The following is a 57,671-nucleotide window of genomic DNA, read 5'->3' as shown; positions in this document are numbered from 1 at the left end:
TGGAGAGAAGCAGCGTATTGCGTTTGCGAGAATGTTCTTTTCTACTGCAGAGATAATAGTGATAGATGAGGCCACTTCGGCATTGGATGAATCAACCGAAGAAAAGTTGCTCAAAGAAGTAATGAAAATATTTAAGAATAGGATCGTCCTTATGATTACCCATCGTCCGAAAAACCTTGAAATTGTTGATGAAGTAATCGTACTTAGTAATGGTTATAAAATCAGATAAGTGATTTCACCGTATACGGAGTAAATAGACTAACTACGACTAACTGGAGAGCAGCAAGGTCTGAATACGAAATAAGCTGGGAATGTTTATGCTAGTTTATTTTTTCTGCAATAACTCTCCATTTTCCTGTTTTCCGTAACTATTTAATTTCCCACTTCCAACTAATTTCCCACACGTACTATTTAAATAGTTTGTAGTTGCTTTATTCAAGGCAGGTGTTCGTATATTTTCTAATTGAAGTGTCGTTTTGTTTTTTCGTATTTTTTCCTAATTTAAGGGAAATAATTGACTTTTATAAATGATAAAGAGTACAATTATGAAAAATAAAACGAAAAAGAGGAAAAAATATGAAAAATGTTCTAAAAGAAAATAAGCAATTTGTATTAATAACCAGTCTATTAGTTGTTATTGGCTCTTTAACATCAATGATTACTCCTCTATTCATACAATATTTTAATGAAAATAAGATCAAACTAACCTATGAGATAATGCTCTTTATAGTTATAGTTATGTTGTTTTCTTTCTTATTGCAGACTTTCATGCTCGTGTATAGAGAAAATTTTGCAGCAAAGTTTAATTCGAATTATTTGTTCAAACTGATAAGTAAGCTGACTAAAATTTCTTATGATGGTTTTATTGAAAAAGAACCCACGTATTTAATTAATCGTATATTTACTTCAGTGGATTCTTTATATTTATTTTTGATTAATAGTGTATCGACTATAGTAAAGTCATGTTTTGTAATTTTGTTATCTCTAGGAATTGTTGGATTTATATCATGGAAAATTTTTTTGCTCTTATTGATATTACTTCCTTTAAATTTAGTTGGCTTTAAGCATATTAACAAGCAATTATCTATTAGAATGGAAAAAATGCAAAAAGATGCTGCAAGTGCAAATAAAGATTTAATTGTGACATTATCAAATGTGGATAATATAAAATCCCAAGCTAATGTATCTGCATTAGAACATCTGCTTAAACCAAAGTTGATTGCAATGTATGATTCATTAGCAAATAATAATAAATATGCACAAGTTACTAGTAATGCTATTGTCTTTATTAATCAATTGGTTCAAAATATGACTTATATTTGGGCGAGTATATTAATTGTTCAAAATGAATTTCCTGTGGGAAATTTAATTATTCTAAGTATTGTTATTCCAATGTATTATTCCGCTTTAAGTGATTTATCTAAGGCAAATGTAGATTATAAATCTTTAACTATTTCTAATGAGTTCATTAAGAATAATCTTGACTTATTACGTGAAGAAAATGGGGAAATAAAAATACAAAATATAAACAATATTGAGTTTAATTTCCCATCATTTTTAATAAATAAACAAATTTTTAATTATAATTTAAAAGAAGTAGTGAATAAAGGGGATATAGTTTATATAGAAGGAGATTCTGGTAGTGGAAAAACTTCTCTATTGAGACTGATGTTGAAATTTAGAAAATCTAAAGGAATAAAGATCAATGGATTAGAAATTAACAGCTTGGAAAATTCAAGTTTAAGGAATAAAATTGCTTATATTTCACAAGATCCAACGATTTTGTCTACGTCATTAGAAAACAATATAGGAATGGGAAGAAAACTAACCAGAGATGAAAAATATTTGATTGAAACATCTGGTATTTTAAGTCCGATATTTAAAGAAAAGCATTGGGATAGTGTATTATTAGAAAATGGTGCGAATTTATCTGGAGGAGAAAAACAAAGAATTGCAGTATGTAGATTAATTATATCTGATGCAGAATTATATATTTTAGATGAAAGCATTAGTAATATAGATAAAGAATCTGCAAATGCAATATTGAATTTCATTACAATCAAATCACAAGAGAAAATTATTTTATATACAACCCATGATAAATCATTCAAGAAATACGCGAACAAAATTATTAATGTAAGGAGATAAACTATGAATCACGATTTGCTAAGTGTATCTGAAGTTGCGGATGCATTGGGAGTAACTACAAGAACTATTAGAAACTACTTGTCTGATGGTAAATTAAAAGGGCAAAAGATTGGTGGACAATGGAAATTTTTGAAATCCGAAGTGTATCGTTTTATAGGTCAGTCAGTTGAGAACCCTGTTACTAACTTTTTTGAAAACGAGAATCATTTTAAAACGGGTTCAATACTCGTCATTAATATTCCAATCTCTAGTATGAGGTTAGTTGAAAATTTAAAAAATGATTTGTTGAATCAATATAACAATGTATACGATGGAGAAAACCGACAGTTCTTTTATCAGGCAATTTCTAAAGAACAAGCCAGAGTAATAATACAAGGCCCTATAGAATACGTAGCTAGTTTTGGTGACTGGATAAATAATAGGCTAAGAAGTTATTCTTGAGAATCATTGATATTTATGATTGTTCAAATGAACATAATGAACAGTGTGAAATAGTGATGCAATGCATGGACCGTTTATCATTTTCGTTGTTGAAATAAGGAGCAACTGAAAATCATCGGTGCTAACTGCAAACAAAAAAACAACGTCCCAAGAACGTTGTTTTGAGAAAGCCACTTGACGGGCTTGAACCGTCGACCTCATCCTTACCATGGATGCGCTCTACCAACTGAGCTAAAGCGGCTTGTTATTTAACACAAGATATAGAATACCTGAAAGCCTGCTGTTTGTCAATTCCATTTTTTCAAGAGTACTGGGATTTTTTGTCAAAAAAGGTGAACAACAAGACAAAGAAGCAAAAATTTCTTTTTTCACTTGCCAACTTATCTGAATATTTGCTATATTACAGGTAGATTCTTCCGGCATAGCTCAGTTGGTAGTAGCGCATGACTGTTAATCATGATGTCGTAGGTTCGAGTCCTACTGCCGGAGTCATAAATAAAACGTCCCCATTGATGAAAAGATGATGGATGGGTAAAGCAAACCCCCCTGAAATTCAGGGGGGTTGCTTTATAGATAGATTCAACAGTTTATCTCCTTGCGGCTACTTGTTTTTTGGATAAGCAAAGCAGTCGACATAGGGAAGTCACTTTATTTCAGAGACTCGATAGTTGTCTGCTGCTTTACGATGCTTATATGTTGACCTACCCCACAGTGATTTATTGGAAAATGACTCATTCGACTATTGCGCAAGTCAAGACCCAGTTTCCTTAAAAAGGTGTCCAAAGTGGATAAAGAAGATGAGAGGGATTCTATGGACAACAGCATTACATTTACAAATAGAAATGAATTTCGTGACTGGCTTCAAGAGTATGGTGTATCAAGTGAAGGGGTTTGGCTTTTGATCGGAAAAGCTGGCGGTCCTAAGACGATAAAGGCTCACGAGGCACTTGAAGAAGCGCTTTGTTTTGGCTGGATCGATGGCGTCATGCAAAAGATTGATGATAAAACATACAAGAAATACTTTGCGAGGCGCAGAAAGAACAGCAAGTGGTCAGAAAAAAACAAAGCACTAGCTGAAACATTGGAAAGCCAAGGACTAATGACTGATTATGGTCGAAGAAAAATAGAAGAGGCCAAGAAAAACGGTCAATGGGATGCGGTTCAGTCTCCAAAGATTTCGGAGGAACAAATCTATACCGTAGCAAGCTTATTAAAGAAACATGAGGCAGCTTATACAAATTTCCAAGCAATGTCTCTCTCTGTCAAAAAGACCTACACGCGGGCATACTATGATGCAAAAACCGACACTGGACGCGAAAAGCGTTTGTCTTGGATGATTGAACGGCTAGCGAAGAATCTGAAACCAATGTAGCGATTTTTGGGACTGTGCCATAAGTCTCCTACAAGTAACACTATCCGAACATTAATGATTATTGCTCCTGCGGTGCAGGGACTCCTCGTCGCAAAAGTCAGAGGAATCTATCCTAGCAACAGACTATTATTCGGTTTAACTTGTTGGATGATGACATATGGCACAGTCCTGATAGCTAAGAAGCATGAAAAATCAAGCGAAGCGACTCGGGCAATTTTTACTAATTGCAGGTGTCGCTTCGCTTGTTTGTCTTGCTTGCTAAATATCTTCTTATTGCCTACTGAAGCTTTTGCTCCAGAGTCTCATACAGTTTGACGGTCTCAGAGGCGTCTTTGTTCGTATAGTAGATCGTGATATCGGCTGTCGAGAGCCGAAGAATGGGTTGCGATCGTTTGTCCATGAATAGTTTCGCAGATTGACCAGCAACGTTAAAGTTGCCTGTCAGGTAATGATCTGTCGCCATCCCCATTGTGCGAACCGTTGGCTCTGGAAGTGTATCAACAAGCGTGACTGTTCTGATTTCATCCAACGGAATCGTTTGTCGGCTAGCTAATGGGGCATCAAACTGTACGGATTGATCTGTCATCTCTCCACTTATTGCATCAGGATTAAAATCTAATTGATACAAAGGAACGATAGTGACAACCATGATCGCGATCATCAGAATGCCGGTGCCGATTGCTAAACCTTTTCCGGTCTTTTTGCCTAAATTGATACCGATATTCAACCCCACGCGGTCAGGGACAAATAATCGAGGATCTGTTGGATTAATGTACACGCCATAACGCCAATAACGGTCTTCATCATAATACCGTTGTTCCGTAGAAGCCAACAATTGATCTTGTTTTTTTCGTAATCGCAGCAATAGCCCAAAAGGAACGACCATCAAGAAGACCAGTAACAAGACGAAAAGAACAGCGGATAACTCTCCAACTACCCCCGTCAACTGGGTCGAGAGCAGTGGAACAAAAAACAATAGCAGTGTGCCCGTGCTCATTAAGACGACCAGAAGGGACCAATAGAATTTCGTTAAATCATTGAACTGTTGATTGATTTGAAAATCCTTCGTCAATGGACGTACTGGTAAGCGGCGAATCACTTGCCATAAATAGAGGAAAAGCAAAAAGATCAAGCAGTTGATGAGGCTGAATAGCCAACCGGGTCCGTTCTCCGCGGTAGGGAAATAAATTACACCAGCAATGACTAATAACAATGATGGAAGAAAACTGACTAATGGCAACAGTTTTCTATTTTTTTGCTGGATCAATTTGGTGTCTACTAAAACAGGATCGATAGGGAGTCCCCAGTTCTTATGCTCAATTAGTTCGTGCATTTTTCCAATATAATGAATTTGTAAGACGTAGCTTGCCCCCAGAAGCAAAAACAAGAGCAGCCAGAAAAAGGTCATGAGGATAGAGCCATATAAATTGAACAAAAAAATCAGACTTGCTACACTTAAGATACCGACAAACTGCATAATACGGCGGCGGTATTCAGCAACTAACGCCAAAACGTCCGGATGCTGCAAGTGATCAGGAGATAATGTATTTTCCAATAATATGTTTTTGTGGGGCTTACTGAGCAGATTCATTGTAAAAGCGATAGAAAAAATGACGATCAGATTTATGCCAAAGAAAATGTAATTCATTTCAATTCGGTCCTTTCAGAAAACTGTTCTAAACATTGCTGAATATCGGCAATGATCGCTGCTTCGCTTTTTCCGTGAATCAATGCAGAGGCTACTTGCAGCTGCAGCTGTTGTTGATAATATTCTTCTTCGGAGAAGGTAAAGCTGCGAGGCGCTGCGACAGCAGTTCCTTTGCGCCGATCGGTAATCAGCAGCCCGTCTTCTTTCAGTGAATTATAGGCTTTAGAAATAGTCATCGTGTTGATGCCAATCTCTTCTGCAAGTTGACGGACAGAGGGAAGTAGTTCGCCGACAGCTAATTCGCCTGTTGCGATCCCAAGAATGATTTGATCGCGTAATTGTTGATAGATGGGTGTATTGCTTTGAGGTTTGATTTCGAATTGCACTGGCGCTCTCTCCTTTGTATTATCTATATTAATACAAATAGATGGAACATGCAATCAATAATCATCCTCTCTATAAGGAACTCACTTCGCAGCATTAGGAGTAATAAACTGAAATTTTTCGTTGCTGTTTTGCAATCACTTTGTTATCGCAGTGACTGAATATTACGGTATGCTTTTAGTTAGAAAAAATAAAGGAGGAGACATTATGAGCCACTCCCCGAGGACGGCTTACTTCGATAATGCAAAATTTTTATTAATGATTTTAGTGGTTTTCAGCCACTTATTGCAACCATTCATTGGTGATCACAAGTTTTATCATGATCTGTACTATTTTATTTTTACCTTTCATATGCCAGCCTTTGTTTTTTTAGCAGGTTATTTTGCCAAACCGCTCACAAAAGGTTCAAAAGTTCGAGATCTGGTCAAAAAGTTTCTACTTCCTTATGTGTTTTTTCAACTTTTTTATACAGTTTATTACTGGGTGATTGGACTTGACGCGTCGTTGAATATTCAGCTGCTCAACCCTCAATGGGCATTGTGGTTCTTACTCAGCATGTTCTTTTGGCAGCTTTCTCTCGTCTTTTTTCAGAAAATGACTGCCAGAAAAGCCATCTTGCTTAGTGTGCTGCTGAGCATTTTTGCTGGTTACCTCCCTTTTATTAATCAAGTTCTGACACTGCAGCGGACATTTGTCTTTCTACCATTTTTTATCATCGGTTTTTATTTTCCTAAAAATGAGATGCAGTTTTTACAAGGAACACGAATAAAAAAAATCAGTCTGGTTTTCTTGCCGATTATCTACTTGTTTATTGCGCTTTTCCATGGGATGAATAAGTACATGGTCTTTGGCTCGAAACCTTATGAAGACTATCTGAGCTATCCATTGTTCGGAGGACCATTACGAGGGGTGTTCTTTGTGATTGGACTGCTGGGGATCATTGGTTTTCTGCGACTCGTCCCACGGCAACAGCTGTTTTTTACCAAATGGGGCAAGAACACACTGTTAGTCTATTTGCTGCAAGGGATCTTTATTAAAGGATTGAGAGCACTGGCAATCACTGAACTAAACTTGTCACTGCTCGGATTTATGGCGTTGATCGTCGTCAGTGTTTTACTGACGATCCTATTAGCCAGCAGACCTGTTCGGCAGTTCTACGCCCGTTTTGAAGAAGGGATTTCTTTTGTCCTATTGGGCTTGGGTATCTTCATGATTGCGAACTGAATCTAAATGGAAACACCGCCTTCGCAAGTTTGGATCTGCCAGACTTTTGCTCAGGCGGTTGTTATTTGATTTGGACAAGAGTAAAATGAAGAGAATAAAGTGAAAGGATGGAGAAATATGTCAGAAATTTCCAAAAATACTACTGAAAAATTTGCTGAAGCGTATCAGCAAAATAACAAGCAAAATGCACTGCAAAGAGGCGTGGTCAAAAACGGGATCACTGCTTCAGCAGAAACGATTCAAGGCCATGTCAACAATGTACCAGTCTTTTCAGTTGATGTGACGACTGGCAAAGTGTCAAACCAAAAACAATCAGGTCGCTGCTGGATGTTTGCAGCATTGAACACATTCCGTCACAAAATGTTGAATGCCTTTAATTTGAAGGACTTTGAATTGTCACAGAACCATACTTTTTTCTGGGATAAATATGAAAAAGCCAACTATTTTTATGAAAATGTCTTGGCAACAGCACAAGAGCCTTTATCTAGCCGCAAGGTTGCTTTCTTGCTGCAAACACCCCAACAAGATGGCGGACAATGGGATATGATCGTGTCGATCTTTCAAAAATATGGTGTCGTGCCAAAAGCAGTGATGCCAGAAAGCAGTAATTCATCGAATTCCCGTGACTTGAACAACTACTTGAACAAAAAATTGCGCAAAGATGCTGGGACATTGCGCCAATTAGTGGCGGATGGACAATCCGAAGCAGCTATTCAAGAAGCAAAAGAAGGGATGCTACAAGAAATCTACAATTTCTTAGCGACTTCTTTGGGGACTCCACCAGAAACGTTTGACTTTGAATACCGTGATGAAGAGAAAAATTATCATATTGATCGCGGACTGACGCCGCAAACATTTTATGACAAATATGTAGGGGTAGATCTGGATGATTATGTAAGCATCATCAACGCCCCTACTGCTGACAAACCTTATAACAAGTCCTATACAGTGGAAATGTTGGGGAACGTTGTTGGAGGTAAAGAAGTGAAATATTTGAATGTGGATATGGAAACATTCAAAAAATTGGCGATTGCCCAATTAGAACAAGGAGAATCTGTCTGGTTTGGCTGTGATGTTGGGCAATCTTCTACCCGTGATTCTGGAATCATGGCATTGGATGCGTATGATATGAACGACTTATTCGATATCGATTTCACGATGACGAAAGCTCAACGTTTAGATTATGGTGAAAGTCTGATGACCCATGCGATGGTCTTGACTGGTGTGGACATCGTTGATGGCAAATCAACAAAATGGAAAGTCGAAAACAGCTGGGGAGAAAAAGTCGGTACCAATGGATTTTTTGTAATGAGTGATGAATGGATGGATGAGTACACCTATCAAATCGTTGTTCGCAAGGAATTTTTGACGGCCGAACAACTCGCTGCTTTTGAAGCAGAGCCGCAAGTCTTAGCTCCTTGGGACCCTATGGGAGCTTTAGCATAATGAAGAAATGAAAAGCTGTGGGCGTATGTTAAGAGACGATCGAACAAATTTTACGAGGACTGAGATAGAAACGGTTCATTTTCTATCAGGTAGACCAATTTGTTTGATGGACCGTTTATTAGCTGCGCTGTCACAGCTTTTTTTGTCCATTTTTATGATCTTTAGCAGAAAAATGTGAAACTTATTAATTGTAAGATCGCCATTCTTTCTATAAAATAAAACAGTCACTAATGATGCCACACGTCTCATTAGAGTGAACTGTTGAAGAATGGTCACTGGGAACCTTTACTTCCACTGACAGACTTTGTCATTTTACTTAATGTTAAAGGAGGAGACTAATGACAAATCTGTTTATAGTTATTGTTGTACTTATTTTTGCTGCCCTTATTTATGGGTTCTACCTGATGCAAAAGCGTCATCTGAAATTCTCTACACGAGTGTTTACAGCGTTGTTTGTCGGGATACTTTTTGGTGGTATCTTACAGGCGATCTTTGGAACTGGCTCGGAAGTGATCACCCAATCACTAGAGTGGATCACAATGGTGGGGAACGGCTATGTAGCACTGCTGCAAATGTTGATCATGCCATTGGTTTTTGTTTCGATCGTCGGGGCATTTACCAAGATGAAAGAAAGCGAAAAAATCAAAAAAATCAGCTTTACTGTGTTGGCTACTTTGTTGGGCACGACAGCAATCGCTGCACTGATCGGAATCGTGATGGTTATGTTGTTTGGTTTAGACGGTGCGAGTTTTACTGAAGGCGCAGCGGAGACCGCACGGATCGCTGAGTTGGCAGAACGTTCTACCCAAGTCCAAGACTTGTCAATTCCTCAACAGATCGTATCCTTTATTCCGAATAATGTTTTTGCCGATCTAGCTGGGACACGTTCAACGAGTACGATTGGAGTGGTAATTTTTTCTGCTTTTGTAGGGATTGCCTACTTAGGGGTGAAGAAAAAAGCCCCGAAAGAGGCGCAAACGTTTGCTGATCTAATGGATAGCTTGTACAAGATCGTGATGCGAATCGTCACACTTGTGTTGCGGTTGACTCCTTATGGTGTATTGGCGTTGATGACAAATGTTCTAGCATCAAGTGATTTCGAAGCGATCCTAAATCTTGGGAAATTTATTTTAGCTTCTTATGCAGCATTGATCATTGTCTTGCTCGTTCATTCCTTGTTGTTAGCGAGTGTAAAAGTCAATCCAATTACTTATTTCAAGAAAGCTTTTCCAGTGTTAAGTTTTGCATTTACTTCACGCTCAAGTGCCGGTGCGTTGCCATTGAATATCGAAACGCAAACAAAAGCGCTAGGTGTCGACGAAGCAACCGCCAATTTTGCTGGTAGCTTTGGCTTGTCAATTGGACAAAATGGCTGTGCTGGTGTGTATCCGGCGATGTTAGCCACGATCGTAGCGCCTACGGTAGGAATCAATGTCTTTGATTGGCAGTTTATCCTGCTTTTGGTGGCGGTCGTAACCATCAGTTCTTTTGGTGTTGCTGGTGTCGGTGGTGGGGCAACCTTTGCTTCATTGATCGTTTTAGGATCAATGAACTTGCCGATCGCAATCGTTGGTCTAGTCATTTCTGTTGAACCACTGATCGATATGGCTCGAACACTGGTTAATGTCAGTGACAGCATGGTTGCCGGTGTGGTGACTAGCAGTCGTATCCATGAACTAGATCGTGCAACACTTGAAAGTCAAACTGCTGTGATTGATGCCGATTGATTCAAGTAGAAGCCGCTACTAAAATCAAGTGATAACAAAAGAGTGTTTATTAAGAAAGACTGCGTGTGGTCTTTCTTTTTTTGTGACCAAAAATCAGAGTCACTATTGTTATTATGTGTCATTATGGCTTACTCTGACCGCTATCTTTAGTAGATGAGAGAATAATAAAGAAATATTCACCGCTTTTTTTATGGGTTTCTGCTATACTTTTTGTATACAGGCGCAGGAGGGATCAAGATGACACAACTGATTCAGTTAGAAAATGCAGCAAATGTCAGAGAATTAGGCGGTTATAAAACGACATCAGGGAAGACCATTAAGCGGAAAAAACTGATTCGTAGTGCCGCGATCAATGAGCTGTCTGAGACAGATCAAGCAACATTGAGCAACTATGGCATCAATCAAATCATTGATTTTCGTTCCTATGAAGAAGCCAAAGCACAGCCAGATCAGCCAATCCGTTATGCCCAGCAGTTCTTTTTGCCGATTTTTAGCGAAGATGAAACGATGGTTTCCTTATCACCAGAGACATTGAAGCAAAAGCTGGCAGATGGGGATGATGCAGAAGATCAGATGAAGAAGGTATATCGCCACTTTGTCGAAAGTCCGCATGCTCGAAAGCAATACCGTCATTTTTTTGACTTGGTATTAGAAAATGCGGAAGCAGGAGCAACCCTATTTCATTGTACAGCAGGGAAAGATCGAACAGGCTTCGGGGCATTTCTGCTCTTATCTTTATTAGAGGTGGATCAATCAACTATCAAACAAGACTATCTGGCAACGAATCGCTATCTGGGGCCTTTTTTAAAAGAGAAATTTGCCCCTATGGCGCAGCAAATGCCGCCTGAAGTTCTTGAAGCCATCACCACATTGATGAGTGCAAAAGAAAGTTTTCTTGATGAAAGTTTAGCAGCGATCAAAAAAGAATTTGGCACGGTGGATCAGTATTTAAAAGAAGGACTGGCAATCACAAAAGACGAAAAAGAGTATTTTCACGCCCACTTTACCGAGTAAAGGATGTGTCCAACATGAATCAGGAATTGCTTGCCCAGTTTGGGTTATCCGGAACATTAACGCCGATCAGCGGGGGTGACGTGAATCAGACGTTCCGGTTGCGGTCAGAAGAAAGACAGTATTTCTTGAAGTATCATCCAGGAGTATCCCAGCAGTTTTTTCAAGCAGAAGCAGCAGGATTGGCACAATTACGTCCCTATGTTCGCGTACCCGCCGTTTATCAATATGGAGATAACGAACATGGCGCCTACCTTTTGCTAGAATGGATCGATGTTGGTGAAGGTGATCAAGAGTCGATCGCCACTGCTTTAGCTGAGATCCATCGGCAAACAAGCCCAACGTTTGGATTTGAACAGGACAACTTTATTGGCTTATTGCCGCAGGTGAATCCCGCGGCAGAGGATTGGGTGAGTTTTTATACCACGTGCCGCTTAGACGTTCAGGTGGAATTGGCCAAGTTAGGAAATCATTGGAATCCTCGCCGAGAAGATAAGTACCTAAATCTGAAAGAAACGCTGTATCAAGAGTGGTCAGGTCGACAGGTTCAACCTTCTTTACTGCATGGTGACTTTTGGCGCGGCAATGTGCTGTTTGATCAGAAGGGTGATCCAGTTTTCATTGATCCGGCTGTATCCTTTGGTGATCGCGAACTTGATCTGGCGATGGCGCAATTATTCGGCGGATTTCGTCCGGAATTTTTCCAACGCTATCAGCAAGTCTTCCCGCTGGAAAAAAATTGGCAAGAGCGGGTTCCTGTGTATCAGTTGTACTATTTATTGGTTCATTTGAATCTATTCGGTGAAAGTTACGGCAATAATGTAGATGAGATTTTGAGTAGATATTAGGAGGCATTTGGCAAGATGGTAGCAAAGTATCAAAAAGAACATGAAGTCGCTTATTATGAGTGCGATATCAATCAGACAATGACGTTTCCAGCAATGTTGGGAGTGGCAATCAAAGTATCCGAAGAGCAAAGTGCAGTATTGGAGCGTGGGCCAGAATACATTCGCTCTTTTGGACTGACATGGATCATTACTACTTACCATATCACGGTCAATCGGTTGCCGATGGTCGGGGAACAGATCATGGTCTCAACACAAGCAAAAGAATACAATAAATATTTTTGCTACCGCTATTTCTGGCTGCACGACGCCCAAGGAAATGAATTAGTGAAGATCGAGTCGGTTTTTGCATTGATGGATTTGGCAACACGCAAAGTCAGCAGTGTTCCAGATGAGATCGTCGCTCCTTTTGAAAGTGAGAAAATCAAGCGCATCAAGCGCTATCCTAAAATCAATTCCCCAGAAAAAGGACATTTTTTACCTTATCGGGTTCGGTTTTATGATATCGACAGCAATCAGCACGTCAACAATGCAATGTATTTTAATTGGCTGCTGGATGTTTTAGGCTATGAATTTTTGACGACGCATCAAGTGAAGGAAATAACGATTCGTTTTGACCGAGAAGTTGAGTACGGGAACTTGGTAGAAAGTCATTTTGAAACGATTCGGGATGAGAACCATTTGGAAACATTACATGAGATCAGAATCGGAGAGACGACGTACTGCGAAGCCGCAATGAAGTGGCATGAACGAACAAAAAATAATGAAAACAACTAACCGCACTGACAATCGTCTGTTCTTAGCGATTGACCTTCTCTTAAAAAAGGTCAGTTGCTAAGAACAAGCGAAGGTGCGGTTTTTTGTCAGTTTAGTTTCTAAAAAAGTCAACAATCAGTTTTCCATAAAGTCGTGTAATTCAACTAATGGCAGCCAACGATTTTTGGCGATCAGCAATTTGATTCGGGCTTTTTGACTGTTGATGCTATTGCAAAAGATGACTCCCATCTCCTGCAGTTCTTTTCCGCCTCCAGAATAACCATAGACAGGTTCGGCAATACCGTTGAAACAGCGGGAGACTAGTACGACTGGGATTTGTTTCGCCAGTAATTTTTTTAACGGCGGTAATGTTTGGGGTGGTAGATTGCCAGCTCCGAGGGCTTCAATGACCAATCCATCGATATTGGATTCTGCTAAGGCCTCAAAAAGTTCTCCATGCATGCCGGCATAGGCTTTAACGATCGGAATCAAGCCATCGACCCGATCAACATCCAATTGGCGACTCTCTAATAGTTCCTGCATGAATAATATTCGATTTTTTGTGACCAGCCCAATGGGACCTAGTGTTGGCGTGCGAAAAGTTGCAACATTCGTTGTATGCGTCTTTGTGACATAACGAGCAGAGTGGATTTCGTCATTCATAACGACTAGAACACCCTTTTTTTGAGCATCATCACATTTTGCTACGCGAATGGCACTTTCAAAATTATATAAACCGTCACTGCCGACTTCATTACTGGAGCGCATGGCACCTGTAATGACGATAGGCAGCTGATTGCCGATCGTTGTATCTAGAAAAAAGGCAGTTTCTTCTAATGTATCTGTTCCGTGAGTGACAACTACGCCATCGATTCCACTTAAATGAGCCAACTGGATGCGTTCTTTGATTTGCAGCATTTGCTCAGGTGCAATGTGAGGACTAGGTAGATTAAAGATATCTTCAACGATCAGTTCAACATCGTCATCGATATGGATAGGGGCGTCCATCAATGGGTTTGTGACGTCTGGACTGACACCACCGGTCAACACATCTTCTTTCATGGCAATGGTGCCACCTGTATGCAAAACGAGGATTTTTTTCATTTTTGTCACCTCAAAGATTATTTTACTCATAACTCCAAAACTATTGTATACTAATCAAATAAGAAAACAAGCAAGGTGAGGAAAAATGATTCGAATTGGTTGTACGACATTTAGTGAACATGGTTCTCTTGTTCAGAGAAAAACATCAAAACTTTTTGAATATGCCAGTGTCTTTCCTGTGGTTGAACTGGATACGTCTTATCATTATTTACCCAAAGAGAAGGATGTGCGGAATTGGTTGACGCAGGTACCGGATAACTTCCGTTTTATTCTTAAAGTGCATCAAAGCGTAACGACACAAGGTGATTTGCCGGAAGGTATGTCTATGGCAGAAGCACTAACAGCTTTCAAGCAGGCGATTCAACCTATGGTGGATGCTGGCCGGCTTTATTGTTTGCTGGCACAATTTCCCAACCGGTTTAAGTGTACGAAAGAAAGTGTGGCGTATTTAGATGAAGTACGTCAGTGGTTTGCAGCGTATCCGGTGGCAATCGAGTTGCGGGATAATAGTTGGTATCAGCCAGAGTTCCGCTCTTCGATGCAAGCCTATATGCGCAAGCAAAAGTTCTCGTTGGTTATTGTTGATGAGCCCAAGAAACTCTCCACTACGGTTCCTTTAGAACCGCTAGTGACTAACCCGGCATTTGCCGTATGTCGTTTTCATGGCAGAAATGATGTTGGTTGGACAGCTACCGGACCTGACGCCAAAAAGAATCGGACGCTCTATCGCTACAATGAGAAAGAATTAAGTGAACTACGTCAAGCAGTCGAAGAAACAGCGGCTCACGCACAAGAAGTTGCTGTTATTTTTAACAATAATGCTGGCGGTGATGCGGCGGACAATGCCCGCGCGTTGATCGAAGCCATGCAAATCGATTACCAACAACTGAATCCTAGCCAATTGGAGCTATTTTGAGGAGTTATATGATTAAAGCAATTTTTTTTGACATCGATGGTACATTGATCGCAGATAACGGGAAAGCGATGGCAAGTACCCGAGCAGCGATCAAAGAAGCCAGAAAACAAGGTGTTTTATGTGGCGTGGCGACAGGCCGCGGACCTGTAGAATTAGAGAAAGTCATCGATTATTTAGATTTGGATATGTTCATCACCTATAATGGGCAGTTTGTCTACACCAAACAAAATTTGATTTATGCCAAACCTTTCTCGAAGAACATCCTTGAAGAAATTGTTGCATATGCAGATGAAAATTATCGGCAGGTAATGTTTGGCGGAGAAACCAAAGTGGCTGGCAGCTTGACGATTCGTTTGAGTCAATCACCAGTGATGCAACGTTATTTGCGATTCGTCCCAAAGAAGTTTCCCGTTGGGGTGCTAAAAAAATTGCTGCAGCGATTCAGTCCAAATCGAAATGCCAAACGGTATCAGTCTCTGGATATTTTGCGGGAACCAATTTATCAGTGCATTATGCTGAGTCCCGAATCAGAGAAAGAAAAGCTAAAGCAAAAACTGCCTTCCTGTGATTTCAAACGCTCCAATGCCTATTCAGTGGATATCGTCCCCAAGAAAGGCTCGAAAATGAAGGGAATCCATGAGTTTTTGGCTTATGAAGGGATCGCGATCGAGGAAGCCATGGCTTTTGGGGATCACGAAAATGATATCGAGATGTTGAAAGGTGTTGGTATTGGGGTGGCTATGGGGAATGCGCAGCAAGTGGCAAAGACAGCGGCCAATTATGTAACAGCATCTAATAATGAAGATGGTATCGCTCAGGCTCTGAAACACTATGGCATCATCGAATAACACATAACTAGAGGAATAAATGGAATACACGAATTGATTGAGTGAGATCAACGGAGGAGGAAAGAAGATGAGTCCTTTTGAAATGACAGAAGAATTTCATCAAACCTTTGACCCGACACGTCCGGAGCAACCACGGCCATTCACACCAGAAAAGGCCAGTTTCCGTGCAGGGTTCAAAGTAGAAGAATTAGTTGAGTTTTTGTATGCAGCGGCCAACAATGATCCCGAGCAGTTCGCACAGTCAGTGGCGGATCTGCATCAGGGAATCGAGCAAGCAAAAGAAAAGATCACTAGCAAACAAAAACCAGTGACGGATACGTTAGTCGAGCAAGTCGATGCCTTATGCGATCTTTTGTATTTCACCTATGGCTCTTTTTCACTATTGGGTGTCGATCCGGCACCAATTTTGAAAATCGTTCATGAAGCCAATATGGGGAAACTTTTTCCAGATGGCATGCCCCATTACCATCCTGTGACTCATAAAGTCATGAAACCTGCGGATTGGGAAGAACGTTTTGCTCCAGAGCCCCGCATCAAAGCTGAAATTGAACGTCAGATCGTAGCAAAAATGAAGAGTTGACTTGAAACGAGTGAACACCCATAAAAATAAGATGACCTTTGCAAAATCATTCGCAAGGGTCATCTTGTTTTTTTGTTCTAAGTGTATTTGAGGGGCGGCTTTGTTGGGAAAGGCCACTGACTATCAATCAAAAAAGGTATAATACAAAGTTCGAACAGCGGCTTTCTCTTGTTCTTTATGGATACCAAACATAATACTGACCTCGGAAGAACCTTGGTTGATCATTTCCAAGTTGATGTTCTTGCGGGCCAATGCAGCTGTGCTGTCTGCAGTGATCCCCACTCGTTGGCGCATCCCTTCGCCGACGACTACGACCATGGATAAGTCGTGGGTCATTCGTAATTCATCTGGATCGATCTCATAAGCGATCTTGCGCAGCAATTCTTCTTCCAACACCGGATTTAATTGATTGGCTCTCATAATGATCGAGATATCATCGATTCCGGACGGCATATGCTCATAGTTTAAATCAAATTCTTTGAAAATCTCAAGGACGCGTAAAGTAAAACCAACTTCTCGGTTCATCAAGTATTTACGGATGTAGATCATACAGAAGCCTTCATCACTAGCAACACCGACAACTGGTTGTGTCAAGTTGTTCCGTTGGTTGGTAATCATGGTTCCTGGATGTGTGGGATTATTCGTATTTTTGATAACGACGGGAATCTTTGCCCGATAAGAAGGCATCAACGCTTCATCGTGCAGCACCGTGAATCCGGCATACGAAAGTTCCCGCATTTCTCGATAAGTCAGTTCTTTGATGGGTTCTGGGTGATGGACATAACCTGGATGAGCCGAAAAAATACCATCGACGTCTGTAAAGTTCTCATAAAGCGTCGCGTTGACACCAGCAGCTACCAATGCACCAGAAATATCTGATCCGCCTCGAGAGAAAGTACAGATTTCTCCATCCTCCGTATACCCAAAAAATCCTGGGATCACTAAAATTTCTTCTGTTTCTGCCCAGGCATTGATTTTTGTGTAAGATGCTGGCAAGATCCGGGCGTTTTGGGGTTCATCAGTGACTAAGATCCCTAGCTCCTCTGGGTTTAAGTAACGTGCTGCTAGACCGGATGCTTGTAAAATTCCGGCAATCAAACGAGCGTTATTGTCTTCTCCACTAGCTAAGATCTTGTCATGAAAATGTGGGTCATCATTAGGCGACAATGTCAGAAACTGCTGTAAAGCACTTTGGATCTCTGCCAATAATTCAGGCGCCACTTGAAAAGGGGCAGCGATGGCAGCATAACGCGCATAAATTTCTGTTAATAAGGGACGGACATCTTTTGATGCAGCTAGTCCTTCACAAGTGGCTAATAAAAGATCAGTCACTTTGGTATCGTCTGCATGGCGTTTACCGGGGGCAGAAACAACAACAAAACGGCGTTGTGGATCTGCTTGGATAATATCAACTACTTTTTGCACTTGCTCGGCTGAAGCGAGCGAACTACCACCAAATTTTGCTACTTTCATCTTGCATTACTCCTGTTCAAGCTTTTTTCTAGAGTACAGTGTCAAAAGTGAGAAATCAAGGCATTTCTTAAAAAAGGCACCAAAAAACAGGAAAAAGCTTTTTTGATTTCGGCTTTTCCAAGGAAATTTAGAGAGAGCTTGTTAAAAAAAGAATGAAAAATTGGAGGAAGTCGCAAAAAAGTCAATCTTTTTTGCCGCAATTTAATGCTTGATTTTTTTCTTTATGCTATAATCTAGCGTAGATGCTTTTTTTGAAAAGGGACAAGTGGGTCCTTTTATTTGAGATACCTTACATACCCAAAAACGGATCTGTGAAAACGCGGATTTCATACGAAAAGTGTAGATTTGAAAATTGGAGGAACCATAAAATGGGAACTAATATCATCTTTGGAATCGTTATTGCCATTGTCGTCATCGCGGCGATCTTATATGCGATCGGTTACTTTATGCGAAAGAAAAATCAGGAGAAACTGGATGTCTTAGAGAAACGTAAAGAAAACCTGTTTGATCTGCCGGTCATTGAAGAAGTCGATGAAGTGAAAAAAATGCATTTGGTGGGTCAAAGCCAAAACACATTCCGAGAATGGAACCAGCAATGGACAGATATTTCCACCTCCTCATTTGCGGAACTGGAAAGCCAAATCTTTGAAGTCGAAGAGTTGAATGAACGGATTCGCTTTTTCAAAGCTAAAACAGCGATCGAACAAGCGGAAGCAACCATGGATGATATGGAACGTCAAGTCGAAGAGATTCGTGCCGGCTTGAAAGAACTTCGTGAAAGTGAAGAACGCAATTCCCTAGAAGTCCAAAAAGCATTGGATGTTTATGAAGATTTGAAGAAAAACTTGCGGGAGCATGGAGAGGAATTTGGTCCAGCTTATAACGAACTGCAAAAGCAAATCAAAAATATCGAGATTGAATTCACTCAATTTGTTACGCTGAATACTTCCGGTGATCCGGTCGAAGCTCGGGAAGTTTTAGAACAAGCAGAGCAACACACCTATGAAGTCGAAGATTTGATGAAACGAATCCCAGCTGCTTATGAAGAGCTGAATCGTACGTTCCCTGATCAATTAAAAGAAATCCAAGATGGATACAAAAAATTATTGGATCAAAAATACGTCTTTCCTGAAGCTAACTTCCAAGAAGATATCAACCGCGTGAAAAAACGGGTTGAAAATTCTATGAATGATTTAGCCAAAACAGAAGTTGCTTCTGTGGAGGTAGCTAATCGGGATACAGCTAGTGACATCGATGCTTTGTATACGGTAATGGAACGTGAAATCAATGCGAAGAAATATGTTCTTAAAAATCGTCAAGTGATTGTTGACTACATCGATCATGCGACGAAAAACAATCGTCAATTATTGATTGAGTTGGATCATACCGCTCAAAGCTATACATTGAATCATAATGAATTAGGTCGGGTTCGTGGCTTCCAAACAGAAGTCGATGAATTGGCTCGCCGCAACAATGAATACTTGCCGCAGTTGGAAAACCATGAGATCCCTTATTCAGAAGTACAAAGTTTTTATAAAGATGCTTACAAAATTTTAGATGATGTCGAAGCGCAACAAGTTGAAATCGATGAAGCGCTAAGTGATCTACGCCGTGGTGAAAAGGTCGCACAAGAGAAAGTAGAGAACTTCGAATTTCGTTTACGTAACCTCAAACGTTTTGTTGAGAAACAGCGTTTGCCAGGCTTACCAGGGGAATACTTAGAATTCTTCTTTGTCGCAACTGACCGAGTGGAAGAATTAGGCAAAGAATTGAATAAAATTCGGATCAACATGCAAGAAATCAATAAATTGGTTTCAGTTTGTGAAGAAGATTTAGACATGCTTGATGAACAAACGAAAGATTTAGTGGATGCAGCTGCATTGACAGAACAAATGATGCAATATGCAAACCGTTACCGTCATTCACATGCCGACATCAAAGCAGCGATTGATAAGAGTTTGTATCTGTTTACGAAAGAGTATCGTTATCAAGATGCATTAGATGAGATCGGGACAGCTTTGGAACGCGTCGAACCAGGTGCTTTCAAGCGGATCGAGAACTTCTATTTCAAGAATCGTGATTTAGTATAAAGCAAAAGCCAGCAGTGAAAAACTGTCTGGCTTTTTTAGTGAATTGGCGGATTCTCTACCGACAAATCGATCCAAGAAGAGGAACTTCTTGAAAGAGCAGGAAAGAGCAGTTATAATGGGAAAGAATTTTTCAAAGAAAGGGTCCTAGCATTGATTTATTTTGATAACAGCGCCACAACCGCAATTTATCCGCAAGCATTAGATACATATGTAAAAGTTAGTCAGCGTATTATCGGCAACCCTTCAAGTCTTCACGATCTTGGCAGTCAAGCCAGCCGTCTTTTGGAACAGTCTCGGGCGCAAATTGCTGAGCTGCTGCAAGTTTCTGCTTCAGAGATTTGGTTTACCAGTGGGGGGACGGAAGGAGACAATTGGGTCTTAAAAGGCACCGCGATCGCCAAAAAAGCTTATGGCAATCACTTGATTATTTCTGGCATCGAACATCCAGCGGTCAGTGAGACCGCAGAACAGTTGAAAGAACTAGGGTTTGACGTGAGTATCGCACCCGTTACTTCTACTGGATTTGTAGATGTCGCTGCTTTGCAGCAACTGATCCGAAAGGAAACGATTCTTGTTTCTGTGATGGCAGTCAACAACGAAATTGGTTCGATCCAGCCAATCAATCAAATCGCTGAAATTCTAGAAGCTCATCCTCGCATCCACTTCCATGTGGATGCTGTTCAAGCAATTGCGAAGGTTGATCAGCAGCAATGGTTGCCACAACGGGTAGACTTTGCCACATTTTCTGCCCACAAGTTTCATGGACCTAGGGGCGTCGGTTTTATTTATTGGAAAAAAGGCCGTAAGCTAACACCATTGATGACCGGTGGCGGGCAAGAACAAAATCAGCGCAGCGGGACTGAGAATTTACCGGCAATTGTTGCAATGGCTAAAGCGTTGCGACTAGCACTTGAACAAAAAGCTGCCCGGCCTAACCATGTGGGCTTATTGAAAAGTTACCTTTCAGAAGCATTATCTGAGTATGAGAAAGTGACGGTGTTTTCTGGAGCCGAACATTTTGCGCCGCATATTCTTTGTTTCTCATTGGAAGGGATCAGAGGAGAAGTGCTTGTCCATGCCTTTGAAGAAAAACAGATTTATCTCTCAACGACTAGTGCCTGCTCTTCCCGCAAGAAAATGGCTAGCAGCACATTGCATGCGATGCATGTCCCTAGTCGCTTAGCTACTTCAGCAGTTCGGGTCAGCTTGGATGAAAGTAATACGATGGCCGAAGTAGAACAATTTTTGATTGTATTTAATCAGCTTTATCAAAAGTTCTCAAAATTAAGCCAATAAGAGCATGTTGCGAACATACCAACGACAAACAAAGGAGTTTTACTCGTGAATTATACAGAGATCATGGTTCGCTACGGCGAATTATCAACCAAAGGAAAAAACCGCCGCAGTTTCATTATGCAGTTGGCGGAGAATGTGAAGCGAACACTTGCCGACTTTCCTAAAGTCAAAGTTCATGCAGAACGTGATCGGATGCATTTGCTTCTGAATGGGGAAGACAGTCAGGCAATTATATTGAAATTGCAAAAAGTGTTTGGGATTCAAAATTTTTCTCCCAGCATTCGGGTAGAAAAAGACGTCGAAGTGTTAAAAGAAGCCGTACAAACAGTGATGAGTGAAATCTATACAGGGACTGAGACCTTCAAAATCACTGCCAAACGCAGTGACCATCAATTCATCCAAGACAGTAATCAGTTGAATTTGACGTTAGGAAATGCTGTAATTGATCGCTTTCCAGAAATCAAAGTTCAAATGAAAAAGCCAGATATCAATCTACGGGTAGAGATCCGTATGGATGGAGCCTACCTTTCTTACGAGACGATCCAAGGAGCTGGTGGGTTACCGGTTGGAACGAGTGGGAAAGGGATGCTGATGCTTTCAGGCGGGATCGATTCCCCCGTTGCCGGTTATTTTGCGATGAAACGCGGGGTAGAGATCGAAGCGGTCCATTTTGCCAGCCCGCCTTATACTAGCGAACAGGCACTACAAAAAGCCAAAGATCTGACAAAGAAACTAACCCCTTATGTTGGCGGTATTCAGTTTATTGAAGTCCCATTCACTGAAGTTCAAGAAGAAATCAAGAAGCATGTGCCTCAAGGCTATTGGATGACGATCACTCGCCGGATGATGCTGCGACTCACAGATGCGATCCGTGAAGCTCGTCATGGATTGATTATTTTGAACGGAGAATCACTAGGCCAAGTGGCTTCACAAACATTGCAAAGTATGGTGGCGATCAATGAAGTAACGAATACGCCAATCATTCGTCCGGTGGCAACGATGGATAAATTAGAAATCATTGATGTAGCTCAAGAGATCGATACGTTTGAACTGGCGATCCAGCCATTTGAAGACTGCTGCACGATTTTTGCTCCGCCACAGCCTAAGACAAGACCGAAGTTGGAGAAAGTGCATTTATATGAAGAGCGCTTAGATATAGCAGGCATGATGGAGCGGGCATTAGCTGGGTTGAAAATCGAAGAGATCCAAGCTTCCGAAAAAGCAGAATTCGCTGATTTTCTTTGATCTTCACATCAGAAAAAATTTTGATATCAGGGGATAAAAACCAGCTGTTGACTGTTGGCAATTAAAGAAAAAAGATGGTTACAAAGGGTGTGCCCAAGTAGCCGTCTTTTTTCGTTTATGCTGGACCTGTGAGAGATTTCTCACAGTCGTTTGACTGGAATCTAGGAAGCATTAAAAGTTTGTGAAAATTGCTTGCTATTCAATGACGAGCATGCTAAACTCGGTATGTGAACTATTTAACAAGGAGGACGGAAACCATGGAAGCATTAAGAGAAAAAAAACTTCCTAAAGCAACAGCGAAACGTCTGCCTGCTTATTTAAGGCATTTAAAATTTTTGGATGCATCAGGTGTCCATCGAATCAAATCAAAAGAGTTTGCTGAGATCACACAAGTTCCTTCCGCAACGATTCGTCGGGACTTTTCCCACTTAGGGGAATTAGGACGAAGCGGGTATGGTTATGAAGTTCCTTACTTGATTGAAGTTTTTAGCCATATATTAGAAACGAACGAAGCAAAGAACATTGCATTAGTGGGCTTTGGCAATCTAGGTAAAGCTCTTGCAAATAACAACTTTCGCCGCAATGAGAATCTTTCGATCGTTGCTGTATTTGATAATGATCCGCAATTGATCGGTAAGACCATCGACGGTCACTATGTTTATGGAATGGATCAGCTAGCTGAGATCGTTCAGGAGAAAGGAATCACTGTAGCTATCTCGACAGTACCTAGTCAATATTCTCAGGCGGCAATCGATACGATCGTAGAATCTGGCATTACAGCGATTTTAAATTTTGCCCCTGATCGCGTCAATGTACCTAAAAATGTTCATATCCAATACATCGATCTGACGACAGAATTACAGACGTTGATCTTTTTTGACAATACCTATTCTCAGAAATCGTAGGTTTTGAGCAAAATCTTTTGGCTTTCGCGGGTTCTCTCCTATACTGGAGAAAACTGTAATAGGAGAGATGACATGCAAGTAACACGTAAAGGAACCATTTTTGAAGTACCAGGCATTCAGCCAAAAGTAGGGGATCAAGCCAAAGAATTTGAACTGAAAAGTTTAGATGACAAAGTTTATCGCTTGGCTGATTTCTTAGGTAAACCGACGATCTTAAGCATTGTTCCCGACATTGACACGCGGGTCTGTGCATTGCAGACGAAGCGCTTCAATGAAGAAGCAAGTAAGATTGATGAGGTTAATTTTGTGACAATCTCGAACAATACGAAAGAAGAACAAGCAAATTGGTGTGGACAAGAAGGGATCGATATGCTGATGCTGCATGATCCAGAAAATACGTTTGGAGAAACCTATCAAATTATGATCCCAGAGTTTGGACATTTTGCCCGCGCGATTTTTGTCTTAGATGAAAAAGGGGTGATCCGCTACGAAGAGATCGTGCCTGAAATCTCTCAAGAACCGGACTATCAATCGGCTTTGGCCGCTGCCAGATCAATCGCTGTTTGACTTTCAAAAAAGTTCATTGTAGAATGAACAAGATCAATTGAAAGAAGACGAGGATCAAGAGGAGTATCAGACGGACTGTTTTTACAGAGAGAAGACCAATTGGTGCAAGGTTTTCAGCAGGAATCTGAGAAGGTAGCTTGTGAGTCTTTGATTGGAACAGCAAGGAACACCTTGTTCAGTAGAATCAAACGCTTCGTGACCGTTAACTCACGCCCAAGAGGTAGAGAAATCTACAATTTAGGTGGTACCGCGTATTTACGTCCTAAAATGCTTCGGCATTTTAGGACTTTTTTTATTCCCAAAAGCCGAGCGGTCTTGAAGGAACTGATCAAAAAAAGTAGGAGGTAAAACAATGTCCGATAACTTATCAACAAAGTACAACCCGCAAGAAGTCGAAGCGGGACGCTACCAGGAATGGTTAGCCAAAGATCTATTCAAACCAAGTGGTGATCAAAAAGCCAAGCCTTATTCAATCGTTATTCCTCCGCCAAATGTTACTGGTAAACTACACTTAGGCCATGCGTGGGATACAACCCTTCAAGATATCATCATTCGCCAAAAACGGATGCAAGGGTTTGATACATTGTGGTTACCAGGTATGGATCACGCTGGAATTGCGACACAAGCAAAAGTCGAAGAAAAACTAAGAGAACAAGGGATCTCCCGCTATGACCTTGGTCGGGAAAAATTTGTCGACCAAGTGTGGGAATGGAAAGAAGAATATGCAGGCCATATTCGTGAGCAGTGGGCAAAGCTAGGATTGTCTCTTGACTATAGTCGAGAACGATTCACATTAGACGAGGGTCTGTCAGATGCTGTCCGTAAAGTCTTCGTAACTCTTTACGAAAAAGACTTGATCTATCGCGGCGAATATATCATCAACTGGGATCCGCAAGCACGTACGGCCTTATCTGATATTGAAGTCATCCATAAAGAGATCGAAGGAGCTTTTTACCACATGACTTATGAACTGGCAGATGGTTCTGGTACCGTAGAGATTGCCACCACTCGTCCAGAAACGATGCTAGGAGACACTGCGATCGCTGTCCATCCAGAGGATGAACGCTACCAAGAATTGATCGGCAAAAAGGTTATTTTGCCATTAGTTAATAAAGAGATCCCAATCATTGCGGATACTTACGTGGATCAAGAATTTGGAACCGGCGTAGTAAAAATCACCCCTGCCCATGATCCGAATGACTTTGAAGTCGGTAACCGCCATAACTTGCCACGGGTCAATGTTATGAACGATGACGGAACCATGAATGATTTAGCCGGTAAATATGCTGGCATGGATCGTTTTGCAGCTCGTAAAGCGATCGTCAAAGATTTGGAAGATATCGGACGTTTGTTAAAGATTGAAAAAATGATTCACAGTGTTGGCCATTCAGAACGAACCGGTGTCGTTGTTGAACCTCGTTTATCTACGCAATGGTTTGTCAAAATGGGGCCATTGGCTAAAGAAGCGATCGACAACCAATCGACGGATCAGGCAGTCGAGTTTTTCCCACCGCGCTTCAATCAAACTTTCTTGCGCTGGATGGAAAATATTCACGACTGGGTTATTTCCCGACAATTGTGGTGGGGACATCAAATTCCTGCTTGGTACCACAATGAAACTGGTGAAATGTATGTGGGCTTAGAAGCACCGGCAGATGCCGAAAACTGGACACAGGATCCTGATGTACTGGATACTTGGTTCAGCTCCGCATTATGGCCATTTTCAACCATGGGCTGGCCAGATGAAAATAGTGCTGATTATCAGCGTTATTTCCCAACCAACACGCTAGTCACAGGCTACGACATCATTGCTTTCTGGGTAAGCCGCATGATTTTCCAAAGCTTGGAATTCACAGGCAAACGTCCTTTTGAAAATGTGCTGATCCATGGACTGATTCGTGATGAACAGGGACGTAAAATGAGTAAGTCATTAGGGAACGGGATCGATCCGATGGAAGTCATCGAAAAATATGGCGCCGATGCATTGCGCTGGTTCTTATCAAATGGCTCTGCACCAGGACAAGATGTTCGCTTCAGCTATGAAAAAATGGATGCTGCTTGGAACTTCATCAACAAGATTTGGAATGCGTCCCGTTTTGTCTTGATGAATGTTGAAGGAATGACGGTGACAGATATTGATTTTTCTGGCGAGAAATCCGTAGCGGACCGTTGGATCTTAACTCGTTTAAATGAAACGATCGAGAAAGTGACTGAGTTGTTTGATCGTTTTGAATTCGGTGAAGCAGGTCGCCAGTTATACAACTTTATTTGGGATGACTTTTGTGACTGGTATATCGAAATGAGCAAAGAAACCTTATATGGTGAAAATGAAGCAGCTAAACAAGTCAATAAGAGCATTTTGGTTCATGTGTTGGATCAAATATTACGCTTGCTGCACCCAATCATGCCGTTTGTCACAGAAGAAATTTGGAGTAAACTGCCTCATACAGGCGATTCGCTTGTAGTAGCTGCTTATCCAGAAGTTCAGCCAGAGTGGTCGGATGAGAAAGCAGCACAAGGAATGGAAGTGTTAAAAGAGTTGATTCGTTCTGTCCGCAACATTCGGGCGGAAGTCAACACGCCGCTTTCTAAGCCAATTACATTGCTGATCCAAACCAACGATGTTGAGATCGAGAGCTTCCTGATCACCAACAAAAACTCTATCGAACGATTCTGCAATCCAGAAGAGCTAGTGATTTCCAATACACTGGAAGCACCGGAATTGGCGATGTCAGCTATCTTATCCGGAGCAACGATCTATTTGCCATTAGCCGGCTTGATCAATATCGAAGAAGAAATCAGCCGTTTAGAAAAAGAATTGGCGAAATTCAATCAAGAGGTCAAACGCGTGCAAGGGAAATTAGCAAACGAACGTTTCGTTGCCAATGCCCCTGAAGAAGTTGTGGCGCAAGAGCGAGCGAAAGAAGCCGATTATTTGGATAAACAAAAAGCAGTTCAAGAACGGATCGAGCAATTGCGTACGATTCAATAATCTATTTATTGAATCGAGGCAGCAAGCTAATCATCGATATTCCTATGGAACACTAGCTGTTGCAAATTACCGATCTAACTATTTACTCTCTAATTACCCGATCTCTAGCTACCCGATCTATAGAGGAAAGAATTCCTAACCGCTATAGATCGGGTAGTTTTCCTATCGATTTTTGTTGGGAACGCTCTGAGAGAAAGAGCAGTAGAATTAGGAAAAAAAGGGAAGATTTGCTAAAATGATTTTGAGGTGAAGAACATGACAAGTGAAGAAGCAATTGCATGGATCCACGGAAGAAAGACCTTCGGGATGCGTCCAGGATTGATGCGAGTAGAAGCATTGCTACAACGATTAGGCAATCCAGAAAAAAATCTGACATTGATCCATGTTGCCGGAACGAACGGCAAGGGTTCGACTGTCAGCTATTTACGAAGTCTTCTAGAAGAAAGTGGGCTGCAAGTTGGAACGTTCACATCGCCCCATATCGAGTCTTTCAATGAACGGATCGAGATTGATGGGCGTTTTATACCAGATGACTCGCTGATTGAATGGGTCGAAACACTTCAACCACTCGTCATGCAACTGGATCAGGAAGAAGAATTGACCGGAATCACCCAATTTGAGATTTTGACTGCACTGGCATTCGGCTACTTTGCCCAGCAACAAGTCGATGTGGCTATCATAGAAGTTGGCTTAGGCGGCCGTTTGGATAGTACAAATGTGATCACACCAATCTTGACGGCCATCACGACTATTGGAATGGACCATATGGATATGCTTGGTGACACGATTGAGGCCATTGCTGCCCATAAAGCCGGGATCATCAAACCCAAGGTGCCACTAGTGACTGGGAAGATCCCTGAAAGTGCGCTATCCGTAATCGACCTTGAAGCTGCAGAATCTGAGGCTCCTGTATCCCACTTGGGAGAAGACTATCGAGTCACGTATCATCGTCCGGATGAAATCTGGGGAGAGTGGTTCGATTTTGAGAATGACCGCGGAAAAATCAAAGGACTGAAAACGCCGATGATTGGTCGACACCAACCAGAAAACGCCGGTGTCGCTATTCAATTATATTATTTATTCTGTGAGTTAAAAAAACTGCCATTTTCGGAAAAAGTAGTCCGCAATGGCTTAAAGAAAGCTTATTGGCCCGCGCGAATGGAGAAAATCAGCAATGAACCGCTGATCATTATAGATGGTGCGCATAACACGCACGCCATGGAACGCTTGGTTGAGACAGTTAGAGAAGAATTCACCAACTATCGCATCCATATCTTGTTTTCAGCATTGGAGACAAAAAATGTCGATGAGATGCTGCAACAGCTGTTAACGATCCCGAAAGCTGAAATCTATTTGACCACATTTGATTTTCCAAAAGCGATCCATTTAAGTGATGATTACCAGCAATTGAATGAAGCGCGCATCTCGATCGTTTCACTATGGCAGTTTGGCTTAGCAGAATTATTAGAAAAAATGACCAATGAAGACTTGCTTCTGATCACTGGTTCGCTTTATTTTGTATCAGAAGTTCGGGAACTTTTGTTGGGAATGGGAGGAAGAAATGGCTGAATTATATGGTGTGATTTTTGATATGGACGGACTGATTTTTGATACGGAGCTTCTTTACTATCAGGCAACACAGATCGTGGCCGATCAGATGGAGATCCCCTATACAAAAGATGTCTATCTAGCATACGTTGGTGTTTCAGATGAAGAAGTCTGGGCGGCTTATCATGAACGATATGATGCGGCCTTCGGTCCAGAGACTGTTGATCGTTTCATCCAAGCCGCTTTTGATCAAACTCTGCTGCTCTTTGAGCAAGGTCAAGCAGCATTAAAACCGGGGGTCCATGACTTGCTGCGCTATTTGGATGAAAAAGGGATTCCGCGGATCCTTGCTTCTAGCAACCAACGACGAGTCATCGATACATTGCTGGATTCCGCAGGTCTGACGCAAGAATTTCCAGAAATCGTTTGTTTCGATGATGTTGTGCGGGCGAAACCGGATCCTGAAATTTTCGAAAAAGCCCATAATCGCTTAGGGGTTCCGAAAAATCAATTAGTCATTCTTGAAGATTCCGCTAACGGTATTCATGCTGCGCATGCAGCTGGCATTCCGGTGATCATGGTACCTGATCTGGTTGCTCCGACGTCAGTGATCGAAGAAAAAGTGCTGCATATCTTGCCTTCACTGGTAGAAGTGCCGGATTATTTTGAGCAGGCCTATACTTGGTAGTGTCGCATCAACCATGAACTCTTTTGCGTAGTTTTATTTTAGACTAACGCAAAGGAGTTTTTTTTATGAAAGACAATGGAATTCCTCAAAGTTCCTATCCTCGGGAACGACTATTGCATTATGGCGCTGAAGCTTTATCCAATCAAGAATTGTTAGCGATTCTTTTACGAACGGGTTCTCATCCTTTCAATGTCATCGAACTAGCTGGTCAGATCCTCAACGAGTTTGAAGACTTGTATGAGCTAAAGCACGTGACATTGGACGAACTGCAGGCCATTCGTGGGGTAGGCCAGATCAAAGCGATCGAACTCAAAGCTACCGTAGAACTTGGCGCCCGCATCCAACGAGCAGCACAGCCAAAATATGGCAGAGTTCATTCCAGTGTGGATATTGCCAATCAGATGATGGAGGAATTAAAAGATTACCAGCAAGAACATTTGCTGTGTCTCTACCTAAATACCAAAAATGAGATCATCCAAAAAAAGACGTTATTCATCGGCAGTCTCAATCAGTCGATTGCTCATCCTAGAGAAATTTATCACGGAGCAGTTCGTTGCTGTGCCGCCCGAGTGATCTGCGTGCACAATCATCCCAGCGGCAGTCCCCAACCTTCGCAGGCGGATATTACCTTTACCAAACGATTGATGAAGTGTGGGGAATTGATGGGTATCGACTTGCTGGACCACTTGATTATCGGTAATAATTCATATATCAGCTTGCGAGAAGAAGGACTCTGGGAAGGCTGATCGTCTACCTTGCAAAAAAATAGTAGCAAGTGTAAAATATTAGTGTAATTTTGTTTGCTGAATAGATGTTGAAACGCTTGTTACACCTCTATCGGACACGAGCAATGTTACACATAATTAAGTGCTTATGCACGAGGAGGTTTTTTATAATGGAACAAGGTACAGTTAAATGGTTCAATGCTGAAAAAGGATTTGGCTTCATTTCACGTGAAGACGGTACAGACGTATTTGTACATTTCTCAGCAATCCAAGGTGAAGGCTTCAAGACTTTAGAAGAAGGCCAAGCAGTGACTTTTGATGTTGAAGAATCAGATCGTGGACCTCAAGCAGTAAACGTAAACAAAGCGTAAGCTTATTTACAAGACTGCATTCATGGGATTAGTGAAGGCACAGTCAAAAAAGACCATCATTCAGATGGTCTTTTTTTTTTGCTCGCGTTCTTTGACAAAATCAATGAACGTGAGGATTTCTTTGATTCCTTCTTCTGAGATTGATTCATCGACATGGGAACTGATCAAGTCACTTTCTACTTTAGGATAGAGGTGTCTCTTATCAGATCGGCCTAAGAGATAGTCGGTCGACACACCAAATAGATCGGCTAACACTTGCAGCATGCTAAAGTCGGGCTCTCTTTTTCCTGATTCATAGGCAGTATAAGCTGGACGTGTGATCCCGATTTTGTCTGCCACTTCTTGCTGAGTTAACTTCTTTTCCAGACGTAATTTTTTTATGATTTGCGGAAACATAATGACACCTGCCTCTCTCGTGATAGTAACACACCGTTACTTAGAAAAAAAGAGTCGGTTGGTGTCTATTTGTTACTAAATGTCGTTGACAAGTGTCATAAGGAAACATATAATGAGTGTGTGTCGAAACGTTACATTCCGAAGAAGGAGGGAACTGTATGCGGGAGTGGCTCATTAGGCAACGTGAAAAAAATGGACTCACTCAGGATCAAGTAGCTAAGGAATCCGAAATTGAGCGAACATATTACAATATGATTGAACGAGGAAAACGCCGACCAAGTGTAGAAGTAGCGAAGCGGATCGGTAAAGTGCTCCAATTTGATTGGACGTATTTTTTTAGCATCGAAGGTAACATAACGACACAAAAAGACAAACCTAGTTAAATGGAGGAGGGGACTCAAGATGCCTGTAAAAGGTACAGTTGCAAAAAGCGGCTATCTGGGTAAAAACAAAAGAAATTTCCAGGATCTAAAAAAAGATTTAAAGAAACACAAGTGGCTCTACGTCATGCTGATCATTCCAGTTATTTTTGTCGTGATCTGGAATTATTGGCCAATGTATGGCGTGATTATCGCATTCAAAGATTATTCTCCCGCATTTGGGATCTTAGGTAGCCCTTGGGTGGGATTGAAGCACTTTGAGCGTTTTTTTGCTTCCTATTTTTTTCTCGAGATCATTGTTAATACCTTGCGCTTGAGTCTTTACAGTTTGTTGGTCAGTGTACCATTACCGATCATTTTGGCGTTATTATTCAATGAATTGAATCGGAAATGGTTCAAATCAACCGCTCAAACGATTTCATACATCCCAAATTTTATTTCGGTGGTTGTCGTGATCGGGATGGTTCAATTCTTTTTTTCAAGTCAAGATGGCATGATTAATATGTTGCTGAATACATTTGGGTTTCCATCGATCGATTTTCTCGGAAGTCCTAAATGGTTTCCGCATATCTATGTGTGGTCGGGTGTCTGGCAAGGTGTGGGGTGGGGAACGTTGATTTATACGGCAGCGATGTCCGGGATCTCTCCCGATCAATATGAAGCCGCTTACTTGGATGGTGCCTCTCGCTTGCAATGTATTCGTCATATCACGATTCCTTCCATCATGCCGACCATCGTGATCTCCACGATATTGGCGACAGGAAGCATTTTATCCGTGGGCTTTGAGAAGACTTTTCTCTTACAGAACGCTGCGAATCTCGCTTCCTCTGAGGTGCTTTCGACATATACCTATAAAATGGGGATCATAAATGGGGAGTATAGTTTCTCTGCTGCAGTCGGTCTTTTTAATAACGTGATTAATTTTATTGTTTTATTTATTGTTAATAAACTAGCACAAAAGACAAATGAATCGAGTCTTTGGTAGGAGGAAAACGAATGAAAGTATCAGCAACGAAAGGGGATAAACTGTTTAATACTATCAATATCTTACTGGTCAGTCTGATTGCCCTGATTATCTTATATCCGCTTATCTTTGTGGTCAATGCTTCCTTCAGTGATCCCACTAGGATCTATGAGGTCCCGTTGCTTTTGTATCCCCGTGGATTAAATGTTGAAGGGTACAAGGAAGTGCTCAAGAGCAGTGATATCTGGACGGGTTTTCGCAACGCAGTGATCTACACGGGTTTAGGGACAGTGATCAACTTAATCGTCACGACGATTGCTGCCTACCCATTGTCTCGTTCCGGCTTACGAGGCAAGCGTTTCTTTACTTTATTTTTTACGATTACAATGTTTTTTAGCGGAGGGTTGATCCCCACTTATTTAGTCAATCAGCAGTTAGGGATCGTTAACACACTTTGGGTCATGATCTTGCCTGGAGCGTTGGGTGTTTATAATATGATTTTGATGCGTACGTATTTCAGTCAAAATATTCCTAATGATTTGATTGAAAGCGCTTATATCGATGGTGCCAACGATTTATGGTTATTATGGAAAGTCGTCTTGCCTCTGGCTACCCCGATCATCGCAGTGATGGCAATGTTCTATGGTGTCGGTCGCTGGAATGCCTACTTTGACGCGTTGATTTATTTACAGGATCGTGCCAAGTATCCTCTGCAGATTATTCTGCGAGAAATACTGGTTCAGGGACAGTTTGGCCAAGATATGAACCAAATCATTGCCGGTAGTGCGGAATCCGAACTGCTTATGCTGAAAATGACCCTCAAATACAGCGTAGTGATCGTTTCAAGTCTGCCTGTGCTCCTATTTTATCCTGTGGTAGCCAAATACTTTGAAAAAGGCATCCTAGTAGGATCCATCAAGGGATGAGGAGGTGTTTCGATGCTAAAAGCGATCGCTGCATTTTGTGAATTAGTGTACGATATGATGCTTTTGAATGTGTATTGGTGGCGCTACATGCTTCTGGGCGGTGTGCTGTTTAGTCTGATACCGGCAACGATTACTGTCTACGATTGCATTCGAAAAAGGATTCTGCAGAAAAATGAAGCTCCTCTCAAAGAAATTTTTTCAGATCAATATCGGCACAACAAACAAAAAAATCGCTGGTTTCATGTTGCGGCTATTGTTCTGACTGGTTTTGTTATTGGGGTTCATCACACATTAGCGAGTGATTATCCCACCAATTTCTTGTTTGAGTTTACGATGCGGACGAATCTCCTGATTATTTTATTGCTGGCGATCACATTTTTCCCTGTGCATGCTTATTTTTCATTAGACAAAGTCCATCGTTGGTTACAGCCGTTACTGTTTGTGTTCATTTGTCCCGTTCAGCTGTTAATAAGTATGGGACTTCTTGGATTGGTTAGTCTTCTTTATTGTTACTATCCATTTTTAGGGATCTGTTTAGGGATCGGATTGCCTGCTTATGGGATAGGTTTCTTGTTTTTCAATAAATTTAACAAAATGAAAGGAGTCTATTTTTGATGTCGCCCGTTGTTCGATTGTATAAAAAGGAGAGAACTGTATGAAAAAAGGAGTGCTATTGTTTTTGTTGTCCTTCGTCTGGCTGTTGTCGGCTTGCCAATCTAGTCCAAGTGAAAAAGTAGCAGATGACGTAAAGTCGATTCATTTAATGAGGAATGATTTTACAGACGTGAGGCCGAAAAGCGAAGACCTGTGGATGTGGCAAGAGTACGAGAAGAAGTCTGGAGTCAAAGTACAGTGGGAAGAAGTAAAAGAGTTTGGGGAAAAGAAGAATTTGATTCTATCAGGAAAGCTGCCTGATGCCTTTTATCAGACCGGCTGGAGCAATGATGAGATCGTGAAATACGGACAGCAAGGATTGTTCATTCCATTAGAAGATCTGATTGCCGAACATGCACCGAATCTGCAAAAAATCTTAGATGAAAATCCGATTGTCAAAAAGACGTTAACAGCACCGGATGGTCATATGTACTCGCTGCCGTATATGTCTTTGGATCCAATGAGCGGCGGGCGAACGGTTCGACTGTATATCAATCAAAATTGGCTGGATGAATTGTCCTTGGATGTGCCTCGTACAACAGATGAACTGAAAGAGGTTCTAGCTGCTTTTGTAGCGAGCGGGGAAGGACGAGAAGGGTATTATATGCCAAGTGGCTGGTTAGCCGGCGGACTGGAAAAGGTCTTCATGGCTTCCTATGGATTGGGGACAGGCGGCAGACAGGCGATGGGGAATATGCTGTTTGTGGATGAAGCGGGGCAATTACAGTTGACCATCAACCATGAACGGATGCGGGAAGTCTGGATGTACCTAAGAGAGTTGTATGCAGAAGGATTAGTTGCAAAACAATCCTTTGCCGGCGTGGATGATGACAAATGGCGAGCGGATGCTGCCCAAGACAAAGTTGGTCTCTTCCAGTGGGTCGATCCTGATTTCATTGGCCCATTTGGACCAGAAACGTATACGCCGATCAATGTCATTGAAGGACCTTATGGCGACAAGACACTTTATACGGAACCGCCTGTTTCTGGTACTTCAGCATTTATCATTACGAAGGATGCAGCAGATCCAGGATTACTTCTTGAGTGGGTGGATTACTTCTATAGTCCTGAAGGGCAGATTTTTGCTTATTTAGGAGAAGAAGGAGTGACCTATGAAGTTGACGAAGATGGGCACATGGTCTATATTGACGAAATCTTAAACTATCAAAACGGGCCGCAACTCGGTGCTTTCCAGTGGGTCGATAATGTGTATGGAGGCTATTTCCCTTATGCGGAATTGGATCAAGAAATCAGAGATCGAGCGTTTGGCAAAGAACCGGCTGTCTATGATGATGTCAAAGAAGAATATATGCCGGAATACATGCTGCCGACATTTATGGCAACCGAAGCAGAAGCAGCAGAATTGTCAACGATCGTTACAGATATCTCAACCCATGTGGAACAATCGCGGGTAAAGTTCATTACAGGTGAATGGAATTTTGAAAAGGATTGGACCAACTATGTGCAGCAATTGGATCGTATCGGTGCTCAACGCTTATTGGAGATCCGTCGGCAACAATTTGAACGCTTTAATCAAGACTAACTTAAGGGCGAATAAGCAGTAGGAAAACCAAGTGAATGCCAAAGGAGCAGAACAAAATGGATTATTTTATGCAAGAAGCAAAAATCAAGCGCCGCATTCAAGAAATCGAGGCATTGAGGTATCGAAACAAGCGTCAGATCCAGCAATGGTTTGTCACAGAGGATCAGACAAAGTGTCAGAAATATCCGCCACTCTTTTCGACTGAACAAGTCATGCACATAGGGGAAACGTGGCAAGGAAGGGATCGCTATTTATGGCTTCAAGCGAAAGTCACCATTCCCCCGAAGATGAATATATTGTTTTTTGATTTTGGAAAAACTGGTGGCGGCAATAACTCTGGTTTTGAATCACTTTTATTTATTGATGGTGTCCCTGTTCAGGGAATCGACGCCAACCACAAAGAATTTCTATTAGAACCTGCAAATTTAGGAAAAGAAGTGATCGTTGCGCTGAAGCTATGGTCTGGATTAGAAGGCGGTGGCGAGGAACGACAGCTGATTCATGAACTGAAAGCTGCATTTATCGGTTGTTTGGATGAAGAAGCCAACGATTATTTTTATCTTTCTAAAATGATTTTAGAAACGATCCAGCAATTAGCAGAGGATCATGACCGGAAGGTTCGGCTGCTCAAGATGTTGAATGGTTCGTTTCAACGGATCGATTGGCGAGAAAAAGGATCACCGCAGTTTTATGATAGTTTGCGGGAAGCACATCTTTTTCTAAAAGAGGCGCTGCAAGCACTTCCCAAAAGTGACTTGGTTCAAGTCACAGCGATTGGACACACCCACATTGATCTTGCGTGGCTTTGGCAGTTGAAGCACACGCGTGAAAAGGCGGCCCGCAGCTTTTCTACAGTCTTGAAATTGATGAAAGAATACCCAGAATATGTGTTCCTTCAAACTCAGCCGCAAATTTACCAATATATCAAAGAGGACTATCCTGAATTGTATGTGCAAATCAAACAACGAATCGCAGAAGGCCGCTGGGAAGTTGATGGCGCCATGTGGGTCGAAGCAGATTGTAATCTGCCTAGTGGCGAATCCCTTATTCGCCAGATTCTCTACGGAAAAAAGTTTATTCGCGAGGAATTCGGGCGGGAAAGCACCTATCTCTGGCTGCCGGATGTTTTTGGGTATTCATGGGCGTTGCCGCAGATTCTGAAAAAAAGTGGAATCAATACCTTTATGACGACGAAAATAAGTTGGAATCAATACAATCGCATGCCAAACGACACCTTTCTATGGAAGGGGATCGATGGCTCTGAAATTTTGACGCATTTCATCACGACACCCGTTCCAGGTGGTGGCAGCTGGACAGAAAAATCCAATTGGTTTTACACGTATAATGGGTTGCTGACCCCGGAGACGGTTTTAGGAGTATATCGCAGCTATCAAAATAAAGCATTGAATCAACATCTATTGATTTCCTATGGACATGGAGATGGCGGCGGTGGTGTCACCCGAGAAATGTTGGAAAACCGCAGAAAGATGGCTGAAATTCCGGGATTACCGATGCTTAAAACGGGTCGGGCTGCTGACTTTTTTGAAGAGTTACATGAAACTGTCGACCAAAATTCGAACGATCTACCAATCTGGGATGGGGAACTGTATTTGGAGTACCATCGCGGTACCTATACTTCGCAGGCCTTTATCAAGAAAATGAATCGCTGGTTTGAAATACGCTTGCGGGAACTTGAATGTTTGTACAGTCTTCAGTCTATGACAGCAGGAACGGCTTATCCTGCTGCAGTATTCGAAAAGCTTTGGAAAAGCGTCTTGAAGAATCAATTTCATGACATTATCCCGGGCTCTTCCATCAAAGAAGTCTATCAAGATTATCGGAACGAAGCACTTGCTTGTCAAAAGCAGCTTCATGCTCTGACAACTGCTCTTGAGACAGAAGAACAACAATTACGTATCATCAATACAGCCGCTTGGCAGCGAACAAGCATCATTGCAGTAGCACCGGGCACGGTACCTGAACAGCAGCAAGTTTTCTTCGACGGTTCCTGTTACGCTCTGGTACATTTGCCAGCATTCCAAGCGAGTCTTTTGCCGGATTGTATCTGTGCGTTGCCATTGGAAGCAGTGTCCGTTAGTGAAAAAGACCGACTCGAGACTCCGTTTTATCAAGTCCGATGGAATGAGGCGGGGCATTTGACCCAGATCTATGACAAAACCGCACAACGAGAAGTGCTTGCTGGGACAGGGAATGTCTTTCAATTATTTGAAGACAAACCATTGAATTTCGATGCGTGGGATATCGATCTTTTTTATCAAGAAAAAGGCACGGAGCTAAGCAGTGCAGGCATTCAAGTCATCGAGAACAATCCTTTGTTTACTGTCTTAGAACAGCAAGTCACTTTTGGGCAGTCAACTATTTTACAAAAAATCTATTTCTATGCTCATACGAAGCGAATTGATTTTGTTACCACGGTGGATTGGCAAGAACGCCAGCAATTGTTGAAAGTGAAATTTGATGTCAATATTCGCGCGACAGAAGCTATTTTTGATATTCAGCATGGGAATGTGAAGCGTCCAACTCACTGGAACACGAGCTGGGATATCGCCAAATTTGAGACAGTAGGTCATCAGTGGGCGGATGTTGCACAAATGGATTACGGGGTGGCCCTTTTGAACGACTGCAAATACGGCTACGATATCAAAGGCAATCAGCTGCGATTATCTTTATTAAAAGGAGCAACATACCCGGATCCTCAGGCAGATCTTGGTTCCCACACGCTTACCTACAGCCTATTTCCGCATCAAGGAGATTTTGCAACTGGTCAGGTGATGGAAGAAGCTTGGGAGATCAATGCACCATTGAGTCAACTTCAAACAGAGATTGCAAGTATTCCTCTTGAAATCGAGGCTGATGAAAGTTTGATAATCGACGCATTGAAGTTAGCGGAAGATCAAAGCGGGTGGATTTTGCGTTGCTATGACCATTTAGGGAGCGATCGCGACGTCACCATTCACTGTCATGGAACTGGCAAAATTCGCTGGCAAGAGACGAACATGATGGAAGAAGCTAGCGAAGAGTTAAAAGCGGAGCCGATCGCATTTTCATTGCATCCATATGAAGTTAAAACCATTAAACTGGTGCTTAGCGAAAAGTAGATAGTTCTCCTGAAGAGATGTATCGGTGAGATCACTTCTTAGATCGTTTTTAAGACAGTTTTTAATATAGCCTCCAATATAGCTAAGTTTCCAAAGTAGTTTTAAATAGCTGTGGCAAGAGACAGTACCGATAATCCTGCGTCCAATTTCGAAAGAAGAGAGTCTTAAACCTAAGGAAGTCAGTAGGATGAAAAATAAAAAACTCGACCACTTCCATTGAGGGTTTGGTCGAGTTTTTTTGTTAGTGGTCGTCAGGTGTCATGATCATCGAAAGAATCATTGGGTGACGTTCTGTTTTTTCAAATAAGAAGGGTTGCAAAGCAGCTGACATGGCTTCTCGCATTTTATGTTCGCTAGGATCTGGCTGGTTCAAGACTTCTCTGAGGGCACGGAACAGGATCTGTTGTGCTTCATTGATCATCTCGCCAGATTCCCGCATATAGACGAATCCGCGGGAAAGAATGTCTGGTCCTGCTAAGACTTCTTTTTTCGTCAAGTCGACGGTGGCTACGGCTAGCACTAAGCCTTCTTCTGATAAGATACGACGGTCTCGTAAGACAACGTTACCGATGTCGCCAATTCCACTACCATCAACATAGACATCACCCGCATTGAAATGACCTGCTCGACGAGCAGAATCTGCAGTTAACGCCAGCATATCACCGTTTTCCATAATAAAACAGTTCTCTTTTGGAACGCCGACATCTTGTGCCAGTTGGGTATGGATATTCAACATTCTGAACTCTCCATGGACCGGCATAAAGAACTTAGGCTTCATCAAACGAAGCATCAATTTTTGTTCTTCTTGACCACCATGTCCCGAGGTATGGATATTATTCAATTTCCCGTGGATCACATGTGCACCTGCTTCTAACAGCAAGTTGATCAAGTGGTTGACACTAGTCGTATTTCCAGGGATCGGTGAACTAGAGAAAATGACCGTATCGTCTGGATGGATCTGAATTTGTCGATGAGTACCATTGGCGATCCGACTAAGGGCTGCCATTGGTTCCCCTTGAGAGCCAGTACATAGGATCATGGTTTCATTAGCTGGTAAGCGATTGATCTCATGAGATTCGACAAATGTACCGTCAGGGACTTTGATATAACCTAAGCGCTGCCCATTAACGATCGCATTTTCCATACTTCGACCGAAGACAGCGATCTTACGACCTGTGGCAACCGCAGCATCTGCTGCTTGTTGCAAACGGAAAATATTGGAAGCGAAGCTGGCAAAGATGATCCGGCCTTCGATTTTTTCGAAAATCTTGCGGATCGAACTACCAATCGTTTTTTCTGACTTGGTAAAGGTCGGAATCTCAGCATTGGTACTGTCAGAAAGGAGGCATAGCACACCTTCTTCTCCGATTCTGGCCATTTTGTGTAGGTTTGCTGGTTCGCCCACGGGTGTGAAATCGAACTTAAAGTCACCAGTTGCTACGATATTTCCCGAAGGTGTTTTCACCACAACGCCTAGCGCATCAGGAATACTGTGGGTCGTTCGGAAAAAGCTGACCGATGTTTTGCGGAAGCGAATCACGGTATCTTCATTGATCTCATGTAATGTAGCATCTCGCAGTAACCCGTGTTCATCCAACTTGTTGGTAATCAAAGCCAATGCTAATGGACCAGCATAGATTGGGATATTTGCTTCACGCAGAAGGTAAGGAATACCACCAATATGATCTTCATGACCATGAGTGATGACTAACCCTTTGACTTTCGTGATGTTTTGGACAATGTAGCTATAATCGGAAATCACATAGTCGATTCCAAGTAGTTCATCTTCCGGGAATTTGATCCCGGCATCAATCAAGATGATCTCGTCTTGGAATTGAACCCCATAACAGTTTTTTCCGATCTCGCCTAGTCCGCCGACGCCGAATACGCCAGTTTCATTATTTTTTAGAGAAACTTTCATTATTAAAACTCCGCTAATTTGAAATCAGCGTTCTCTTTTTCATACGCAAGATGTTTTTCATCAAGTTCTTGAATAAACTCGATGTTATATGGGGTGTTTTGTTCGACTGTACGGCGTGCAGCAACCGCGCTTTCTGCGTCAATGTACAGGGAATGGGTTTGTTCTCTTTTTGGGTTGCGGTCTTTTGTTTCTTGATAGTAAACTTTGTAAATCATACAAATTCTCCTTTATCTGCTAATGCAGTAGTTTATCGTTTTGTTCGATTCGGTGCATCACAAAATCAAGGCCCTAGATAAGTGACCTGAAAAGTGGGGGTCGTCAGTGGACCGCTACATGCTTTTTCCAGACAATCGTTGTGAGAAAAAAGAGAAAGCCTCGTCTTTGCTTTCCAAATGTTGTCATAAAAAATTCACCGGTTTTTGTAAATCGTTCCATTACAAGTAGTATTAGTTTATCATAGAAAAGTAAATAAGTATAGAAACTAGTTGGTTTGAAAGGGCTTCCCTTGGTCATCCTTAAAAAAATACTTTAAAATATCTCCTTTTTTTCTTCGGGAAGTGGGTTACTTGAAATTGGGACTATGATATAGTAAAAATAATGTGTAAAAAAAGGAGGGGCTTTTTTGAAATTAATGTGGCATTACACAATGCGCAATAAAAAACTGTTGGTTTTTAATTTCATCTGTGTGTTTGGATTTATTTTGATTGAACTAGGATTACCCACATTGCTGGCTCGAATGATCGATGTCGGTATTCGAAATGGTGACCGAGAGTATATCTGGAAGATGGGAATGGCAATGATTGCTATTACTTTGACAGGGATCGCAATGAATATTATGTTAGGGTACTTTACCTCAAGAATCACAACGAATATCGTAGCAGATGTTCGAGATGATCTTTTTGAAAAGGTGCAAGGTTATTCACATACGGAATATGAAAAAATCGGTGTTTCATCCTTGATTACTCGGGTGACCAATGATGCATATCAAATCATGTTGTTCTTGCAGAATATTCTGCGGATTGGATTGATGACGCCGATGATGTTTGCGGTCAGTTTGTATATGGTCATGCGGACAAGTACAAAATTAGGGATGTATGTGTTAGGGGCACTGCCGATCTTGTTGATTGCTGTGATAGCCATCGCAAAGATTTCCGAGCCGTTGTCTAACAAGCAGCAAGCCAATTTGGATAAGATCAATGGTATTTTGCGGGAAAACTTGTCTGGTTTACGGGTCATCCGTGCGTTCGTAAATGAGAAATTTGAAGAGAAACGCTTTAGCAAAGTCAATCAAGCGTATGCATCCAGCTCTCGCAGCTTGTTCCGTTTGATGGCGACAGCACAGCCGGGCTTTTTCTTCTTATTCAATATCGTGATGGTACTGATCATTTGGTCAGGAAGTATTCAAATCGAAAATGGGCAACTGCAAGTCGGTGACTTGATTGCTTTTATCGAATACATCTTCCATGCTCTATTCTCATTCATGTTGTTTGCGACTATATTTACGATGTATCCACGTGCAGCGGTCTCAGCCCGACGGATTCAGGAGGCATTGGATATGACTTCAGAAATCGTGGAAGCCGAACAGCCAGTGACAGAAGGCAAGACCAAAGGATATGTGGAATTTAAGAATGTGACATTTGCCTATCCGGGACATGCTGAGAGTCCTGTGATCCGCAATGTTAGTTTTACTGCTTCTCCTGGTGAAACAGTTGCTTTCATCGGCAGTACTGGAAGCGGGAAATCAACATTGATCCAATTGATCCCTCGTTTTTATGATGTCACAAAAGGACAGGTTTTGATTGATGGGATCGATGTTCGCGAGTACAGCTTGTCCGCTTTGAGAAATAAGATCGGATTTATTCCCCAAAAAGCGTTGCTGTTCACTGGAACGATCGCAGAAAATCTGCGCTATGGGAAAGAAGATGCGACACAAGCGGACTTAGAACGTGCGGTTGAGATCGCACAAGCAGCTGATTTTATTGCTAAAACACCGGATGGCTTTGATGCACGTCTAGCAGAAGGAGGCACGAACTTTTCTGGTGGTCAGAAACAACGGCTGGCGATCGCTCGTGCGGTGATCCGTCGTCCCGAGATCTATATTTTTGATGATAGTTTTTCTGCACTGGATTATCAAACCGATGCCAAATTACGGGCGCGTTTGAAAAAAGAAACGACCGAATCAACTGTTTTGATCGTGGCGCAACGTGTGGGGACGATCATGCACGCGGATAAAATCATTGTGTTGAATGAAGGCGATGTAGTTGGTATCGGCACCCACAAAGAACTGTTGGAAAACTGCTCGGTTTATTACGACATTGCAGCATCACAATTATCAGAGGAGGAGTTGGCACAATGAAAGCATTCTCTTCTTTAAAACGTTTAGGGCGCTACATCAAACCCTACAAAGTCTCCTTTATTTTAGTCTTACTTTTTACTGTCGCTACAGTTGGCTTTAACGCGGCATTGCCGTATGTGTCCGGATTGCCTACAACAGAGATCAGTCGGAATATTGCAGCGGGAGAGCCGCTGAATTTTGATTACATCATCGTTTGTTTGATCTGGATCACCGTTGTCGGTGTAGGGTATTGTTTCTCACAATTAATGTCAGGGCTTTTGATCACAAATGTCGTTCAATCTGCGATGCGTGATTTACGTCAAGACATTGAAGAAAAGATCAACCGCTTGCCTGTTTCATATTTTGACAAAAATCAGCAAGGAAATATCTTGTCACGGGTAACGAACGATGTGGATGCAGTCAGTGGTGCGATGCAGCAAGCCTTGATCGGGATCGTCAATGCCTTTCTAGGAATCATCATGGCGGTAGCGATGATGTTTTATATCAATTCGTTTATGGCGTTGATCGCATTGATCATGATTCCAACGTCATTGATCATTTCAAGAACGATCGTCAAGAAATCGCAAAAAGACTTCCAAGGCATGCAAAATGCATTAGGAGACTTGAACGGTTATGTTCAGGAAAATATGACTGGTTTCAGTGTATTGAAAGTCTATGGACGAGAAAAACAAACACTTGACGGCTTTAAAAAAGTCAATCACCAACTGCGCTATTACGGCTTCCGTTCGGCCTTCGTCTCGGGATTGATGATGCCGTTAGTTCAAATGACTGCCTACTTTACGTATATTGCTATGGCAGTTATGGGAAGTTTCTATGTAATTGGCGGTGTGATCGTGGTAGGGCAACTGCAAGCCTTTATCCAATACATTTGGCAAGTGAGTCAGCCAATGGGGAATATTACCCAGCTTTCCTCTGTCTTACAAAGTGCTTCGGCAGCTGCAAAACGGGTTTTTGAGATTTTGGATGAACCGGAAGAACCAGTCAACCAAACAGATATTCCATTGCCAGCGGAATTTCATGGGGATGTTCAATTTGAACATGTCGGTTTTGCCTATGATCCGAAGAAACCGCTGATCAAAGATTTGAACTTTGAAGTGAAAGCTGGTCAGACGGTAGCGATCGTCGGACCAACTGGAGCCGGAAAGACCACATTGATCAATTTGTTGATGCGTTTCTACGATGTCAACGAAGGGGCGATCAAGATTGATGGTATTGATACGAAGAAAATGGCCCGCAGCGATGTCCGTTCGTTATTCGGCATGGTTCTGCAAGATGCTTGGTTGTATGAAGGAACGATCGGAGACAATATTCGTTTTGGTAAGTTAGATGCGACCGATTATGAAGTGGTCGATGCAGCTAAAACAGCCAATGTGGATCATTTCATCCGGACGATGCCGGACGGTTATGAGATGTTTATCAATTCCGAAGGGGATAATATCTCGCTTGGTCAAAAACAACTCTTGACGATTGCTCGAGCAGTCATTTCTAATCCGAAAATCTTGATCTTAGATGAAGCAACAAGCTCTGTGGACACACGGCTCGAAGCGTTGATCCAAAAAGCGATGGACAAAGTGATGGAAGGACGAACCAGTTTCGTCATTGCTCACCGGTTGTCTACGATTCGGGAAGCCGATTTGATCTTAGTCATGGATCAAGGAGCAATCATAGAAAAAGGCAATCATGAAACACTACTGGCAGCTGGGGGATTTTACAGTCAGCTTTATCAGAGTCAGTTTTCAGAAGAAGCAGAATAGGTCAAAAGAGTGTGGTGTCAGCCGCACTCTTTTTTTTGTATGAAGTGTGAAGATATCCGCATATAGTCGCTGTTCTCTTACGGACTGATTCGTGGTTTTCATAGTTATTCATGGTATCATGGGTACAGGAATAGAGTAGTATAGTAGTAAAGTATAGTAGTAAAGTGTAGTAGTAAAGTGTAGTGGAGAAAGAAAAATCCTAAAGGAGTTTAACAATGGATCGGAAAAAAGAGACAAATAGCCAAAAACGAAATCAACTAAACGCAGAAACTGCTAGTACGCAAAACTTTATCGCGCCAAATGCGACTGTCGTCGGAGATGTCACCATCGGCAGTGAGGCGACTGTCTGGTTCCAAGCAGTTTTGCGGGGAGATGCAAATTATATTCGAGTAGGTGAGCGGACCAATATTCAAGATGGGACGATCATTCATGTGGATCATGATGCACCCACGATCATTGCAGAAGATGTGACTGTCGGTCATCAGTGCATGCTTCATGGCTGTAAGATTGAAAAAGGGGCCTTAATCGGCATGAGTTCCATTGTTTTGAACCATGCAGTTATCGGTGAAAACAGTTTGATTGGTGCCGGTTCTTTAGTTACTCAAGGAACGATCATTCCGCCCAATGTGCTGGCTTTTGGACGTCCTGCTAAAGTGATTCGTCCGTTGACAGAGGAAGAAATTGCCAAAAACAAAGCCAATATCGCCCATTATGTTTCCTTGGGAAAAGACTACTTGCAAGGGAAATATGTTTATTAATGGCAAGCGAAGTCAATCGGATCTCGTTTAATGACGCAAAAAAACCAGCGTGCTTCAGCACAGCTGGTTTTTTGATGGATGAATTATTTTAAGCTGTTTGATTCCATGATCTCGTCGATCAAGCCGTAATCTTTTGCTTCTTGAGCAGTCATGAAGTTATCACGGTCTGTGTCTTTTTCGATGACTTCGATTGGTTGACCTGTTCGCTCAGACAAGATTTTGTTTAGGCGTTCGCGAGTTTGCAAAATGTGACGAGCTGCGATTTCGATCTCTGTTGCTTGTCCTTGTGCGCCACCTAATGGTTGGTGGATCATGATCTCAGCATTTGGCAAAGCAAAGCGTTTGCCTTTTTCACCAGCTGTCAATAAGAATGAACCCATTGAGGCAGCCATCCCCATAACGATCGTTTGCACGTCTGCTTTGATGAAGTTCATGGTATCAAAGATTGCTAGTCCGGCTGTGACGCTTCCGCCTGGTGAGTTGATGTACAAGTAGATATCTTTTTCAGAATCTTGTGCATCCAAGAATAAAAGTTGGGCGATGATCGAATTGGCTAAATCATCTGTTACTTGACCACTTAACATAATGATGCGGTCTTTTAATAGACGAGAATAGATATCATAGGCTCTTTCGCCACGAGATGATTGTTCAATGACTGTAGGAATTAAATTCATTTTTTAGTCCTCCTAAAAATCGATATAGATATAGTTTAGCACAAAGTTTTTGCAATATCTAAAAGTAAGTATACCCATTAGGTCAATAAAGGTCAAATAAAAAGTTCGTTATCTTTTTTGCCTCTCTTTTAAATTATGATACAATAAAAAGAAAGTAAGCATGAAAGGGTCAGAAGAAAATGGCAGTAGCGATTGCAGGTTTTATCGGCGTATTAGTAGGCGCCTTATTAGTAACGATCATCTTCAATCTCAGAATTCGTTACGATGAACAAAAAGAAAAACGGCGACGGCTGTTGGAGCATAAAGTCAAAGAAATCGAGACACTTCTCCAATTGAACAGGAAAATCAGCGAAATTTTACAAAAACGGGTGATCCTGATGGACGAATATGTCAGTTTCGATGCTTTCGATGACTGTTATATAACGATCGATGATTTTGCTTATTTACAGTCTTTTGCCGCACAGAATAACTTTTATTTGCCGAATTATTTTTTAGAAGAATTTTTCAAGAAAATCGGTACCCGCAGAGTGATCCTTTCACCAGAAGAAACGGTGAAGATCGGCGGTTATACGTATAAAGGCGGTCGTGTCATCATGGAGAATTTCTTGGATACACTGACTGAAATGGTCAATGAGCGCAAAACGCAAATGAAAAATTTGACCAATGAACCATTAACTTATTTTTCTAAACCATTATAGTCGAGTCAATCGAGAATGGGGCTATAACATTGAGTCTGTGACAGAAGTTGCAACGAGATGATCCGAAGGACGTGAACGGAATTGCGCTCTCCATCGTGTATTTGATGAAGACCTGCTGCAGAGTAGGAGCAATTTCATGATTGTTGGGAGGATCATTTTGTGGAAAAACTTCTGTCATAGCCTCTTTTTTTGTCGATTCTCTGATATATACAAATCCTAGCGATGCCTTTAGAAAATGAGGATGGCACAAGGAGTAGGAGTTTGGTTCTATGGGGTTCCGTGGTAAAATAGAAAAAGATTGGAGTGAAACAAATGGTACAAATCGTTGCCCATCGTGGCAGTAGTGGAGACCGTCCAGAGAACACGTTACCAGCCTTTGCAGAAGCAGTTCGGGTCAAAGCCGATATCATTGAACTAGATGTTCATCTATCAAAGGATGGTCACCTGATCGTAATGCATGATGAAACAGTCGATCGCACTACGAACGGCAAAGGCCGAATTTGTGATAAAACGCTGACAGAACTAAAAGAATTGAATGCCGGCAGCTGGTTCTCAGAAGATTATGCCGCCACAAAAGTGCCGACGTTGAAGGAAGTCCTCGATCTTTTAGCAGCAAAGAATTATCGTGGTATTTTAACGATTGAATTGAAAACAGACCATTACGAGTATCAAGGGATCGAAAAGAAAGTATCTGAATTGTTAGCCAGTCAAAGCTGGCCCTTTACTCATTGGTATTGTTCATTCAATGTTGACACATTGGATCGATTGTATGCGATTGAACCGCAAGCAACCTTTGACTTTATTATGGGAAAATCGGAGGCGAAACCTCCGTTAGCATTGTCGCGCCCTTACATTGAAGGGATTCATCCTGCCTATGAGTGGGTCAAGAAACATGAGGAACAGATCGCGGATTATCCGATTGCCATTCGTCCTTGGACAGTCGATACAGAAGCAGAAATTCGTCACTGTCTTGCAGTAGGGGTCACGGGAATTATTACCAATTTTCCTGAGCGAGTCCGGGAAGTCCAAAGGAAGGTTCAGGAGGAAGCTCATTGATGGAAAAAGTGATTGTGGTAGTCGGACCGACTGCGGTTGGAAAAACGGCCTTAAGCATCGAACTGGCGAAAAAGTATCAGGGAGAAGTGATCAGCGGCGACTCCATGCAGATCTATCGTGGCTTAGATATTGGGACAGCCAAGGTAACAGCTGCAGAAATGCAAGGAATCCCTCATCATCTGATCGATATTCGCGACAGCCATGAATCCTATTCTGTGGCAGAATTTCAAAAAGAAGCCCGTGAGTTGATCACGGCCACCCATCAACGAGGTCATCTGCCTATCGTAGCAGGGGGAACCGGATTGTACATCCAGGCTTTACTCTATGACTATCAATTAGGAGCCGCTGAGGAAAGTGATCCTTCCGTTCGGCAGCGCTACCAGCAAGAAGCAGCAAGAATTGGCAAAGAAGCGCTATGGCAAAAGTTGCAGGTATTAGATCCTTTAGCCGCAGCAAAGATCCATTACAACAATGAACGTAAAGTGATCCGCGCGTTGGAAGTCTTGGAAACAACGGGAATAAGCATTGCAGCCCCGACTACTGCACCGGAAGCGGTATACGATTATTTTATGATTGGGCTTTCCACAGACCGACAGTTGTTGTATCAGCGTATTGATCAGCGAGTCGATCAAATGGTGGAAGCAGGTTTGGTTGCGGAAGCACAACAGGTGCTGATCCATCCTGAGACCCAAGCAGCAAAAGGAATCGGGTACAAAGAATTTGCCCCTTATTTTGCCGGTACATGTTCATTAGAAGAAACGGTCGCACAAATCAAACAACAGTCTCGCAGGTACGCCAAACGGCAACTGACTTGGTTCAAGAATCGTCTCGCTCCTAGATGGGTCGATCTTGTCCAGCATCCTGAGGACGTATCTTCGATCGAAAAAGCGATCGACCAATGGTTGGAGGAGAAGGAATGACACAAGAACGCGTAATCCTTGTTGGCGTAGAAACAGAACGAAATTATTCGACCTTTGCGTCCTCAATGAATGAATTGAAAAGTTTGACCAAAACAGCAAACGGAGAGGTGATTTTTTCACTGATCCAAAAACGGCCGCAAGTTGATCGGCAAACAGTGATCGGAAAAGGAAAATTGGCGGAACTGCAACAGTTAGTGGATGCCCATGAAGCTGATTTGGTGATTTTCAATCATGAATTGACACCCCGACAAAGCCAGTTGATTGGTGAAGAATTAGGGGCGCCAGTTATTGATCGTGTCCAATTGATTTTAGATATCTTTGCTATGCGCGCTCGTTCAAAAGAAGGAAAACTGCAAGTAGAGCTGGCACAATTAGATTATTTGCTGCCTCGATTGATCGGACAAGGGAAAAATATGTCCCGTCTGGGGGGCGGTATTGGAACGAGAGGACCAGGAGAAACCAAACTGGAGACGGATCGACGCCATATCCGTAATCGGATCACGATCATTAAACGAGAGTTGAAGGAAGTCGCTGCTCATCGTGATCGTACCCGTCAGAAACGCCGCGACAGTCAAGTCTTTCAGATCGGTTTGATCGGGTATACCAATGCTGGGAAATCAACGATTTTGAATTTATTGACTAGTGCGGATACCTATGAGCAAGACCAACTGTTTGCGACGTTAGATCCTTTGACAAAGCGTTGGCGGTTGCCGGAAGGATTGGAAGTGACCGTTACCGATACTGTCGGCTTTATTCAAGAACTGCCGACACAATTGATCGATGCCTTTCATTCTACATTAGAAGAGAGTCAAAATATGGATCTGCTGCTGCATGTGGTTGATGCTGGTTCTCATGATCGGCAACAGCAAGAAAAAACAGTTTTAGCATTGATGGAAGAACTATCATTGACGCAAGTCCCAGTTCTGACGATCTATAATAAAGCTGATCGCATTGATCCAGAACAATTTGTGCCGACGCTGTTCCCCAATGTTTTGATTTCTGCCAAGAGCAGTAAAGGGAAAGAACAACTGATCCAAGCAATTAAAATGGAACTCATGCAAATCATGCAGCCTTATCAAACCGTTTTAGCTGCCAATGAAGGCAAGCGATTGAGCCGTTTGAAGCGGGAAACACTCTTGCTTACCAATGACTTTGACGAGGAAGATCAAACCTATCACCTAAAAGGTTTTGCATTGCCAGGTTCTGCCGGGATCTATCCAACAATTGAAGAGTAACGCTCAGGAAATGAAGTGGTCGAGCTGTGTGTAGGGAATTCTAATACCTGCACGCAGTTTTTTTTTCAGTTATTACCACTGGAAATTTTTTTCATTCGACCAGTAAAAGGATGGTTTTCTAGTGATTGTTCTGCCAAACAGAAAAAAATAAATGTCTATGTCACTTTTTCTTACATGAAGGGTTGACAGTGGAAAAAACAATTGGTATAGTTTCAATTAAGTTATGCAGGATCATCTAAATGAGGGAGGCGCCACGTTATGCGGGAAAAAGAGTTGCGGCGTTCGATGTCTGTCTTTCCGATTGGAACAGTGATGAAACTAACGGATCTGACGGCTCGTCAAATTCGTTACTATGAAGAACAAGAACTGATCCATCCAGAACGCAGTGATGGTAATCGACGCATGTATTCATTAAATGATATCGATACGCTATTAGAAATCAAAGACTATCTGTCAGATGGTTTGAATATGGCTGGGATCAAACGTGTGTACGAGATGAAAATTGCCAAAGAACAAGAAGCAAAGAACAAACCGCCACTGACTGACGAAGATGTTCGTCGAATCTTTTATGACGAACTCCTAGCGCAAGGTGGTCTGAATCAACAACAGCCATTCCAACAAAAAGGTCCGCTAATGTAGATCAATGTTGTGGCACGAAAGAATAAAGGTCAAAGGAAGGGATATTATGCCGAAAATTGAAAGAACAGCCGAAGATATCAAACAAATCGTTAAAGACGAGAATGTACGTTTCTTGCGCTTGATGTTTACTGACATCTTGGGAACGATCAAAAATGTAGAAGTACCAGTTAGCCAATTGGAAAAAGTACTTGAGAACAAAATGATGTTCGATGGCTCCTCCATTGAAGGATTCGTACGGATTGAAGAAAGTGATATGTACCTTTACCCAGATTTATCTACTTGGATGATTTTCCCATGGGAAAGTGAGCATGGCAAAGTCGCTCGTTTGATTTGTGATATCTACAACCCTGATGGCACGCCATTTGCTGGCGATCCTCGCGGCAATTTAAAACGGTCACTATCAGATATGGAATCTCTAGGTTTTACTTCTTTCAATCTTGGGCCTGAACCGGAATTTTTCCTTTTCAAATTAGATGAAGATGGCGAAATCACAACAGACCTAAATGACAAAGGCGGCTATTTTGATTTTGCACCGACTGACTTAGGTGAGAACTGCCGCCGCGATATCGTATTAGAATTAGAAAGCCTTGGTTTTGAAGTAGAAGCCTCCCACCACGAAGTAGCACCAGGCCAGCACGAAATCGACTTTAAATATGCCGATGCGGTAGAAGCGTGCGATAACATCCAAACTTTCAAATTAGTTGTCAAAACGATTGCCCGCAAACACGGTTTGCATGCGACATTTATGCCAAAACCATTATATGGCATCAATGGGTCAGGTATGCACTGCAATATGTCCTTGTTCAATGGAAAAGAAAATGTCTTCTTTGATGAAGAAGGACCAATGCAGTTGAGCCAAACGGCGTATCATTTCCTAGCCGGTTTGATTGAACATGCCCGTGCTTATACAGCAGTCTGCAACCCAACAGTCAATTCTTACAAACGTCTGGTCCCAGGTTACGAAGCACCGGTTTATGTTGCTTGGTCAGGACGCAACCGTTCACCACTGATTCGTGTTCCTGAATCTCGCGGCTTGTCCACCCGGTTAGAATTGCGCTCCGTTGATCCATCCGCTAATCCGTATTTGGCAATGGCTGTCTTGCTGCAAGCCGGTTTAGATGGTATCCGTCGTGAGTTGACACCGCCGCCTGCAGTGGACCGCAACATTTATGTGATGAATGAAGAAGAACGTGCAGAAGCACAAATCGAAGACCTGCCATCAACGATCCACAATGCGATCAAAGAATTGCGTAAAGATGACGTGATGATCGATGCATTGGGCAAACACATTTTTGCGAACTTTGTGGAAGCCAAACGTTTGGAATGGGCCGCTTTCCGTCAAACAGTTTCTGAGTGGGAACGCGAGCAGTACCTTGAATTGTACTAATCAATTACTAGTCGTTCGATCTGCAGAGGCAACAAACGAATAAGTCATTGGAAGATGGTCCTTAGAATCTATTGAAGCGTCTGTGACAACCGATACAAAAAAAGAAACCGCTAGAGAAAACCAATCTAGCGGTTTTGTTCTGTTATCTATTCAAAGTAGAAGACAGGAATCGAACCTGCACCTTGTTTTCGCAAAAATGATAAGAAAACGATTTCTGATCATTTGTAACAAAACAAGTAAAGCACCGAGCTTCCTCTACAAGAATCATTATGACAAGCAGACCCAAAGAATCCATTAAGAAAGTAAGAAAGAAGTTTAGCGATTGAATGTTCATCGAAATCAGCGATTTTTCGATGTATCCGCATCCAGAAAGGATTCGAGAAAAGTTTGCTTGACTTTTGCTAGGCAAGATTGTATCATTCTGTTTGGGCACTCTTGAAAAAGAGTCAGAAAGTGATTTAGAATTTTCGCTCCCTATTCATTTATGGATAGGGAGCTTTTCTTATTTTCTAAGTACTTTTCCTGCAAAATAGTTTAAAAGGAGTTTTTCAGTTTATGACAAAATATATTTTTGTAACCGGCGGTGTGGTTTCTTCGATCGGTAAAGGTATTGTGGCAGCATCACTAGGACGCTTATTGAAGAATCGTGGCTTAAAAGTAACGATCCAAAAGTTTGATCCTTACATCAATGTTGATCCAGGAACGATGAGCCCATACCAACATGGTGAGGTATTCGTGACCGATGATGGTGCAGAAACAGATTTGGACTTAGGCCATTATGAACGTTTCATCGACATCAACTTGAACAAATACTCAAATGTAACGACTGGAAAAATCTATTCAGAAGTTTTGCGCAAAGAACGTAAAGGGGAATACTTAGGAGCAACTGTCCAAGTAATTCCGCACATCACCAATGAAATCAAAGAAAAAATCATGCGGGCAGCAAAAATGACCGATTCAGATGTCATCATCACTGAAGTCGGCGGAACCGTTGGCGACATCGAGTCGTTGCCGTTTCTAGAAGCGTTGCGCCAAATGAAAGCTGACGTTGGTTCGGACAATGTGATGTACATTCATACAACGTTGATTCCTTACTTAAAGGCAGCGGGTGAAATGAAAACCAAACCAACGCAACACAGTGTAAAAGAGTTGCGAGGATTGGGTATCCAACCAAATATCCTAGTGGTTCGGACTGAACAACCTGTGTCCCAATCAACAAAAAACAAATTGGCCCAATTTTGTGATGTTGCACCTGAAGCGGTTATCGAATCCCGAGATGTAGAAACACTCTATTCGATCCCATTGGCTTTACAAGCACAAGGAATGGATCAAATCGTTTGTGATCACTTGAAATTGAATGCGCCAGTAGCTGATATGACAGAATGGCAAGCATTAGAGGAAAAAGTATTGAACTTGAAAAAGAAAGTCCGCATTGCATTGGTAGGGAAATATGTGGAATTGCCAGATGCGTATCTGTCTGTTGTTGAAGCATTGAAACATTCTGGTTTTGCTTATGATGCCGACATTACGATCGATTGGATCAAAGCCCATGAATTAACGAAAGACAATGTTGCCGAATACTTACAGGATGCAGACGGTATCTTAGTTCCCGGCGGTTTTGGCGATCGTGGAATCGAAGGCAAGATCGAAGCGATTCGGTATGCTCGTGAAAATGATGTCCCATTCCTAGGGATTTGTCTGGGAATGCAAATGGCCTGCGTGGAATTTGCCCGCAATGTCGTTGGGTTAGAAAATGCGAATTCGGCAGAAACTGATCCCGATACAGCAAACAACATCATTGATTTGATGGCAGATCAAGAAAATATTGAAAACTTAGGCGGTACGCTACGTTTAGGCTTGTATCCATGTAAAGTCAAAAAAGGAACGAAAACAGCTGCAGCCTATGAAGGAGAAGAAGTCGTACAAGAACGTCATCGTCACCGTTATGAATTCAATAATAAATACCGCGAAATCTTTGAAGCAGAAGGTATGGTCTTCTCAGGTGTCTCACCAGACAATCGCTTAGTTGAAATCGTTGAGATTCCAGAAAATAAATTCTTTGTGGGTTGCCAATTCCATCCCGAATTGATTTCACGACCAACACGTCCACAACGATTGATCAAAGCATTTGTTGGTGCATCATTAGACAATCGTGGGTAACACATATAGTACCAGATTAAAAACCAGCTGTTGAGCTGGTTTCAGGTTGTAGGCAATGTCCCGGAAAAGGGAGGCCTACAGCCTTTTTTTAAGCATAAGAGTACGCTCTAAATAAATGTGGGGGAAATATAGTCAGGATCACTCGACCCATTTATAAAGGAACGTTCTCATAAAACACCCTTCAAAAGTTAGTTTTTTGGGTTAACTTTTGAAGGGTGTTTCCGTTCTAGCCAGTGCTAGTGCTTTTTTTAGTAGCATCCGAAGTGATACGCCTTTTCAGCTACTCCTAACTATTAAAGATAAAACTTCTTGTAGAAATTGACCCTAATAAAAGGGACCATATACCTATGGAGGTTGACTACAATAGACTCTAAACTAATTAATGAGGGAGAGAAAGATGGAAAAAATAAGCTTATTGTTGATCAGGGCTCTTTCAGAGCAAGACGGGTTTATGACAACCAAAGAGATCGCTGCAAAAGTAGGTGTCAGTACGAAAACAGTTCGTAGATATGTGGAGAAAATCAATCAAAGCCAATCGCTTTATGGCTGTGTGATTCAAGGGAAGAAAGGAAGTGGCTTGTTTTTACAAATAATCAATCATGAATTATTTCAACGTAGCTTAGAAAACACACCTCAAGAAGATTTTGTGACACAAATCATTGAGTACTTCGTCCAAGAAGACGAATACATCAAGTCAGAATTATTATGTGAACGCTTATTTATCTCACAAAGCAAGTTATCTCAAGAACTCAAAAAACTGCGACGGATTTTAAGCCATTATAATTTATCCATCCAAACAAAGCCTTACTACGGCATGAAGCTTTGCGGCAGTGAATTCGACTTACGTCGCTTTATGGCAAGCAATTATCTGCAAAAGACACACCTTAAACAACTGCATCAATTACCTTCTAGTGAAGGGACGCCATCGCAGTTGCATCGACAGATTCAAGCAATCATTTTAGCTGAGTTTTCTCAAAAAGCCTATCCGATTTCAGAAGCTATAGTGACGAACTTAGTCAATCACCTAGCAATCGCTGTAATGCGAATGCAAAGCGGCCGCTACTTGGATCGCAATCTGCCTATTGGAGGAAGAACCAATGCTGAACAATCATTATTAGGCAAGCGAATCGTCAAGCGGATCGAAGAAGAATGCGGTGTTCTTTTTACAGAATGTGAGCGAAATTATGTGCTTGGTCAGATCGTGGGGAAACGGGTCATTCCCAAAAATGAAAAAAACGTTGTCTCAGAGGAAGTTTCGGACTTAGTGAGGCAAGTTCTAAAAAAAATCAAAAACCGAAGACAAATTGACTTCAGTCAAGATTTGGACTTACAGACGATGCTGATGCTTCACTTTGTTCCTTTGATTGATCGAATCGAATTAGGAATTGAGCTGAAAAACCCGCTGTTAGATGACGTAAAAGTCCATTGCAATGTAGGATACGATTTAGCTATTATTGCTGGTCAAGTAATCGTTGCGCATTTCAATAAGCGTATCAGCGATCATGAACTTAGCTATTTAGCCATGCACTTTGATGTCGCCCTGAATAAGAAGAGTTCACAAACGCAGCGTAAGTATATTTTAGTTGTAAACGATCTGGGGAGAGCAGCCAATGCATTTTTAAAAGAAAAGTTTGAATTCTATTTCCGAAATTACATTAAAGAAGTAACGGTTTGTAATCAATATGAATTTGCTCAGTTCCTAAAAGAACAAGACTTTGATTTTATCTTTTCATCAATCGATCTACCTTATGAAGGAACCATTCCTGTAATGAGTTTTGACTATTTTATGCGGCCTGAAATGATCAAAAAAATAGCTGATGCACTGTCGACTGTTTTTACCGTTGAAAAACTTTTGACCTTCTTTAAGGAACCGCTGTTTATTTGTGACCAAGACTTTGAAACAAAAGAAGAAGTGCTGCATTTTTTATGTCATTGCATTAACGAACAATATCAGATGCCAAATAATTTTGAAGCTTTGGTATTTGAACGAGAAGCTTTTTTTGGAACCGATTTCTTGCCGATGGTTGCTTTTCCACACCCCAATGTATTGATTGGATCGGAAACAGTGATTGCTGTTGCCCATTTGAAGAAACCAATATTTTGGTATAAACAATCGGTTCGTTTGGTCTTCTTACTAGTCATTGCTGAGCAAGACCATTTAAAGGCTAAGTCGCTAAACGATCATTTGATCAAAATATGTACATCATCTGAGAAAGTGAACGAACTGATTGCGACGAATGACTTCATCACATTTATCCATCACTTAAAGGAGTAGATTATGACAGACAAAAAAATCAAACTATCAGGAGCATACAATTTTCGCGATTTTGGCGGCTACCGTAACAAAGAAGGAAAGCGTCTCATACGTGGGCGACTCTATCGTTCTGATGAATTAAGCAAGATTACAGCTGCAGATCAAGAAAAGTTAGTACAACTTGGAATCAGTAAGATCATTGATTATCGAAATAAAAAGGAAAGACTGAATAATGAAGATCGGCCGATCGGTAATGCAGAGATTCTTTATTTGACACCCATTGCGGATATTGCTGCCCTAGCTTCTTCTGAACATGATGAAGAAAGTGCACTTTCTCCCCAAAAAATGACGGCGGCTCTGGCAAAAGAATTAATGATCCGTCAGAATGAAGAATTTGTTGAAAATAAACAGTGTCAAGACGTTTATAGAGAAGTCTTAGAAATTCACTTAGCTGAAGAGGGGGCAATCGTCCAACATTGCCGTGGAGGGAAAGATCGCACTGGTTATGGCGTCGCTCTCATTCAATTACTACTTGGCGTCAGTGAAGCAGATGTGATGCATGACTATCTCTTAACCAATGTATACAAAAAAGAAAAAAATGAGAAAAGCCTGCAGCTGTTGCTTCAAGAGACCGATAATCCCGATTTTGTTCAGGCGATGCGCTATTTTAAAGAAGCTGATCGTCATTTTTTGCAGAATGCATTGGCGCGAATCGGAGCTTATGGTGGAGTTGAGGGCTATGTGGTCAACAAACTTGGTTTTTCCCAACAAAAAATCCGCTTGTTAAGAGAAAAATACTTACAAAATTAAGGATAGGAGGATATTATGAATACGTTTAAGAATAAGGTGTTGGCGGGAGCAATTAAGGTGCAAAATAATGTTTATATGAAAGCGATCTCTAATGCCATGATGGGGTTAATGCCGATTATGATGATCAGTTCGATTGCTTCTTTAATCAATGCCATCGATATTGGCAATACACAACAAATAATGGATCAAATAGGTCTTAAATCATTGTTGACACAAATCAATGCGATGACCATTGATGTCATTTCCGTCTATGTTGCCTTCTTAGTTGGCTATAAACTGGCGGAACATTTGAATGCAGATCAATTAAACGCTGGCATTATGAGTTTAGTTTCATTCTTGATTTTAAGTCCCATCGCAACATTCGAAGAGACCAAAGTGATCGAGTTTTCGACGCTGGGTTCTAGTGGAATGTTCGTTGCAATGTTCGGCGGGATACTAGGTGCAAGGATTTATATTCTATGTGTGGAAAAGAATCTGACAATCAAAATGCCAGACTCAGTCCCACCAATTGTCAATAAGTCCTTTGCTGCAATCGTTCCTGGAGTGATTGTTTCCACGATCATGGGGATTATTTATGTTGTAATAGCAGCTACTCCATATGGAACGTTAACAGATATGATCTACACGTGGGTTCAAGCACCGCTAACCTTATTGGGTGCCAATGTGTTTGCTTGCATGATTATTGTGGCATTTATTGAATTCCTATGGTTTTTCGGG

The 57,671-nt window shown here is 41.8% G+C and carries 50 protein-coding genes, 2 tRNA genes and 1 other annotated feature (1 of these 53 running past the window's edge); of the genes, 43 read left to right on the top strand and 9 right to left on the bottom strand.

The features are described 5' to 3' along the window. From EG2_RS13660 to EG2_RS13650, 3 genes are all read left to right on the top strand, one after another. A protein-coding gene (locus EG2_RS13660; RefSeq protein WP_021149217.1) for an ATP-binding cassette domain-containing protein crosses the window boundary here: on the top strand, nucleotides 1-229 show its final stretch. The gene continues 287 nt to the left of window position 1, outside the view; only the last 229 of its 516 coding nucleotides appear in the window; its start codon lies beyond the left edge, outside the window; it ends in the stop codon at nucleotides 227-229. A gap of 347 nt (nucleotides 230-576) precedes the next feature. Further along, the gene (locus EG2_RS13655; protein ID WP_060815110.1) at nucleotides 577-2,148 is read left to right on the top strand and encodes an ATP-binding cassette domain-containing protein; all 1,572 of its coding nucleotides are present in this window, start codon (nucleotides 577-579) and stop codon (nucleotides 2,146-2,148) included. Nucleotides 2,149-2,151: 3 nt separating this feature from the next. After that, nucleotides 2,152-2,589 (top strand): helix-turn-helix domain-containing protein, encoded by a 438-nt coding sequence (locus tag EG2_RS13650; RefSeq protein WP_003127312.1) that lies wholly within the window; start codon nucleotides 2,152-2,154, stop codon nucleotides 2,587-2,589. Nucleotides 2,590-2,757: 168 nt separating this feature from the next. On the opposite strand, the gene EG2_RS13645 is transcribed toward EG2_RS13650, so the two are convergent. Continuing rightward, nucleotides 2,758-2,830 (bottom strand) — tRNA-Thr (locus tag EG2_RS13645). A 174-nt stretch (nucleotides 2,831-3,004) separates the two neighbouring features. Here EG2_RS13645 and EG2_RS13640 point away from each other — a divergent pair. Further along, nucleotides 3,005-3,078, top strand: a tRNA-Asn gene (locus EG2_RS13640). 322 nt (nucleotides 3,079-3,400) lie between these two features. Beyond that, the gene (locus EG2_RS13635) at nucleotides 3,401-3,961 is read left to right on the top strand and encodes a YdeI/OmpD-associated family protein (protein WP_003127314.1); all 561 of its coding nucleotides are present in this window, start codon (nucleotides 3,401-3,403) and stop codon (nucleotides 3,959-3,961) included. Between the two features lie 277 nt (nucleotides 3,962-4,238). Here the strand turns inward: EG2_RS13635 and EG2_RS13630 are convergent, their stop codons facing one another. Both EG2_RS13630 and EG2_RS13625 read right to left on the bottom strand, forming a co-directional pair. Beyond that, nucleotides 4,239-5,609 carry a PH domain-containing protein gene (locus EG2_RS13630; protein ID WP_060815109.1) on the bottom strand — a complete coding sequence of 457 codons (1,371 nt, stop codon included), beginning with the start codon at nucleotides 5,607-5,609 and terminating at the stop codon, nucleotides 4,239-4,241. Further along, on the bottom strand, nucleotides 5,606-5,995 hold the full coding sequence (locus EG2_RS13625; RefSeq protein ID WP_003127317.1) for a GntR family transcriptional regulator: 390 nt from the start codon (nucleotides 5,993-5,995) through the stop codon (nucleotides 5,606-5,608). Before EG2_RS13625 ends, EG2_RS13630 begins: the two co-directional genes overlap by 4 nt. A gap of 205 nt (nucleotides 5,996-6,200) precedes the next feature. Between EG2_RS13625 and EG2_RS13620 the strand changes: the two genes are divergently transcribed. The 6 genes from EG2_RS13620 (at nucleotide 6,201) to EG2_RS13590 (ending at nucleotide 13,023) form a co-directional block, all read left to right on the top strand. Next, a complete protein-coding gene (locus tag EG2_RS13620) occupies nucleotides 6,201-7,217 on the top strand; it encodes an acyltransferase family protein (protein ID WP_005471584.1) in 1,017 nt (338 codons plus the stop codon). Nucleotides 7,218-7,334: 117 nt separating this feature from the next. Continuing rightward, nucleotides 7,335-8,663 (top strand): C1 family peptidase, encoded by a 1,329-nt coding sequence (locus EG2_RS13615; protein ID WP_005471586.1) that lies wholly within the window; start codon nucleotides 7,335-7,337, stop codon nucleotides 8,661-8,663. 338 nt (nucleotides 8,664-9,001) lie between these two features. Next, the gene (locus EG2_RS13605; RefSeq protein ID WP_003127320.1) at nucleotides 9,002-10,390 is read left to right on the top strand and encodes an L-cystine transporter; all 1,389 of its coding nucleotides are present in this window, start codon (nucleotides 9,002-9,004) and stop codon (nucleotides 10,388-10,390) included. Between the two features lie 237 nt (nucleotides 10,391-10,627). After that, nucleotides 10,628-11,404 (top strand): tyrosine-protein phosphatase, encoded by a 777-nt coding sequence (locus EG2_RS13600; RefSeq protein WP_005471589.1) that lies wholly within the window; start codon nucleotides 10,628-10,630, stop codon nucleotides 11,402-11,404. Nucleotides 11,405-11,418: 14 nt separating this feature from the next. Beyond that, nucleotides 11,419-12,249 carry a fructosamine kinase family protein gene (locus tag EG2_RS13595; RefSeq protein WP_005471595.1) on the top strand — a complete coding sequence of 277 codons (831 nt, stop codon included), beginning with the start codon at nucleotides 11,419-11,421 and terminating at the stop codon, nucleotides 12,247-12,249. A 15-nt stretch (nucleotides 12,250-12,264) separates the two neighbouring features. Continuing rightward, nucleotides 12,265-13,023 (top strand): acyl-ACP thioesterase domain-containing protein, encoded by a 759-nt coding sequence (locus tag EG2_RS13590; protein WP_003127324.1) that lies wholly within the window; start codon nucleotides 12,265-12,267, stop codon nucleotides 13,021-13,023. A gap of 114 nt (nucleotides 13,024-13,137) precedes the next feature. Here the strand turns inward: EG2_RS13590 and EG2_RS13585 are convergent, their stop codons facing one another. Continuing rightward, a complete protein-coding gene (locus EG2_RS13585; protein ID WP_060815108.1) occupies nucleotides 13,138-14,106 on the bottom strand; it encodes an asparaginase in 969 nt (322 codons plus the stop codon). 85 nt (nucleotides 14,107-14,191) lie between these two features. On the opposite strand from EG2_RS13585, the gene EG2_RS13580 reads away from it, so the two are divergent. From EG2_RS13580 to EG2_RS13570, 3 genes are all read left to right on the top strand, one after another. Beyond that, the gene (locus EG2_RS13580; RefSeq protein ID WP_003127326.1) at nucleotides 14,192-15,022 is read left to right on the top strand and encodes a DUF72 domain-containing protein; all 831 of its coding nucleotides are present in this window, start codon (nucleotides 14,192-14,194) and stop codon (nucleotides 15,020-15,022) included. Nucleotides 15,023-15,030: 8 nt separating this feature from the next. Next, nucleotides 15,031-15,870 (top strand): Cof-type HAD-IIB family hydrolase, encoded by an 840-nt coding sequence (locus tag EG2_RS13575; protein ID WP_003127327.1) that lies wholly within the window; start codon nucleotides 15,031-15,033, stop codon nucleotides 15,868-15,870. Nucleotides 15,871-15,937: 67 nt separating this feature from the next. Next, nucleotides 15,938-16,450, top strand: coding sequence for a pyrophosphohydrolase domain-containing protein (locus tag EG2_RS13570; protein WP_003127328.1), 513 nt, complete (start codon nucleotides 15,938-15,940; stop codon nucleotides 16,448-16,450). A 123-nt stretch (nucleotides 16,451-16,573) separates the two neighbouring features. Here the strand turns inward: EG2_RS13570 and EG2_RS13565 are convergent, their stop codons facing one another. Continuing rightward, nucleotides 16,574-17,923 carry an aspartate kinase gene (locus EG2_RS13565; RefSeq protein ID WP_003127329.1) on the bottom strand — a complete coding sequence of 450 codons (1,350 nt, stop codon included), beginning with the start codon at nucleotides 17,921-17,923 and terminating at the stop codon, nucleotides 16,574-16,576. A gap of 368 nt (nucleotides 17,924-18,291) precedes the next feature. Here EG2_RS13565 and ezrA point away from each other — a divergent pair, with 368 nt between their 5' ends. The 10 genes from ezrA (at nucleotide 18,292) to EG2_RS13515 (ending at nucleotide 30,350) form a co-directional block, all read left to right on the top strand. Beyond that, nucleotides 18,292-20,013 (top strand): septation ring formation regulator EzrA, encoded by a 1,722-nt coding sequence (gene ezrA / locus EG2_RS13560; RefSeq protein WP_003127330.1) that lies wholly within the window; start codon nucleotides 18,292-18,294, stop codon nucleotides 20,011-20,013. A 150-nt stretch (nucleotides 20,014-20,163) separates the two neighbouring features. Next, nucleotides 20,164-21,309 (top strand): cysteine desulfurase family protein, encoded by a 1,146-nt coding sequence (locus EG2_RS13555; RefSeq protein ID WP_005471603.1) that lies wholly within the window; start codon nucleotides 20,164-20,166, stop codon nucleotides 21,307-21,309. A 45-nt stretch (nucleotides 21,310-21,354) separates the two neighbouring features. Continuing rightward, a complete protein-coding gene (gene thiI, locus EG2_RS13550) occupies nucleotides 21,355-22,554 on the top strand; it encodes a tRNA uracil 4-sulfurtransferase ThiI (RefSeq protein WP_003127333.1) in 1,200 nt (399 codons plus the stop codon). A gap of 257 nt (nucleotides 22,555-22,811) precedes the next feature. Further along, nucleotides 22,812-23,459, top strand: coding sequence for a redox-sensing transcriptional repressor Rex (locus EG2_RS13545; RefSeq protein WP_003127334.1), 648 nt, complete (start codon nucleotides 22,812-22,814; stop codon nucleotides 23,457-23,459). 72 nt (nucleotides 23,460-23,531) lie between these two features. Then, entirely contained in the window at nucleotides 23,532-24,026 is a 495-nt protein-coding gene (gene tpx / locus EG2_RS13540; RefSeq protein ID WP_003127335.1) for a thiol peroxidase, read from the top strand. Between the two features lie 41 nt (nucleotides 24,027-24,067). Continuing rightward, nucleotides 24,068-24,294 (top strand) — a binding site (T-box leader). A gap of 84 nt (nucleotides 24,295-24,378) precedes the next feature. Beyond that, nucleotides 24,379-27,018, top strand: coding sequence for a valine--tRNA ligase (locus EG2_RS13535; RefSeq protein WP_060815107.1), 2,640 nt, complete (start codon nucleotides 24,379-24,381; stop codon nucleotides 27,016-27,018). Nucleotides 27,019-27,273: 255 nt separating this feature from the next. Then, nucleotides 27,274-28,587: a bifunctional folylpolyglutamate synthase/dihydrofolate synthase gene (locus EG2_RS13530; RefSeq protein WP_005471605.1), complete on the top strand. Its 1,314-nt coding sequence runs from the start codon at nucleotides 27,274-27,276 to the stop codon at nucleotides 28,585-28,587. Further along, nucleotides 28,580-29,254: an HAD family hydrolase gene (locus EG2_RS13525; protein ID WP_060815106.1), complete on the top strand. Its 675-nt coding sequence runs from the start codon at nucleotides 28,580-28,582 to the stop codon at nucleotides 29,252-29,254. Before EG2_RS13530 ends, EG2_RS13525 begins: the two co-directional genes overlap by 8 nt. A gap of 65 nt (nucleotides 29,255-29,319) precedes the next feature. Beyond that, nucleotides 29,320-30,000: a RadC family protein gene (gene radC / locus EG2_RS13520; protein ID WP_003127339.1), complete on the top strand. Its 681-nt coding sequence runs from the start codon at nucleotides 29,320-29,322 to the stop codon at nucleotides 29,998-30,000. 149 nt (nucleotides 30,001-30,149) lie between these two features. Continuing rightward, entirely contained in the window at nucleotides 30,150-30,350 is a 201-nt protein-coding gene (locus tag EG2_RS13515; RefSeq protein ID WP_003127340.1) for a cold-shock protein, read from the top strand. Nucleotides 30,351-30,410: 60 nt separating this feature from the next. Here EG2_RS13515 and EG2_RS13510 read toward each other — a convergent pair whose 3' ends face one another. Next, a complete protein-coding gene (locus EG2_RS13510; RefSeq protein WP_060815105.1) occupies nucleotides 30,411-30,746 on the bottom strand; it encodes a helix-turn-helix domain-containing protein in 336 nt (111 codons plus the stop codon). Between the two features lie 158 nt (nucleotides 30,747-30,904). On the opposite strand from EG2_RS13510, the gene EG2_RS13505 reads away from it, so the two are divergent. Genes EG2_RS13505 through EG2_RS13480 form a run of 6 tightly spaced genes read left to right on the top strand, consistent with a single transcriptional unit; the run spans nucleotide 30,905 to nucleotide 38,332 of the window. Further along, a complete protein-coding gene (locus EG2_RS13505; protein ID WP_003127343.1) occupies nucleotides 30,905-31,129 on the top strand; it encodes a helix-turn-helix transcriptional regulator in 225 nt (74 codons plus the stop codon). 19 nt (nucleotides 31,130-31,148) lie between these two features. Then, the gene (locus EG2_RS13500) at nucleotides 31,149-32,111 is read left to right on the top strand and encodes an ABC transporter permease (protein ID WP_005471608.1); all 963 of its coding nucleotides are present in this window, start codon (nucleotides 31,149-31,151) and stop codon (nucleotides 32,109-32,111) included. A gap of 11 nt (nucleotides 32,112-32,122) precedes the next feature. Further along, nucleotides 32,123-33,016: a carbohydrate ABC transporter permease gene (locus tag EG2_RS13495; RefSeq protein WP_003127345.1), complete on the top strand. Its 894-nt coding sequence runs from the start codon at nucleotides 32,123-32,125 to the stop codon at nucleotides 33,014-33,016. A gap of 12 nt (nucleotides 33,017-33,028) precedes the next feature. Next, nucleotides 33,029-33,631, top strand: a complete 603-nt coding sequence (locus EG2_RS13490; protein WP_003127346.1) for a DUF624 domain-containing protein — start codon at nucleotides 33,029-33,031, stop codon at nucleotides 33,629-33,631. Nucleotides 33,632-33,671: 40 nt separating this feature from the next. After that, nucleotides 33,672-35,213, top strand: a complete 1,542-nt coding sequence (locus EG2_RS13485) for an extracellular solute-binding protein (protein WP_003127347.1) — start codon at nucleotides 33,672-33,674, stop codon at nucleotides 35,211-35,213. A 56-nt stretch (nucleotides 35,214-35,269) separates the two neighbouring features. Then, complete coding sequence (locus EG2_RS13480; protein ID WP_060815104.1) at nucleotides 35,270-38,332, top strand: alpha-mannosidase; 3,063 nt, start codon at nucleotides 35,270-35,272, stop codon at nucleotides 38,330-38,332. A gap of 241 nt (nucleotides 38,333-38,573) precedes the next feature. On the opposite strand, the gene rnjA is transcribed toward EG2_RS13480, so the two are convergent. Continuing rightward, on the bottom strand, nucleotides 38,574-40,253 hold the full coding sequence (gene rnjA, locus EG2_RS13475; RefSeq protein ID WP_003127349.1) for a ribonuclease J1: 1,680 nt from the start codon (nucleotides 40,251-40,253) through the stop codon (nucleotides 38,574-38,576). 2 nt (nucleotides 40,254-40,255) lie between these two features. After that, the gene (locus EG2_RS13470) at nucleotides 40,256-40,468 is read right to left on the bottom strand and encodes a DNA-directed RNA polymerase subunit epsilon (protein WP_003127351.1); all 213 of its coding nucleotides are present in this window, start codon (nucleotides 40,466-40,468) and stop codon (nucleotides 40,256-40,258) included. A 407-nt stretch (nucleotides 40,469-40,875) separates the two neighbouring features. Here EG2_RS13470 and EG2_RS13460 point away from each other — a divergent pair, with 407 nt between their 5' ends. The 3 genes from EG2_RS13460 (at nucleotide 40,876) to EG2_RS13450 (ending at nucleotide 45,121) form a co-directional block, all read left to right on the top strand. Continuing rightward, entirely contained in the window at nucleotides 40,876-42,609 is a 1,734-nt protein-coding gene (locus EG2_RS13460; protein ID WP_005471624.1) for an ABC transporter ATP-binding protein, read from the top strand. Further along, nucleotides 42,606-44,363: an ABC transporter ATP-binding protein gene (locus EG2_RS13455; protein WP_003127357.1), complete on the top strand. Its 1,758-nt coding sequence runs from the start codon at nucleotides 42,606-42,608 to the stop codon at nucleotides 44,361-44,363. The genes EG2_RS13460 and EG2_RS13455 overlap by 4 nt, the downstream gene beginning before the upstream one ends. A 215-nt stretch (nucleotides 44,364-44,578) precedes the next feature. Further along, nucleotides 44,579-45,121: a gamma carbonic anhydrase family protein gene (locus EG2_RS13450; RefSeq protein ID WP_003127358.1), complete on the top strand. Its 543-nt coding sequence runs from the start codon at nucleotides 44,579-44,581 to the stop codon at nucleotides 45,119-45,121. An 83-nt stretch (nucleotides 45,122-45,204) separates the two neighbouring features. Here the strand turns inward: EG2_RS13450 and clpP are convergent, their stop codons facing one another. After that, nucleotides 45,205-45,795 carry an ATP-dependent Clp endopeptidase proteolytic subunit ClpP gene (gene clpP / locus EG2_RS13445; RefSeq protein ID WP_003127359.1) on the bottom strand — a complete coding sequence of 197 codons (591 nt, stop codon included), beginning with the start codon at nucleotides 45,793-45,795 and terminating at the stop codon, nucleotides 45,205-45,207. 179 nt (nucleotides 45,796-45,974) lie between these two features. On the opposite strand from clpP, the gene EG2_RS13440 reads away from it, so the two are divergent. From EG2_RS13440 to EG2_RS13395, 10 genes are all read left to right on the top strand, one after another. Further along, nucleotides 45,975-46,493 carry a hypothetical protein gene (locus EG2_RS13440; RefSeq protein ID WP_003127360.1) on the top strand — a complete coding sequence of 173 codons (519 nt, stop codon included), beginning with the start codon at nucleotides 45,975-45,977 and terminating at the stop codon, nucleotides 46,491-46,493. A gap of 312 nt (nucleotides 46,494-46,805) precedes the next feature. Continuing rightward, nucleotides 46,806-47,549: a glycerophosphodiester phosphodiesterase gene (locus tag EG2_RS13435; protein WP_005471627.1), complete on the top strand. Its 744-nt coding sequence runs from the start codon at nucleotides 46,806-46,808 to the stop codon at nucleotides 47,547-47,549. Then, entirely contained in the window at nucleotides 47,549-48,469 is a 921-nt protein-coding gene (miaA, locus tag EG2_RS13430; protein WP_005471628.1) for a tRNA (adenosine(37)-N6)-dimethylallyltransferase MiaA, read from the top strand. Before EG2_RS13435 ends, miaA begins: the two co-directional genes overlap by 1 nt. Further along, nucleotides 48,466-49,704, top strand: coding sequence for a GTPase HflX (hflX, locus tag EG2_RS13425; protein WP_003127363.1), 1,239 nt, complete (start codon nucleotides 48,466-48,468; stop codon nucleotides 49,702-49,704). Before miaA ends, hflX begins: the two co-directional genes overlap by 4 nt. A gap of 258 nt (nucleotides 49,705-49,962) precedes the next feature. Beyond that, on the top strand, nucleotides 49,963-50,343 hold the full coding sequence (locus tag EG2_RS13420) for a MerR family transcriptional regulator (protein WP_003127364.1): 381 nt from the start codon (nucleotides 49,963-49,965) through the stop codon (nucleotides 50,341-50,343). A gap of 46 nt (nucleotides 50,344-50,389) precedes the next feature. Beyond that, on the top strand, nucleotides 50,390-51,730 hold the full coding sequence (gene glnA, locus EG2_RS13415; RefSeq protein WP_021149242.1) for a type I glutamate--ammonia ligase: 1,341 nt from the start codon (nucleotides 50,390-50,392) through the stop codon (nucleotides 51,728-51,730). A gap of 555 nt (nucleotides 51,731-52,285) precedes the next feature. Then, complete coding sequence (locus tag EG2_RS13410) at nucleotides 52,286-53,890, top strand: CTP synthase (RefSeq protein WP_003127367.1); 1,605 nt, start codon at nucleotides 52,286-52,288, stop codon at nucleotides 53,888-53,890. A 397-nt stretch (nucleotides 53,891-54,287) separates the two neighbouring features. Beyond that, complete coding sequence (locus tag EG2_RS13405) at nucleotides 54,288-56,165, top strand: BglG family transcription antiterminator (protein ID WP_005471633.1); 1,878 nt, start codon at nucleotides 54,288-54,290, stop codon at nucleotides 56,163-56,165. Between the two features lie 3 nt (nucleotides 56,166-56,168). After that, nucleotides 56,169-56,954, top strand: coding sequence for a tyrosine-protein phosphatase (locus tag EG2_RS13400; protein WP_003127369.1), 786 nt, complete (start codon nucleotides 56,169-56,171; stop codon nucleotides 56,952-56,954). 15 nt (nucleotides 56,955-56,969) lie between these two features. Continuing rightward, a partial coding sequence (locus tag EG2_RS13395) for a PTS transporter subunit EIIC (RefSeq protein ID WP_169793136.1) occupies nucleotides 56,970-57,671 on the top strand: 702 nt, incomplete at its 3' end.

Source organism: Enterococcus gallinarum NBRC 100675 (assembly GCF_001544275.1).
GTDB classification, from domain to species: domain Bacteria; phylum Bacillota; class Bacilli; order Lactobacillales; family Enterococcaceae; genus Enterococcus_D; species Enterococcus_D gallinarum.
This window is presented reverse-complemented; position numbering and strand designations above follow the sequence as displayed.

What these genes read in the sequence shown, in the direction of transcription:
- tpx (WP_003127335.1), top strand. Translation starts at nt 23,532, where the DNA reads ATGCAAGTAACACGTAAAGGAACCATTTTTGAAGTACCAGGCATTCAG.
- EG2_RS13500 (WP_005471608.1), top strand. Translation starts at nt 31,149, where the DNA reads ATGCCTGTAAAAGGTACAGTTGCAAAAAGCGGCTATCTGGGTAAAAAC.
- rnjA (WP_003127349.1), bottom strand. Translation starts at nt 40,253, where the DNA reads ATGAAAGTTTCTCTAAAAAATAATGAAACTGGCGTATTCGGCGTCGGC.
- EG2_RS13615 (WP_005471586.1), top strand. Translation starts at nt 7,335, where the DNA reads ATGTCAGAAATTTCCAAAAATACTACTGAAAAATTTGCTGAAGCGTAT.
- EG2_RS13405 (WP_005471633.1), top strand. Translation starts at nt 54,288, where the DNA reads ATGGAAAAAATAAGCTTATTGTTGATCAGGGCTCTTTCAGAGCAAGAC.
- glnA (WP_021149242.1), top strand. Translation starts at nt 50,390, where the DNA reads ATGCCGAAAATTGAAAGAACAGCCGAAGATATCAAACAAATCGTTAAA.
- EG2_RS13400 (WP_003127369.1), top strand. Translation starts at nt 56,169, where the DNA reads ATGACAGACAAAAAAATCAAACTATCAGGAGCATACAATTTTCGCGAT.
- EG2_RS13535 (WP_060815107.1), top strand. Translation starts at nt 24,379, where the DNA reads ATGTCCGATAACTTATCAACAAAGTACAACCCGCAAGAAGTCGAAGCG.
- EG2_RS13495 (WP_003127345.1), top strand. Translation starts at nt 32,123, where the DNA reads ATGAAAGTATCAGCAACGAAAGGGGATAAACTGTTTAATACTATCAAT.
- EG2_RS13510 (WP_060815105.1), bottom strand. Translation starts at nt 30,746, where the DNA reads ATGTTTCCGCAAATCATAAAAAAATTACGTCTGGAAAAGAAGTTAACT.
- radC (WP_003127339.1), top strand. Translation starts at nt 29,320, where the DNA reads ATGAAAGACAATGGAATTCCTCAAAGTTCCTATCCTCGGGAACGACTA.
- EG2_RS13655 (WP_060815110.1), top strand. Translation starts at nt 577, where the DNA reads ATGAAAAATGTTCTAAAAGAAAATAAGCAATTTGTATTAATAACCAGT.
- EG2_RS13605 (WP_003127320.1), top strand. Translation starts at nt 9,002, where the DNA reads ATGACAAATCTGTTTATAGTTATTGTTGTACTTATTTTTGCTGCCCTT.
- EG2_RS13580 (WP_003127326.1), top strand. Translation starts at nt 14,192, where the DNA reads ATGATTCGAATTGGTTGTACGACATTTAGTGAACATGGTTCTCTTGTT.
- hflX (WP_003127363.1), top strand. Translation starts at nt 48,466, where the DNA reads ATGACACAAGAACGCGTAATCCTTGTTGGCGTAGAAACAGAACGAAAT.
- EG2_RS13470 (WP_003127351.1), bottom strand. Translation starts at nt 40,468, where the DNA reads ATGATTTACAAAGTTTACTATCAAGAAACAAAAGACCGCAACCCAAAA.
- EG2_RS13485 (WP_003127347.1), top strand. Translation starts at nt 33,672, where the DNA reads ATGAAAAAAGGAGTGCTATTGTTTTTGTTGTCCTTCGTCTGGCTGTTG.
- EG2_RS13440 (WP_003127360.1), top strand. Translation starts at nt 45,975, where the DNA reads ATGGCAGTAGCGATTGCAGGTTTTATCGGCGTATTAGTAGGCGCCTTA.
- clpP (WP_003127359.1), bottom strand. Translation starts at nt 45,795, where the DNA reads ATGAATTTAATTCCTACAGTCATTGAACAATCATCTCGTGGCGAAAGA.
- EG2_RS13620 (WP_005471584.1), top strand. Translation starts at nt 6,201, where the DNA reads ATGAGCCACTCCCCGAGGACGGCTTACTTCGATAATGCAAAATTTTTA.
- EG2_RS13590 (WP_003127324.1), top strand. Translation starts at nt 12,265, where the DNA reads ATGGTAGCAAAGTATCAAAAAGAACATGAAGTCGCTTATTATGAGTGC.
- EG2_RS13450 (WP_003127358.1), top strand. Translation starts at nt 44,579, where the DNA reads ATGGATCGGAAAAAAGAGACAAATAGCCAAAAACGAAATCAACTAAAC.
- ezrA (WP_003127330.1), top strand. Translation starts at nt 18,292, where the DNA reads ATGGGAACTAATATCATCTTTGGAATCGTTATTGCCATTGTCGTCATC.
- EG2_RS13455 (WP_003127357.1), top strand. Translation starts at nt 42,606, where the DNA reads ATGAAAGCATTCTCTTCTTTAAAACGTTTAGGGCGCTACATCAAACCC.
- EG2_RS13410 (WP_003127367.1), top strand. Translation starts at nt 52,286, where the DNA reads ATGACAAAATATATTTTTGTAACCGGCGGTGTGGTTTCTTCGATCGGT.
- EG2_RS13490 (WP_003127346.1), top strand. Translation starts at nt 33,029, where the DNA reads ATGCTAAAAGCGATCGCTGCATTTTGTGAATTAGTGTACGATATGATG.
- EG2_RS13525 (WP_060815106.1), top strand. Translation starts at nt 28,580, where the DNA reads ATGGCTGAATTATATGGTGTGATTTTTGATATGGACGGACTGATTTTT.
- EG2_RS13600 (WP_005471589.1), top strand. Translation starts at nt 10,628, where the DNA reads ATGACACAACTGATTCAGTTAGAAAATGCAGCAAATGTCAGAGAATTA.
- EG2_RS13595 (WP_005471595.1), top strand. Translation starts at nt 11,419, where the DNA reads ATGAATCAGGAATTGCTTGCCCAGTTTGGGTTATCCGGAACATTAACG.
- EG2_RS13575 (WP_003127327.1), top strand. Translation starts at nt 15,031, where the DNA reads ATGATTAAAGCAATTTTTTTTGACATCGATGGTACATTGATCGCAGAT.
- EG2_RS13630 (WP_060815109.1), bottom strand. Translation starts at nt 5,609, where the DNA reads ATGAATTACATTTTCTTTGGCATAAATCTGATCGTCATTTTTTCTATC.
- EG2_RS13480 (WP_060815104.1), top strand. Translation starts at nt 35,270, where the DNA reads ATGGATTATTTTATGCAAGAAGCAAAAATCAAGCGCCGCATTCAAGAA.
- EG2_RS13585 (WP_060815108.1), bottom strand. Translation starts at nt 14,106, where the DNA reads ATGAAAAAAATCCTCGTTTTGCATACAGGTGGCACCATTGCCATGAAA.
- EG2_RS13545 (WP_003127334.1), top strand. Translation starts at nt 22,812, where the DNA reads ATGGAAGCATTAAGAGAAAAAAAACTTCCTAAAGCAACAGCGAAACGT.
- EG2_RS13570 (WP_003127328.1), top strand. Translation starts at nt 15,938, where the DNA reads ATGAGTCCTTTTGAAATGACAGAAGAATTTCATCAAACCTTTGACCCG.
- EG2_RS13515 (WP_003127340.1), top strand. Translation starts at nt 30,150, where the DNA reads ATGGAACAAGGTACAGTTAAATGGTTCAATGCTGAAAAAGGATTTGGC.
- miaA (WP_005471628.1), top strand. Translation starts at nt 47,549, where the DNA reads ATGGAAAAAGTGATTGTGGTAGTCGGACCGACTGCGGTTGGAAAAACG.
- EG2_RS13420 (WP_003127364.1), top strand. Translation starts at nt 49,963, where the DNA reads ATGCGGGAAAAAGAGTTGCGGCGTTCGATGTCTGTCTTTCCGATTGGA.
- EG2_RS13565 (WP_003127329.1), bottom strand. Translation starts at nt 17,923, where the DNA reads ATGAAAGTAGCAAAATTTGGTGGTAGTTCGCTCGCTTCAGCCGAGCAA.
- EG2_RS13435 (WP_005471627.1), top strand. Translation starts at nt 46,806, where the DNA reads ATGGTACAAATCGTTGCCCATCGTGGCAGTAGTGGAGACCGTCCAGAG.
- EG2_RS13650 (WP_003127312.1), top strand. Translation starts at nt 2,152, where the DNA reads ATGAATCACGATTTGCTAAGTGTATCTGAAGTTGCGGATGCATTGGGA.
- EG2_RS13505 (WP_003127343.1), top strand. Translation starts at nt 30,905, where the DNA reads ATGCGGGAGTGGCTCATTAGGCAACGTGAAAAAAATGGACTCACTCAG.
- EG2_RS13635 (WP_003127314.1), top strand. Translation starts at nt 3,401, where the DNA reads ATGGACAACAGCATTACATTTACAAATAGAAATGAATTTCGTGACTGG.
- EG2_RS13530 (WP_005471605.1), top strand. Translation starts at nt 27,274, where the DNA reads ATGACAAGTGAAGAAGCAATTGCATGGATCCACGGAAGAAAGACCTTC.